Annotated in this window: 53 protein-coding genes; 24 read left to right on the forward strand and 29 right to left on the reverse strand. The window is 35.4% G+C overall.

Features of this window, described 5'->3' with window-relative positions:
• Positions 1-507: 507 nt before the first annotated feature.
• From EGI24_RS21365 to EGI24_RS21375, 3 genes are all read left to right on the forward strand, one after another.
• A complete protein-coding gene (locus EGI24_RS21365) occupies positions 508-1,176 on the forward strand; it encodes a hypothetical protein (protein ID WP_255048629.1) in 669 nt (222 codons plus the stop codon).
• Between the two features lie 154 nt (positions 1,177-1,330).
• Entirely contained in the window at positions 1,331-3,028 is a 1,698-nt protein-coding gene (locus EGI24_RS21370; protein WP_255050675.1) for a hypothetical protein, read from the forward strand.
• A 209-nt stretch (positions 3,029-3,237) separates the two neighbouring features.
• A complete protein-coding gene (locus EGI24_RS21375) occupies positions 3,238-3,981 on the forward strand; it encodes a CPBP family intramembrane glutamic endopeptidase (protein ID WP_255050676.1) in 744 nt (247 codons plus the stop codon).
• Positions 3,982-4,094: 113 nt separating this feature from the next.
• Here EGI24_RS21375 and EGI24_RS21380 read toward each other — a convergent pair whose 3' ends face one another.
• The 5 genes from EGI24_RS21380 to EGI24_RS21400 all read right to left on the reverse strand — a co-directional run bounded on the left by EGI24_RS21380 (position 4,095) and on the right by EGI24_RS21400 (position 8,286).
• The gene (locus EGI24_RS21380; protein WP_255050677.1) at positions 4,095-4,259 is read right to left on the reverse strand and encodes a hypothetical protein; all 165 of its coding nucleotides are present in this window, start codon (positions 4,257-4,259) and stop codon (positions 4,095-4,097) included.
• Positions 4,260-4,512: 253 nt separating this feature from the next.
• Entirely contained in the window at positions 4,513-6,006 is a 1,494-nt protein-coding gene (gene gltX, locus EGI24_RS21385; RefSeq protein WP_255050678.1) for a glutamate--tRNA ligase, read from the reverse strand.
• A gap of 62 nt (positions 6,007-6,068) precedes the next feature.
• Positions 6,069-6,839: a bifunctional 2-polyprenyl-6-hydroxyphenol methylase/3-demethylubiquinol 3-O-methyltransferase UbiG gene (locus EGI24_RS21390; RefSeq protein WP_255050679.1), complete on the reverse strand. Its 771-nt coding sequence runs from the start codon at positions 6,837-6,839 to the stop codon at positions 6,069-6,071.
• A gap of 2 nt (positions 6,840-6,841) precedes the next feature.
• Entirely contained in the window at positions 6,842-7,651 is an 810-nt protein-coding gene (epsC, locus tag EGI24_RS21395) for a serine O-acetyltransferase EpsC (RefSeq protein WP_255050680.1), read from the reverse strand.
• Positions 7,652-7,722: 71 nt separating this feature from the next.
• Positions 7,723-8,286: a hypothetical protein gene (locus EGI24_RS21400; protein WP_255050681.1), complete on the reverse strand. Its 564-nt coding sequence runs from the start codon at positions 8,284-8,286 to the stop codon at positions 7,723-7,725.
• A 53-nt stretch (positions 8,287-8,339) separates the two neighbouring features.
• On the opposite strand from EGI24_RS21400, the gene EGI24_RS21405 reads away from it, so the two are divergent.
• Positions 8,340-9,554, forward strand: coding sequence for an NADH-quinone oxidoreductase subunit D (locus tag EGI24_RS21405; protein WP_255050682.1), 1,215 nt, complete (start codon positions 8,340-8,342; stop codon positions 9,552-9,554).
• Here EGI24_RS21405 and EGI24_RS21410 read toward each other — a convergent pair.
• The 3 genes from EGI24_RS21410 to EGI24_RS21420 all read right to left on the reverse strand — a co-directional run bounded on the left by EGI24_RS21410 (position 9,551) and on the right by EGI24_RS21420 (position 12,451).
• Complete coding sequence (locus tag EGI24_RS21410; protein ID WP_255050683.1) at positions 9,551-9,772, reverse strand: PspC domain-containing protein; 222 nt, start codon at positions 9,770-9,772, stop codon at positions 9,551-9,553. The genes EGI24_RS21405 and EGI24_RS21410 overlap by 4 nt on opposite strands.
• Positions 9,773-9,858: 86 nt before the next feature.
• Positions 9,859-11,451, reverse strand: a complete 1,593-nt coding sequence (gene nadB, locus EGI24_RS21415) for an L-aspartate oxidase (RefSeq protein WP_255050684.1) — start codon at positions 11,449-11,451, stop codon at positions 9,859-9,861.
• A 25-nt stretch (positions 11,452-11,476) separates the two neighbouring features.
• Positions 11,477-12,451, reverse strand: coding sequence for an SIS domain-containing protein (locus tag EGI24_RS21420; protein ID WP_255050685.1), 975 nt, complete (start codon positions 12,449-12,451; stop codon positions 11,477-11,479).
• Between the two features lie 177 nt (positions 12,452-12,628).
• On the opposite strand from EGI24_RS21420, the gene EGI24_RS21425 reads away from it, so the two are divergent.
• Positions 12,629-14,947: an ATP-dependent DNA helicase RecQ gene (locus EGI24_RS21425; protein WP_255050686.1), complete on the forward strand. Its 2,319-nt coding sequence runs from the start codon at positions 12,629-12,631 to the stop codon at positions 14,945-14,947.
• A 36-nt stretch (positions 14,948-14,983) separates the two neighbouring features.
• Here EGI24_RS21425 and EGI24_RS21430 read toward each other — a convergent pair whose 3' ends face one another.
• A complete protein-coding gene (locus EGI24_RS21430; protein WP_255050687.1) occupies positions 14,984-16,123 on the reverse strand; it encodes a hypothetical protein in 1,140 nt (379 codons plus the stop codon).
• Positions 16,124-16,221: 98 nt separating this feature from the next.
• Here EGI24_RS21430 and EGI24_RS21435 point away from each other — a divergent pair, with 98 nt between their 5' ends.
• Positions 16,222-16,797 carry a thymidine kinase gene (locus EGI24_RS21435; protein ID WP_255050688.1) on the forward strand — a complete coding sequence of 192 codons (576 nt, stop codon included), beginning with the start codon at positions 16,222-16,224 and terminating at the stop codon, positions 16,795-16,797.
• On the opposite strand, the gene EGI24_RS21440 is transcribed toward EGI24_RS21435, so the two are convergent.
• The 6 genes from EGI24_RS21440 to atpB all read right to left on the reverse strand — a co-directional run bounded on the left by EGI24_RS21440 (position 16,798) and on the right by atpB (position 20,603).
• Positions 16,798-17,079 carry a hypothetical protein gene (locus EGI24_RS21440; protein ID WP_255050689.1) on the reverse strand — a complete coding sequence of 94 codons (282 nt, stop codon included), beginning with the start codon at positions 17,077-17,079 and terminating at the stop codon, positions 16,798-16,800.
• A 1-nt stretch (position 17,080) separates the two neighbouring features.
• On the reverse strand, positions 17,081-17,476 hold the full coding sequence (locus EGI24_RS21445; RefSeq protein WP_255050690.1) for a hypothetical protein: 396 nt from the start codon (positions 17,474-17,476) through the stop codon (positions 17,081-17,083).
• Between the two features lie 546 nt (positions 17,477-18,022).
• Positions 18,023-18,556: an ATP synthase F1 subunit delta gene (gene atpH / locus EGI24_RS21450; RefSeq protein WP_255050691.1), complete on the reverse strand. Its 534-nt coding sequence runs from the start codon at positions 18,554-18,556 to the stop codon at positions 18,023-18,025.
• A gap of 42 nt (positions 18,557-18,598) precedes the next feature.
• Positions 18,599-19,111 carry a F0F1 ATP synthase subunit B gene (atpF, locus tag EGI24_RS21455; RefSeq protein ID WP_255050692.1) on the reverse strand — a complete coding sequence of 171 codons (513 nt, stop codon included), beginning with the start codon at positions 19,109-19,111 and terminating at the stop codon, positions 18,599-18,601.
• A gap of 103 nt (positions 19,112-19,214) precedes the next feature.
• The gene (gene atpE / locus EGI24_RS21460) at positions 19,215-19,481 is read right to left on the reverse strand and encodes an ATP synthase F0 subunit C (protein ID WP_255050693.1); all 267 of its coding nucleotides are present in this window, start codon (positions 19,479-19,481) and stop codon (positions 19,215-19,217) included.
• A gap of 84 nt (positions 19,482-19,565) precedes the next feature.
• Complete coding sequence (atpB, locus tag EGI24_RS21465) at positions 19,566-20,603, reverse strand: F0F1 ATP synthase subunit A (protein WP_255050694.1); 1,038 nt, start codon at positions 20,601-20,603, stop codon at positions 19,566-19,568.
• Between the two features lie 689 nt (positions 20,604-21,292).
• Here atpB and dnaA point away from each other — a divergent pair.
• Positions 21,293-22,714, forward strand: coding sequence for a chromosomal replication initiator protein DnaA (gene dnaA, locus EGI24_RS21470; RefSeq protein ID WP_255050695.1), 1,422 nt, complete (start codon positions 21,293-21,295; stop codon positions 22,712-22,714).
• Here the strand turns inward: dnaA and coaE are convergent.
• The 3 genes from coaE to EGI24_RS21485 are packed head-to-tail and all read right to left on the reverse strand — an operon-like array spanning position 22,704 to position 24,618.
• Complete coding sequence (coaE, locus tag EGI24_RS21475; protein ID WP_255050696.1) at positions 22,704-23,279, reverse strand: dephospho-CoA kinase; 576 nt, start codon at positions 23,277-23,279, stop codon at positions 22,704-22,706. The genes dnaA and coaE overlap by 11 nt on opposite strands.
• A complete protein-coding gene (locus EGI24_RS21480) occupies positions 23,267-24,271 on the reverse strand; it encodes a glycosyltransferase family 2 protein (protein ID WP_255050697.1) in 1,005 nt (334 codons plus the stop codon). The genes coaE and EGI24_RS21480 overlap by 13 nt, the downstream gene beginning before the upstream one ends.
• A gap of 2 nt (positions 24,272-24,273) precedes the next feature.
• Positions 24,274-24,618 carry a YbaB/EbfC family nucleoid-associated protein gene (locus EGI24_RS21485; protein ID WP_255050698.1) on the reverse strand — a complete coding sequence of 115 codons (345 nt, stop codon included), beginning with the start codon at positions 24,616-24,618 and terminating at the stop codon, positions 24,274-24,276.
• Between the two features lie 82 nt (positions 24,619-24,700).
• Here EGI24_RS21485 and EGI24_RS21490 point away from each other — a divergent pair, with 82 nt between their 5' ends.
• Both EGI24_RS21490 and EGI24_RS21495 read left to right on the forward strand, forming a co-directional pair.
• The gene (locus EGI24_RS21490; protein ID WP_255050699.1) at positions 24,701-25,936 is read left to right on the forward strand and encodes a M20/M25/M40 family metallo-hydrolase; all 1,236 of its coding nucleotides are present in this window, start codon (positions 24,701-24,703) and stop codon (positions 25,934-25,936) included.
• 4 nt (positions 25,937-25,940) lie between these two features.
• A complete protein-coding gene (locus EGI24_RS21495; protein WP_255050700.1) occupies positions 25,941-26,309 on the forward strand; it encodes a CoA-binding protein in 369 nt (122 codons plus the stop codon).
• Positions 26,310-26,318: 9 nt separating this feature from the next.
• On the opposite strand, the gene EGI24_RS21500 is transcribed toward EGI24_RS21495, so the two are convergent.
• From EGI24_RS21500 to EGI24_RS21515, 4 genes are all read right to left on the reverse strand, one after another.
• Positions 26,319-27,386 carry a hypothetical protein gene (locus EGI24_RS21500; protein ID WP_255050701.1) on the reverse strand — a complete coding sequence of 356 codons (1,068 nt, stop codon included), beginning with the start codon at positions 27,384-27,386 and terminating at the stop codon, positions 26,319-26,321.
• Complete coding sequence (locus EGI24_RS21505; RefSeq protein WP_255050702.1) at positions 27,373-27,885, reverse strand: hypothetical protein; 513 nt, start codon at positions 27,883-27,885, stop codon at positions 27,373-27,375. Before EGI24_RS21505 ends, EGI24_RS21500 begins: the two co-directional genes overlap by 14 nt.
• Positions 27,882-28,436, reverse strand: a complete 555-nt coding sequence (locus EGI24_RS21510) for an RNA polymerase sigma factor (protein ID WP_255050703.1) — start codon at positions 28,434-28,436, stop codon at positions 27,882-27,884. Before EGI24_RS21510 ends, EGI24_RS21505 begins: the two co-directional genes overlap by 4 nt.
• Before the next feature lie 116 nt (positions 28,437-28,552).
• On the reverse strand, positions 28,553-30,937 hold the full coding sequence (locus EGI24_RS21515; RefSeq protein WP_255050704.1) for a M1 family metallopeptidase: 2,385 nt from the start codon (positions 30,935-30,937) through the stop codon (positions 28,553-28,555).
• Positions 30,938-31,152: 215 nt separating this feature from the next.
• Between EGI24_RS21515 and cysM the strand changes: the two genes are divergently transcribed.
• The gene (gene cysM / locus EGI24_RS21520) at positions 31,153-32,025 is read left to right on the forward strand and encodes a cysteine synthase CysM (protein WP_255050705.1); all 873 of its coding nucleotides are present in this window, start codon (positions 31,153-31,155) and stop codon (positions 32,023-32,025) included.
• Positions 32,026-32,172: 147 nt separating this feature from the next.
• Here the strand turns inward: cysM and pyrE are convergent, their stop codons facing one another.
• Together pyrE and EGI24_RS21530 are read right to left on the reverse strand one after the other, a co-directional pair.
• Positions 32,173-32,796, reverse strand: coding sequence for an orotate phosphoribosyltransferase (gene pyrE, locus EGI24_RS21525; RefSeq protein ID WP_255050706.1), 624 nt, complete (start codon positions 32,794-32,796; stop codon positions 32,173-32,175).
• A 1-nt stretch (position 32,797) separates the two neighbouring features.
• A complete protein-coding gene (locus EGI24_RS21530; RefSeq protein ID WP_255050707.1) occupies positions 32,798-34,090 on the reverse strand; it encodes a hemolysin family protein in 1,293 nt (430 codons plus the stop codon).
• Positions 34,091-34,244: 154 nt separating this feature from the next.
• Between EGI24_RS21530 and EGI24_RS21535 the strand changes: the two genes are divergently transcribed.
• The 3 genes from EGI24_RS21535 (at position 34,245) to EGI24_RS21545 (ending at position 36,815) form a co-directional block, all read left to right on the forward strand.
• Entirely contained in the window at positions 34,245-34,928 is a 684-nt protein-coding gene (locus EGI24_RS21535; RefSeq protein ID WP_255050708.1) for an NUDIX hydrolase, read from the forward strand.
• Between the two features lie 91 nt (positions 34,929-35,019).
• On the forward strand, positions 35,020-35,661 hold the full coding sequence (locus tag EGI24_RS21540) for a hypothetical protein (RefSeq protein WP_255050709.1): 642 nt from the start codon (positions 35,020-35,022) through the stop codon (positions 35,659-35,661).
• Positions 35,662-35,747: 86 nt separating this feature from the next.
• Positions 35,748-36,815, forward strand: a complete 1,068-nt coding sequence (locus EGI24_RS21545) for a Gfo/Idh/MocA family protein (RefSeq protein WP_255050710.1) — start codon at positions 35,748-35,750, stop codon at positions 36,813-36,815.
• 2 nt (positions 36,816-36,817) lie between these two features.
• Here the strand turns inward: EGI24_RS21545 and EGI24_RS21550 are convergent, their stop codons facing one another.
• The 5 genes from EGI24_RS21550 to EGI24_RS21570 all read right to left on the reverse strand — a co-directional run bounded on the left by EGI24_RS21550 (position 36,818) and on the right by EGI24_RS21570 (position 41,942).
• The gene (locus EGI24_RS21550) at positions 36,818-37,294 is read right to left on the reverse strand and encodes a hypothetical protein (protein WP_255050711.1); all 477 of its coding nucleotides are present in this window, start codon (positions 37,292-37,294) and stop codon (positions 36,818-36,820) included.
• Complete coding sequence (locus EGI24_RS21555) at positions 37,294-37,821, reverse strand: hypothetical protein (RefSeq protein WP_255050712.1); 528 nt, start codon at positions 37,819-37,821, stop codon at positions 37,294-37,296. The genes EGI24_RS21550 and EGI24_RS21555 overlap by 1 nt, the downstream gene beginning before the upstream one ends.
• Positions 37,818-40,520, reverse strand: a complete 2,703-nt coding sequence (locus EGI24_RS21560) for a hypothetical protein (protein WP_255050713.1) — start codon at positions 40,518-40,520, stop codon at positions 37,818-37,820. Before EGI24_RS21560 ends, EGI24_RS21555 begins: the two co-directional genes overlap by 4 nt.
• A 24-nt stretch (positions 40,521-40,544) precedes the next feature.
• On the reverse strand, positions 40,545-41,297 hold the full coding sequence (locus EGI24_RS21565; RefSeq protein ID WP_255050714.1) for a hypothetical protein: 753 nt from the start codon (positions 41,295-41,297) through the stop codon (positions 40,545-40,547).
• A 90-nt stretch (positions 41,298-41,387) separates the two neighbouring features.
• Positions 41,388-41,942 carry a hypothetical protein gene (locus EGI24_RS21570; protein WP_255050715.1) on the reverse strand — a complete coding sequence of 185 codons (555 nt, stop codon included), beginning with the start codon at positions 41,940-41,942 and terminating at the stop codon, positions 41,388-41,390.
• A 1,186-nt stretch (positions 41,943-43,128) separates the two neighbouring features.
• Here EGI24_RS21570 and EGI24_RS21575 point away from each other — a divergent pair.
• From EGI24_RS21575 to EGI24_RS21625, 11 genes are all read left to right on the forward strand, one after another.
• Positions 43,129-45,450: a sulfatase-like hydrolase/transferase gene (locus tag EGI24_RS21575; protein WP_255050716.1), complete on the forward strand. Its 2,322-nt coding sequence runs from the start codon at positions 43,129-43,131 to the stop codon at positions 45,448-45,450.
• 45 nt (positions 45,451-45,495) lie between these two features.
• Complete coding sequence (locus EGI24_RS21580; protein WP_255050717.1) at positions 45,496-46,746, forward strand: YaiO family outer membrane beta-barrel protein; 1,251 nt, start codon at positions 45,496-45,498, stop codon at positions 46,744-46,746.
• Positions 46,747-47,063: 317 nt separating this feature from the next.
• On the forward strand, positions 47,064-50,744 hold the full coding sequence (locus tag EGI24_RS21585; protein WP_255050718.1) for a PAS domain S-box protein: 3,681 nt from the start codon (positions 47,064-47,066) through the stop codon (positions 50,742-50,744).
• A gap of 66 nt (positions 50,745-50,810) precedes the next feature.
• On the forward strand, positions 50,811-51,209 hold the full coding sequence (locus tag EGI24_RS21590; protein WP_255050719.1) for a response regulator transcription factor: 399 nt from the start codon (positions 50,811-50,813) through the stop codon (positions 51,207-51,209).
• Positions 51,210-51,482: 273 nt separating this feature from the next.
• A complete protein-coding gene (locus tag EGI24_RS21595) occupies positions 51,483-52,214 on the forward strand; it encodes a hypothetical protein (RefSeq protein ID WP_255050720.1) in 732 nt (243 codons plus the stop codon).
• A gap of 115 nt (positions 52,215-52,329) precedes the next feature.
• Positions 52,330-53,628, forward strand: a complete 1,299-nt coding sequence (locus tag EGI24_RS21600) for a glycosyltransferase family 2 protein (protein WP_255050721.1) — start codon at positions 52,330-52,332, stop codon at positions 53,626-53,628.
• Between the two features lie 266 nt (positions 53,629-53,894).
• The gene (locus EGI24_RS21605) at positions 53,895-54,611 is read left to right on the forward strand and encodes a hypothetical protein (protein ID WP_255050722.1); all 717 of its coding nucleotides are present in this window, start codon (positions 53,895-53,897) and stop codon (positions 54,609-54,611) included.
• A 126-nt stretch (positions 54,612-54,737) separates the two neighbouring features.
• A complete protein-coding gene (locus EGI24_RS21610; protein WP_255050723.1) occupies positions 54,738-55,058 on the forward strand; it encodes a helix-turn-helix transcriptional regulator in 321 nt (106 codons plus the stop codon).
• Positions 55,055-55,555, forward strand: a complete 501-nt coding sequence (locus tag EGI24_RS21615) for an SRPBCC domain-containing protein (protein WP_255050724.1) — start codon at positions 55,055-55,057, stop codon at positions 55,553-55,555. Before EGI24_RS21610 ends, EGI24_RS21615 begins: the two co-directional genes overlap by 4 nt.
• A gap of 548 nt (positions 55,556-56,103) precedes the next feature.
• Complete coding sequence (locus EGI24_RS21620) at positions 56,104-56,805, forward strand: VIT family protein (RefSeq protein ID WP_255050725.1); 702 nt, start codon at positions 56,104-56,106, stop codon at positions 56,803-56,805.
• Positions 56,806-57,333: 528 nt separating this feature from the next.
• Entirely contained in the window at positions 57,334-57,621 is a 288-nt protein-coding gene (locus tag EGI24_RS21625; protein WP_255050726.1) for a hypothetical protein, read from the forward strand.
• Positions 57,622-57,671 lie beyond the last annotated feature (50 nt).

Genomic DNA, 57,671 nt, shown 5'->3' on the forward strand with positions numbered 1-57,671 from the left:
AACGGTGATGCGGCATTCCGACGGTGCGACGTTTCGCCTGGGATGCAAGTCCAATCGATTCCCCGTAGGCAGAGGCGATATTGTAGCCTCCAAAGATGTGAAGTGAAAATTAAGAAGCCTCAAATGCAAATTTGGGGCTTTTTTTTGTGCACAAATTTCTGAGATCTCTACTGTCAGGTCGAGCGTAGTCGAGACCCCGCTTTCATTATAAAAAAAACCTAAATTACTCTAAAAACCTTCATTTTGAATTCAAAATACTTCAATTAGTTAATAAATTCTTCAGGTCACGAAACAACAAACCTTCGAAAATATTTAAATTACCCAAAAGCAGCCAGATAATAAAATATTCATGACCCACATTCAGAAAAAAATATCTCATATATTTGACTCAGTAAACAATATAAGTACCTTCTATGAAATACCTCAGTATATTAGTTTAATAGAAAACATTCGGCTAGCTACCTCAATTTATCTGTTTATATAAGATTTAGCAGTTTTACTAAAATCATGACCGAGCAAGACATATTTTATTTGCGATCCGAAGACAAAATTGAATTTATTCGAATTGATAACTCATATGTTTTTTTTGATGGTGTAGTTTCATTTTTAGCTGGAGTTTGTTCAACTAATTTGCTAATGGACTCTTACCTTACTGAAGCCATAGCATATAAAGAGGGACACTATTTGTTTTTTGAAGGACGAACTAAGGCCACAAACAAGATATACTATTTTTTTCCGTATGATATTTACAAATATTTAATGGACAATAGATGGCCTCAAAGTATAAACATACATTTCAAAGAAAAAACCTTTCCCGACCAAGAAGAAATTAATGGAGGATTAGACGGATTCGCAAAGGTTTTTTTATCACTAGGACAAGCGACATATATTCAATATTGGGAATCAACAAAAGATAAAGTAATTAAAGTATTCGGTACAGATCCGACAAAATGGAATACTATTTTTACATTTGGCTGGTTAGTACGCAATGCATTGGCACATAATTTCAAAGTTACAGTTAATAACCCAAAGATAGATAATATAACATGGAAAGGATTAAGCTTAGGTTATTCAAAAAATGGAATTGATATTTCTGAACAAATAATGTTCATCGAATTAATAATTTTAATGAAAGATATTGAAGATGAGCTCATAAGTTACTGCCTCAAAGATTAATTTTATATTATTTTAACTTTAGCTTAGTTTGATTTTTTGTAGTTTCTAATGCTCATTGCAATAAATTTTTATCCAAAGGCTTTACACCCTTTGATTACTGCTCAACTAACAAAAATAAAAACCTTTAAATGGCCAAGAATAAAAACTAGATACCATGTCGATTCATTTTGTAAAAGACAAATATTATATTTTCAAAGGAGAGAAGATAGCTGAAGCAAAATTCAGGACAGAACTTTCCAGACTTATTATCGAGAAATATGGCTTCGGACCGTTTCCAGACCAAAATATAGTACGTGAAATAGTTTCATTTTCTTTAAAATACTACATTAAGAAATTCAAAGAAATTTGCCACAACGAAAAATCTTATAGGTTTTATCAGAATATCTTTTGGTTTCATGAGCAAGCGACAGAGTTATCATACTTACATGCTCATCAAGACATTTCACCTGACATAAGCGGTAGATATATTGCCAAATACCGTAGAATTTTAAAATTTATATTGGAAATGGGTTGCGAAATTCAGATGGTAACGGGAGAATCAGCAGACACGAAATTCCGCGAAAGAATAGAAACTATTCTTCATGACCTTTTATTTTTGGGTGAGATGATTTTGATGTGTGTAGACTTATTTGCAGAACAAACTATGATTGATGATGTAACGGATGTTTCTTTTGATAAACACAACCTTTATGTTTTCCGCAGACGTCATCATTACGAGTTCATATTTGAGCATATCAAAAATGAATTAGGTTCGCAATTAACAAAATCCGTTGTGGACAATAAAGGTATTGACCATCTAAAAGCAACACTTCAAAATTGTTTCGGAATAAGATATGAAGACATCAGACATTTAATTGCATCTATTCATCAGCAAAATGAACCCAAAGGAGGTGAAATTGTTGGTGTACATTGGCAAGATTTACCTATCAATCTGTATAACTTATTCGAGGTACCTTTAGATGTATCTGAACAGTTTTTTAGAGGACTTACACTTGACAAAAATAATAAAATGGATTTGCTCGATTTAGCTTGCAAACCTTACAGTTTAATCCGCTATTTATATAGACCAATTATTATTTGGAATATTGATAACAAGGATTATGCTCATTTCGGGAAAAACTCTTGGACAGAATCAATTATACAATTTTCTACAAATGCAATTCCTTGGGGAAAAGCTCCCGCTGAATGGATGAAAAATGACTGCTTTAAAAAATATGTCCACACAAAAGAAAATGAACATGACAAATGGTTAGATGACGCAGTTGAAGAGAAACTACAAAACCAAAAAATACCATATGACAGAAATGTTAAGTACCTAAAATCATCTCAGGGATATGTAAACATAGATATTGAAGGTCTTGGTGAGGTTGACTTCATTATTATCGTGAAAAAGGTGAAGAAGATTTACATTTCCGATTGTAAGCATTTACTTGGACGTTACGACATTGTTAATCAAAGGAACGACTATAATGTGTTTGCCGTTGGTTCTAAGAAAAACAAGTCATATAATCAAACCATGTCCAATAAACTTGAGTGGTTTAACCAGAATATAGATTTGGTTCAAGAACATTTTAGAATAAAATATAATGACAATAAATTCTCATTGCAAGATTACTCCTTTGAAGGAATATTTATTGTAAACACTCCAACATTTTACATGTATAATGCGGTTTATCGCATTTATACAATCACACAAATCGAAGATGTTGTAAGAGGAGAATATAGAGATCCAACTTTTAGGTTCGTTATTGAAGATGAAGAAAATGAGAAAATACTAAACTTAAAGTATCCTTATTTTCAAAAGCCGAATTACATAAGCTTTGACCCATTTATTGGGGACGACAATAAATGATAGAAAAAAGTGACCATAAACTAAATGCAGAATTATTTCGAACAGATAAAAATGCAACCTGATAACACATATTTTGAGTTAAGTGGACAGTGTTGCAAACTTAAACTTTGTCCTTCTAATGAACTTAGGTACAAATTGAAACTAAGTCATCCAAAACCAGTCAGAAAGCAAAACTCTAAAACTTTTTTTCAAAATTACCTTTATCAAACATGCCCCCCCACCTAAAACCCCTCTTCAGCAAAATCTTTGACCTAAACTGGAAGTTTGGTCTATTTCTGATATTATTGGTCTGTGTCCCGCGGTTTGTTTTGGTGCTTCAGGCCAATGCTTCGGGCAATTATGGGGCTATCGGCCTTATCATGACGGTTTCGGCTTTAGCTCCGTTTATTTTTTTGAACAAAGCGGGTCGCAAAGCCATCGGTATCCAAAAAGCTCAGGGTTTCAAATGGCTGTTTGTCGCCTTTTTGGCTGGGCTAGCGGCCAGTGTTATGCTGTATTTTTTGGGTAAAATCTTATATGATACTTCTTACCAAAACTGGTATCAATATATCGGCAAATCATATAAAATTCCGGCAAACATCTCGGCGGCAGACAAACGGAACCTATTCGGCATTATGGCCATAACGGGGATGATATTTAGTCCCATCGGTGAAGAATTGTTTTTCCGAGGCATCGTACACAAAAGTTTTGAAAACTCTATAGGCGAGAAAAAAGCTTCCATCGTAGATGGCACCGCCTTTGCCCTTACGCATATTTCGCACTTCGGCTTGGTATTCGTAAACGAGCAATGGGCTTTTTACCCCATCCCCACCCTCCTGTGGGTTCTGAGTATGTTTTTGGTGAGTTTAATGTTTTTTTATTTTCGCAAAAAAACCGATAGCCTACTCGGAGCTATCGCCTGCCACGCCGCCTTTAATTTGGGGATGATGTATTGTATTTTTTATGGGATGTAAGGCGAGATTTTCTATTCTAAGGTAGGGTGCTTAAATACTTTAAAGTAAAAAAAAGTTCTCACCCTTAATCTCCTTTCAATAAATAGCTTATAATAGTGGTGTCTATCAATATTTTACTCCCACTCATCACGTATTTTCTTCTGAATTTCTAAGGGATCTTCTTTTTGTTTCAACACGCCCAAATACTTTTTAGCATCCAATTTTTTACCTCCCTTCACGGAAGTAGCTTTTGGAAGTAAATCCTCAAGATGTTGGCCTTTTTTAAGAATGATTGTCATATTTGCTACCAATTACAGTGTGAAGATAGAAATATTATTATAATTTTTCAAAACTGGAAGTTTTGATTGGTTTATTTGAAATAAAATTCAAATTATTGAATTACTCATTAATTCAATTCGTACTCATTTTTTTCTATTTCCGCAAAAAATCTGATAGCCTTTTAGGTGCCATCGCCTGCCACGCAGCATTTAATTTGGGGATGATGTATTGTATTTTTTATGGGATGTAAAAACTCCCATAAAATGAGAATTCTTACAAAACCTCCAATGCCCTATTTATTCTTGCAACAGACTTTTCTTTGCCCAATATCTCTATGGTCAACATCAAATCAGGTCCTTTGCCTTCGCCAGTTAAGGCCAAACGCAAAGCTTGCATGATTTTACCTGGCTTGATGCCTTCTGCTTCTAAACCTGCAAAAAGAGCATCATGAATGGTTGTTGAATTAAAATCCCCCACGCCTTCAAGAATTTTGGCCACGACTGGCATGGCTGTTTTTGCCATATCATCCCATTTTTTCTGAGCAATTTCTTGGTCATATTCTTTTATATCCTCAAACAAATAAGGCACTTCGGATATCATTTCTTTGGTGAAAGTTACACGTTCTTTCATCAATTTCACGATTTTTTCTGAAAGCGATGAATCGTTTAAAGTAATGTTCAACTCTCCCGCCAACAAAGCTTCGTCTTTCTGACGAAGGTACATTTGGTTGTACCATTTGGCTTTGTTTACGTCAAACCTCGCTCCTCCTTTGTGTATATTGTTGATATCAAAAGCCGCAATCAGTTCATCCAAGGTCATGATTTCTTGCTCGGTGCCCGGATTCCAGCCCAAAAATGCCAAGAAATTCACCACAGCGTCGGCATAATATCCATCTTCTCTAAATCCTCTAGAAATATCTCCAGTGGTTTTGTCTTTCCACTCCAATGGAAACACTGGAAAATCTCCCAAAACGCCATCTCTTTTACTCAATTTGCCGTTTCCTTCTGGTTTTAGCAACAAAGGCAAGTGTGCAAATTCTGGGGGAGTCCAGCCAAAGGCTTTGTAAAGCAATACATGCAATGGAGCCGATGGCAACCACTCCTCGCCACGAATCACGTGTGTGATTTCCATCAAATGATCGTCGACGATATTGGCCAAATGGTAAGTGGGCATACCGTCAGACTTCATCAATATCTTATCGTCGATGGTAGAAGAATGCACCACCACCCAGTCTCTCACGATATCTTTAAACCTGATTTCTTCTTTCAAAGGCACTTTAAGTCGAATGACATGCGGCTCGCCATTTTGGATTTTGGCCGCCACTTCCTCTGCAGACAAGGTCAAGGCGTTTTTCATTTGCATCCTTGTCACCGCATTGTAAGAAATATTATCGACTTTGGCTTCTTCCAAAGTTTTTCTCAACTCATCCAATTCTTCCGAAGTATCAAAGGCATAGTAGGCTTTGCCTGCCTCTACCAATTGCTGAGCATATTTACCATAAATCTCTTTTCTTTCTGATTGTTTGTAAGGTCCAAATGCTCCGCCTTGTTGAACGCCTTCATCTATCTTTATACCTACCCATTCCAATGCCTCTTGGATGTATTCCTCGGCACCTTCTACAAATCGCGTTTGATCGGTATCTTCTATTCTCAAAATCATGGTTCCACCCATTTTTTTTGCAAAAAGATAGTTGTAAAGGGCAGTACGAACACCACCAATATGTAAAGGTCCTGTGGGACTTGGAGCAAATCTTACTCTAACACTCATAAATAAAAATTAAATTGGGATGCAAAAATAGGAAGCTATGGGCTAAAATCACCCGAAAATCGTCATTTTTCTTTTTTTATGACCAAAAATAAGGAACTACCGAAAGGTGATTTTTTAAGGATTTTACTTTCTGTTATACAGATATTGTAAAACAGGTTGTTCATAAACTCAGAGGGCATTTCAACGTCTGATTTAATATTTTGTAAATCAACCAAATGGAGTTTCAATTTGAGTTTTTGTACCAAACGAACCACCAATATCAATGGAGAAAGCAAAAGCGACCAATAATGGTGTTTTAAGATGGATACGTCTTTTGCGTTTGACAAATAAGCTTTGAAATCTTTCAAAATAAAACGCTTTTTACTTCCTACGGCGATATCGTGTGTACCTCTAAAGATTTCAAAAGCATTGTTATTGGTGATAAAAATGCCATTATGTTTTAAAATATCTACTATGGAAGAAATCGTTTTTTCGATAACGTCATCCTCAAACTGATAAAGCACATCATCGGAAACAATGACATCAAAACTTTCTTTTTCAAAAACTCCTTGAAGATGGGTGATGTCCAATTTTTGAACATTCAGTCCACGACTTTTCGAAAACGCCACGGCATCATCATTAAAATCAAAGCCTTGAATATTTTGATAACCAGCATCTTGTAGTTTTAAAAGCAAACCACCTGTACCGCAACCAGCGTCTAAAATTTTGATTTGCTTATTGCCATTTGCAAAAGAATTAATCTCGGAAATTACTTTTCCATGAAGAATTTTATACCACCAAAGGTTATCCTCCACTTCAAACATTGCACGGTATTCCTCGCTATTGATGAGCATATTTATACCGCTTCGTTCTCAACTACTTTGATTTCTGGCTTGTGGTAAACCGTTGAATTGGCAGGTACAGATTTGGTTAACCAAACGTTACCACCAATAACACTATTTTCGCCAATTATGGTATTCCCACCTAGAATCGTTGCTCCAGAATATATCACCACATTGTCTTTCACAGTGGGATGGCGTTTGGTGTTGGCCAATGCTTTTTCCACACTCAAGGCTCCCAAAGTTACGCCTTGGTATATTTTCACGTGGTTGCCTATGACGCAGGTTTCGCCAATCACCACACCCGTTCCGTGGTCAATGAAGAAATACTCGCCAATTTCGGCTCCTGGGTGAATGTCTATTCCCGTACGAGAATGTGCGAATTCCGTAAGAATCCTTGGGATCAGATTCACTTCAAGTTTGTGTAAAAAATTAGCTAACCTATAAAATGAGATAGCATAAAAACCAGGGTAAGCCCTGGCGATTTCGAACTTACTTTTTGCGGCTGGGTCACCCTCCATAATGGCATCTACATCTGTATTTAGTAACCTAAACAACTCAGGAATAGATTCATTAAATGCGTTTACCTTTTTGCTGATATCACAATTTTTACATTGATCCGTAGTTTCCAAAAGATGCTTTAACTCGTTTCCGAGGTTCCAAAACTCCCCTTCTATTTCGTCCACACTTCTAAAAAACTCCTTGGCTTGCTCGGGATAAAGTAAGCGAATCACTTTTATAGCCCAAGAGGAAATATCTTTGGTAGAAGGCACCGCCTCGGTATTCTGATGTTTCTCGTAAATGTGTTTTAAAAAAGACTGATCCATGAAAATTGTTTTTTATGCTAACAAGCAACTGGCTTGGCTGGTTCAAATCTAATAACGCAAAAAGCTTACCATTAGGTCAATCTACGCTGAATTAATGTCTGAATCAATGAAAAAAGCTGATCGGGTTTGAGTGTTCGCCAATTTTCTATCTGCAAAGTTCCGCCATAATTGATGTAATAGTCGAGGTGAAATCTAGAGAACTCTGTCAGAATGAAATCTCGAAAATTAAGGGCTACTATCCAGCCATCTTCTACATCCTCAAACCATTCCTCATAATAATCGTCTTCGCCACCATGAAACTGAAAAAGATTTTCGCCAATCAAGACAAAATGCTTGATGCCCTGCTTCAGAAAAATATCTACAATGTTTCGTTTGAGATACATCACATCATTGTGCAGCGTATCGTTCCATTCGCCAATCAGCTCAATCACAGCATATTTCAAGGAGTAATTGACCATCAAAACTTTCAAATACAGTGTTTCTGAACCTATTTCGTCCCAATCGGGATGTAGATAATAACTGTAAACGGTGTTTCGGTATTGATTGATTTCGGGTTTCTCAAAAAACGGACTTTTGGTGTCTTCGTAGGGCAGATAATACTTTTGCCAATTATAAAAAGGTTCGATTTCGTGCATTTTAAACTTGAATCTAGATTTTTGTTTTTATTTTTGAACCAGAAAAAATTTCGATGCAAAAAATTCAATACAAATATAGAAGGGAAAACCTTACTGAGTCTGAACCGACAAAATTTAATTATGAAAATCTTTCGTCGGAAGAAATGCTCATTAATCTTGGTCCACAACACCCTTCTACGCATGGTGTACTTAGAATTGAAGTAGTTACGGATGGTGAACTTATCAAAGAGGTGGTTCCGCACTTGGGCTATTTGCACCGCTGTTTTGAAAAACACGCCGAGTCCTTGCCTTTTAACCAAATCATCCCTTTTGTTGACAGACTCGATTATGTAGCTGCCATGAACTCTGAGCATGCTTATGTGATGGGCGTGGAAAAAATGCTGGGCATAGAAAATACTCTTCCGAAAAGAATAGAATACATCAGAGTTTTAGTGGCAGAACTCAACAGGATTGCTTCGCATTTTATAGCCATAGGAACTTATGCATTAGATATTGGTGCTCAAACGCCCTTTTTATGGCTGATACGCGACAGAGAATCTATCCAAAGGTTATTGGAATGGGTTTCTGGTGCAAGAATGCTTTATAATTATATTTGGGTAGGCGGTTTGTTCTATGATTTACCGCTTGGTTTTGAGGAAAAATGCCTTGAATTTGTGAATTACCTAAAACCCAAATTAGAAGAACTCAAGCAGATTATTATCGATAACCATATATTTATCAATCGTACAGCTGGTGTTGGCGTTTTACCGATGGATTTGGCCATTAATTATGGCTGCACTGGACCTGTTCTGAGAGGTTCGGGTTTAAAATATGACCTTCGAAGGGTAGATGCCTATTCTGTATATCCTGAGTTAGAATTTGATATTCCAATAGGTGAAGGTAAAATGGGAAAAACGGGTGATTGTTGGGATAGAAACTATGTACGATTAATGGAGTGTTGGGAATCAATTCGAATTATTGAACAATGCCTAGAAAAACTCACCAAAGAACACAAACGTACCAGAGACTTTGATCCTCAAGCTTTTGTACCGAAAAAAATAAGACCCGTGGAAATGGATTTTTATGCTAGGGCCGAAAATCCAAAAGGGGAATTGGGCTTTTTCTTCAGAACGAACGGTAAAAGTGATGTACCCACAAGGGTAAAATGTAGGGCGTGTTCGTTCAATAACCTTTCGGTTTTACCTGAAATTTCGAAAGGTTGGATGATAGCTGACCTGGTGGCGATTATTGGTTCTTTGGATTTTGTGATGGGCGAAGTAGACCGTTAAATCTCCCAAATGCTAGAGCCGTTGCTGCTTCTAACTTGATTTTTTATTTCCATCCAAAAAGCCAACACCAAATAGATGATTACTGGTGAACCAAGGGTAAAAAACGATGCATAAATAAAGTACATTCTTATACTTTTGGCGGAAAAATTCAACTTTTCACCAATCTTACTACAGACCCCAAAAAGATTGTTTTCCAGTATATATTTAAACTTATTCATTGCGTTTTATTTTATGTTAATGAGGCTATTGTGCCAAATTTCAAAAAAAAAATTGAAAACTGCTAATTTTTAGTCCAAAAAAGCATTTAACCCCTTGAAATTACCGTATTCTGAGGTTCTCCACCCAAGTGATATGGGTAATCGGTGTTGTAGTGAAGCCCTCTAGATTCTTTTCGTTTTTGGGCTGAATGAATCACCATTTGAGCACACAAAATCAAGTTCCGAAGCTCGCAAAGTTTCACTGAAAGTTTAGTTTTTCTGTAAAACTCCTCGGTTTCTTCTTTGAGCATATTTAAGCGAGTCAGAGCACGTTCCAATCTGAAATCAGTTCTTACGATACCCACATAATCCGACATCATTCTTTGTAGCTCTCTGGTATTGTGTGTCACCAAAATTTCTTCATTAGACTGAACTGTTCCAAACTCATTCCAATCAGGGACTTTTTCATTGAAGCTCACATTATCCAATTCGTTTACTGCCACCAAAGATATTCTATGACCAAAAACCGCCGCTTCAAGCAAGGAATTAGAAGCCAAACGATTGGCTCCATGCAAACCTGTTGATGAGCACTCCCCACAAGCAAAAAGGTTACTTATACTTGTACGACCGTTTTCATCCACCAGTATTCCTCCGCACAAATAATGTGCTGCAGGCGTTACAGGTATCATGTTTTTAGAAATATCAATACCCAGACTCAAACATTTCTCATAAATATTGGGAAAATGCTCCAAAATCAATTCTTTTGGTTTGTGAGTAATGTCCAAATAAACAAACTCCTCCCCTGTTTTTTTCATTTCTGCATCAATAGACCTCGCCACAATGTCTCTAGGAGCCAACGATCCGCGTTCGTCATATTCATACATAAACTCTTTACCCGATTTGTTTCTTAAAACGCCTCCTTCCCCTCTTACCGCTTCGGTAATCAAGAAACTGGGAAAAGAACCTGGATTATGCAAAGAAGTTGGGTGAAACTGCATCATTTCCATATCTCTGACTTTTCCGCCAGCACGATAAACCATCGCTATTCCATCTCCTGTAGCAATAATAGGATTGGTGGTGGCTGCATAAATATGCCCCGCACCACCAGAAGCCATCAGCGTGTTTTTAGCCAAAATGGTTTCCACTTCCCCTGAATTCACATTGAGGGCATACACCCCGTAACATTCGATATGCTCATCGGCTGGTTTGCCTAAATGGTGCTGCGTTATAATTTCCACAGCAAAAAAGTGGGTTAGTATTTCTATATTGGGATTAGCCTTAACTTGTTCCAACAAAGCCCGCTCTATTTCCCAGCCAGTAATATCTTTATAGTGTAAAATTCTTTTTTCAGAATGTCCACCCTCGCGTGTCAGATTATATTCACCAGAGTCTTCCTTGTCAAAATTTGCACCATATTCTATCAGTTCATTTATTCTATCAGGGCCTTCAGTGACTACAATTTCCACAATTTTTTTATCACAAAGTCCATCTCCAGCAATGAGTGTATCCGAAATATGCTTTTCAAATGAGTCTGTGTTTGGGTCAAAAACAGTAGCTATGCCCCCTTGTGCATATTTTGTATTGGTTTCGTCAGCATTCACTTTGGTAAGTATAAGCACTTTACCTTTTTTGGAGGCTTTAATGGCAAAACTCAAACCCGCTATGCCTGACCCAATAACTAAAAAATCAACTTTTCTCATTCCTAAAATTACTATTTTTTTAACCTTAAATAAGGCCTTCTTTTAATAAATCGTGTAAATGTACAAAACCCAAAACTTTTTTTTCTTCCGACACCACCAACTGTGTGATATTCATATCTTGCATTTTTACCAATGCGTTTACAGCAAACTCGTCAGGATGGATAATCTTAGGGGAAATTCCCATTATATCTTTTGCTCGTAAAGTTGAAAAATCGTTTGTGTTATTCAACATTCTCCTTAAATCCCCGTCAGTTATAATTCCAACCAAATCATTATTTGGGTTAACAACGGCTGTGGAACCGAGTCTTTTAGTTGTCATTTCGAGTATTACACTTTGTATATCAGCAGACTCAAGAACTATAGGCAGAGCGTTGTTGGGATAAATATCCGAAACCCTCAAATATAGCTTTTTACCTAAGCTTCCACCAGGATGGTGTTTGGCAAAATCTTTTTTGGAAAAATCTCTAGCTTCAAGAAGGCAAATGGCCAAAGCATCACCCAAAGCCAAAGCTACGGTTGTAGAAGTGGTAGGAGCCAAATTGAGCGGACAGGCCTCTGAATCAACATGTGCATTTATGATAAAATCTGAGTTTTTGGCCAAATAAGATGCTACATTTGAAACCAAAGCAATGATTTTATTACCTAATCTTTTTAAAAGGGGCATTAAAACTTTTATCTCAGGTGTGTTACCACTTTTTGACAAAAAGATAATAATATCTTCTTTATCAATAATTCCCAAATCTCCATGCATGGCATCTGTAGCATGCATAAACACCGCTTTTTGACCTGTAGAATTAAGTGTAGCAGAAATTTTTTGTGCAATAATGGCACTTTTTCCAATTCCTGTAAGAACAATTTTACCTTTAGAAGCTAATATGGCATAAATAATTTGTTCAAATTTATCATCTATTGTACTAATCAAAGATTTAATTGCCTCTGATTCATCAGTTAGTACTTTTTTGGCAATTTCAATTATTTTTTTTTCTATTTTCGTCTCCACTTTAAAAAAAGCGATATTTCTACTGCAAATGTAAGGCTTGTAATCCGTTTTTTTTTAGTGAAACAAATATTTGAGTTTAACAAAATCACAAAACATTTTTTGTATATTGGCATTAAGAATTTAATTCACCACGCTCAATAAGCGTGCTTTAGTTTTTAAAGCTTTATAGAACTAGCTATGATTGATGTATCAATTGAAAATGACCTAAAGAAAAATCTCAAAGAAATCTTTGGATTTGATAACTTTAGAGGAGAGCAAGAAAAAATTATAAAAAGTATTGTCTCTGGCAAAAATACTTTTGTAATAATGCCTACGGGAGCAGGTAAATCACTTTGCTACCAACTTCCAGCCACAGTACTTCATGGAACTGCTATAGTAATATCGCCATTGATTGCCTTGATGAAAAACCAAGTGGATCAGATGATGGCTTTTGGAATAAATGCCCAGTTTTTGAACAGCACGCTGAATAAATCAGAAATGAATCGCGTCAAAAACGACGTGGTTAGTGGTGCATGCAAGCTTCTTTATATAGCCCCTGAATCCTTAACTAAAGTTGACAATCTTGAGTTTTTGAAGAAAGCCAAAATATCATTCGTGGCAGTTGATGAAGCCCACTGTATATCGGAGTGGGGACATGATTTTAGACCTGAATATAGAAAAATAAAGGAAATTATCGAAAGTATCGACGATAATCTTCCTATTATAGCTTTGACGGCGACTGCAACTCCCAAAGTTCAGTTGGATATTAAGAAAAGCTTGGACATGGATGATTCTGTTATCTATAAGACCTCCTTCAACAGGGCCAATCTTTATTATGAAGTAAGACCGAAACAAAATGCGAAAAAACAACTCATAAACTTTTTAGCCCAATACAAAGGCAAATCAGGAATTGTTTACTGTTTGAGCAGAAAAAAGGTAGAAGAAATCGCTGAACTTTTGGTAGTCAATGGCTTTAAAGCGTTGCCTTACCACGCTGGCTTGGATTCTGACGTGAGAATGAAAAACCAAGATGCATTCCTAAACGAGAATTGCGACGTGGTGGTGGCCACTATTGCATTTGGAATGGGAATAGACAAGCCAGATGTTAGGTTTGTCGTACATTATGATGCTCCAAAATCATTAGAAGGATACTATCAAGAAACTGGTAGAGGCGGTAGAGATGGCTTGGATGGTTCATGTTTGATGTTCTACGCATTAGATGACATAACTAAACTAGAAAAATTCAATAAAGATAAAAACGTAACAGAGAGAGACAATGCCAAAGCACTCTTGATGGAAATGGTTGCGTATTCTTCTTTAGGCGTTTGTAGAAGAAGACAACTTTTGAGCTATTTCGGTGAACAAACAGAAAAAAATTGTGGATTCTGTGACAACTGTAATAAACCAACTAAAACTTTCAAAGGAGAAGAGGAAGTTGAATTGGCACTGAATACGATCCTAAAGACAGAACAAAGATTTTCAGCCAATCACATAGCAGATATTCTTACTGCCAACACAAAAGACAATCCTGCCATAGCGAGTTATGAGCATGATAAACTTGAAATGTTTGGCAAAGGATTAAAATATTTTAATCTTTCAGAAAAATTCGAGGAAGAAGAAGAAGAGGATGAGGACGAAATAGTTGTCAATAAAAAACCAAAGGCGGATATCAATGCAGATGGCAAAATATCTGCAGCTGACAAATGGGTGTCCATCATTAGACAACTGATGGTTTTTGGATATCTTGAAAAAGACATAGACAACTACGGAGTAGTAAAAATATCGGAAAAGGGTCAAAAATACCTCCAAGACCCCTACACCATTACTTTCTCAGAAGACCACGATCTCAACGAAACTGAAGGCAGTGGAGAAGACGAATTGCAACAAACTGCAGGCCCATCTGGGGGTAGCGGTGCATCTGATCAGGCTTTATTAGAATTGCTAAAAGCACTTCGTAAAAAAATAGCCAAAGAGAAAAATGTACCACCTTACGTAGTTTTTCAAGATCCATCGTTGGAAGAAATGGCCACCACTTATCCATCCAATATACAAGAATTGGCTCAGGTCAATGGAGTAGGAATGGGTAAAGTGCAGAAATTCGGTATGCCGTTTTTAGATTTGATTATCAAATATGTAAAAGATAATGAAATAGAGACTTCGGCAGATTTAATGGTAAAAACTACCGTTAATAAGTCTAAAACTAAGATATTTATCATTCAACAAATCGATAGAAAGATTGATCTAGAAGAAATAGCTGAAGCAAAAGAAATGAACGGCGAGGAGCTTTTAAATGAAATCGAAAGCATCTGTTTTTCAGGCACTAAGCTTAATCTTGATTATTATATCAACCAAGTTATTGATAAAGATAAGCAAAAAGATATTTATGAATATTTCATGACCTCTGCCTCTGATGACATCAAATTGGCGATTAAAGAATTCGACGATTATGACGATGAAATAACCGAAGAAGAGTTGAGATTGATGAGAATAAAATTCTTATCAGAGATGGCAAACTAAAAAAAAGGCTTTCAAATATTTGAAAGCCTTTTTTTTTTAATTAAATCTTCTTTTCAAAATATCGAAAAACTCTTCAGCCTCTGGACTGTTCAAATCCCATTTATATTTAGGCAGATATTTCTTAATCATTTGTTCCTTAGCTTCAGAGAAATTGCTGCAGTTTTCTAATTCTTCAATAGCCCCATTAAAAACATTAGAATCAGACCCAAATAAATTATTGATAAACAAAAACTTCTGGTTCAATGAAATGTTTCCTTTGATAGAGTCAATCTTTCTTTTTTGGTGAAAATCCGATAGCGAACTGTTGTCAGACGTCATCTGCATGGATTCATGCAAAGTTACGGTAGTCTCTTTTTCTATGGTTTTCGTAACAGGATCCTTTATCATTACCGTTTCTATTTTTTCCTGTACCTGAGTTAGCCTCATTTCCGTTATAGGTTCATCCTTTTGTTGGACTACCTCTACCACAGGACGATGAACAACCTCTTCTCTGGATACCAATTGAGGCTTGGAAAGTTTGTATTCTTCAATGCTATCAAAAAATGACTGTAATGGATTTCCATTGGTCATTGATTGGTTTACCCCTGCAATTTTCGATATATCAGATAGTTCTGCAGCGTGATCTTCCATTTGATTTCCATCAAAAAATTGATTTATGAAATCAATTGCTTCGTTCGAATAAATAAAGTTAACTCCGTTTAATTTACTCAGTAAATCTCTCAAAACCCAGTTGTAATCTTTAAAAAACTTCCCATTTTTGGTCAACCAATCCTCTGTGAGTTTAAACTCAGGAAGATTTCTCATCTGCTCTACAAAAAAAGATTTGGGGTCAGAAAATAGAAAAATAGTTCTTTTTACAGCACTTTCAAGTACACTCCTAAAATGTTCCTTGCCTATTGAAATATGCCTCGAAAGAATATTCATGAAATCATCCAATGCTTTTTGAACCTCTGGCTCTGAATAATCAAAATATGGACTTTTGAGATTGGTCACCTCTTTCTGCCATTTTTCAAATAGCTCTTTAAGGATAAAAAGATTAAGCTGTTTTACTTCTGTCAGATTTATGATTTCACTTCCATTAATATTTTCTTTTGACTTAAAGTACTCTTCACAAACTACTTCGGCAAATCCCTGAGAAGTATTTTTTATTTCGGCCTCATTCCATTTGTTGGTCATCGGATAATTCTGTTTTTTTGTAATCTATTTGAAATGGTACACTAGGTCTTATGCAAATGCTTTGCCATTTTAAACATAAACGTAAAATTAATCAAAATATGTTCATTGAACCCAAAAGAGGCATAGCAAAGGATACCAAAAGTGGCTGGATAGAAGTAATTACAGGCTCTATGTTTTCTGGTAAAACAGAGGAATTGATTAGGAGACTCAAAAGGGCTCAAATAGCTAAACTGAATGTAGAAATATTCAAACCAAAAATCGATATTAGGTATGATGAAAATGATATTGTTTCTCATAATCAAAATACCATCAGGTCTACTCCTGTTAATACTGCCGAAGAGATATTGCTTTTAAGTGGTACTTGTGACGTAGTGGGTATAGATGAGGCTCAGTTTTTGGATCAATCTATAATAGACGTTTGCAACATACTTTCCTTTCAAGGCAAAAGAGTAATATTAGCTGGCTTGGATATGGATTCTAAAGGCCTACCGTTTGGTCCCATGCCTCAATTGTTGGCGATTGCAGAATATGTAACAAAAGTACACGCAATTTGTGTTAAATGTGGAGATATCGCTCATTTCTCGTATCGAAAAACCGATGCAGAAAATTTAATACTCTTGGGCGAGCACGACATCTACGAAGCTAGATGCCGTACTTGTTTCCAAGAAAACTAATTATTTATTCTTATAATTTCTATTTCTAAGCGACTGCCGTCCTGGCAGTACCAATGGATAAGCCTCTACGCTATCTAATTTAACGGGCTGTTTGTAATTTTTAGCAATTCTCATGCTTACTTTCTTAAAAGTCAAATTTGACTTTTTAATTTTCCCACTTTTACCTGTCTTATAATTCCTATCTTCCTCTAAAGGATTAAAACTCTGCCCAAAGGCACTTATAGAAATAAAAAGAACGAACAAAAGCTCTATGGCGATTTTGATTAAGAAACCTGAGTTCATTTTAATATTCGTAATTTTTTTGTTGATACAATTCATTATCCTCGTTATACTTGTAGCCAAAAAGTGCTCTGTAGGTTGGCAACATATACAAGAACTCTTCCAGTTTTTTCTGTGCTGGTGTATAAACGTTATAATTCTCTGTGGCTAGGTTCCTAAACATTGAAATCAAATATTTCAAAGCATCAGAATTGGAAGCAAAATCCACAAATTTGTAGTGAAGAAACTTATTCTCATCCGCATCTGGATTAAACATTACTAAGTCTAAATCCATGCCTTGTTGGTTGATAACTGCAAAAGTTTTTTGAACTGGTTTTGGCAAAAGATTATTATCTACTAAATAATCGATTATTTCAACGGTGTCGTTGTTTACGTACAAATTAGCTCCTATGTGTCTCATTATTTTATCTTTTTTTGTTGTACAGTCAAAATGACTTGGACAAAACAAGAAAAGATTTTTTATTCTACCAAATATCCAAAATTGACCTAATTGGTGAAAAATTAGATAAAAATCACATTATTTTTCCCTTTTTCGAGAAAAAGAGATATCATTTTTTGTTCGAATTGAAAGAAAAGTGAATTTATTCCATTTCTTACCCAAAGTCTAAATTGAATTTTCAAAAAAAAATATTTTCATTATTTTGATAATTTTATGAAATATTAGAAGAATTAACACTTCAGTAACAATTCTTGCCCTAAAAACACATTTTCTTAAAGCAAAACCTAACTGCAAAAATATTATTTGGGATACTATAGACAAGAAAAATTCAAGAAGTGATAAAAGAGATAAGCTCCATGTATTTATATAATATTATCAGAATAGAGAAAATAATATCGGGTAAAAAAAAAATACCAATATTTAAAATCAGAACCCCCTTAAACAGAAAAAACCTCCGAAATAACGGAGGCCTTTCTCAACTTTATAGCCATGAAAACTAATTCTTTTTTAAGCTAGTGCTAATTTCAATTCGTTAAGTTTCTTTTTAACTGAAGTATCAATTTGAGTATCTCCAACTTTCAAAACATAACCACCAATCAAGCTTTCATCAACACTCTCCTGAATCTTCACTTGCTTGTTAATAGCTTCAGATACCAATTTGCTAAATTGAGCTTTTTGAGCATCTGTTAAAGCCACTGACGATGAAATTTCCACTATTTGAACCCCTGTTTGTAAATTATACAATTTTTGAAATTCTTTCGCGATTGGATAAATTAGTTTCTCTCGGTTCTTTTTAGTTAAGACGCTAAAAATTGAGAAAGTCACGCTGTTGACATTATTTTCAAATATCTTTTTCAAAATACCTAATTTCTTGTCGTGTCGCACAATCGGATTGGCCATAACAGCCACAAAACTAGGGTTCTCTTCACATATTGTTTCAAAAAACAACATGTCTTTGTTTACTTCATTTACCACACCTTGCTGATTCGCTAAATCTATCAAGGCTTTAGCATAACGATAGGCAACTATTGATTCTGACATACTTTTATTAAAAAATTTTCAATCAATTATTTGACCGAGGTATTAATTCAATTTTGCATCTGCAACAAGTTCACTCACAAACGATTGTTGAGTTGCCTTGTCTGAAAGTTCTTTACGGATTACTTTTTCAGCAATCTCTATCGATAAAGAAGCTACGTCTTTCTTTATTTGGCTCATCATTTTAACCCTTTCTTGGGTCATCACTTCACGAGCATCTTCCATTATTTTGTTTCCTTGCTCAACAGCTCTGTCTTTGGCTTCAGCCACCATTTTATCAGCCGCTTCTTTAGCTTCTTTGATAATTAGGTCTCTTTCTCTTTTAGCTTCAGCAACAAGCTTGTCGTTATCAGACTTCAATTTGGCCATTTCTGCCCTTGTTTCCTCTGCCATACGCAAAGCTCCTTCTATGTCTCCTTCTCTTTCTTTTAAAGCAGAAAGAATACCTTTCCACGCAAACTTCCAGAGAATAAAAACTAAAAGACCAAATACCACCAATTGCCAAAAAATAAGACCTGGACTCGGATTCAACAATGAATTACCTTCTAATAAAATCATTTTGTAAACAATTATAAAATTAAAAATTTTAATACTTTAAAACTTCCCAACATTAACACCTAATGTGAATAATGTTGGGAATTTAAGATTTCTTTAAAACGGCTTAAGCCATTTTGAAAGAGATCAAAAGACAAATTACAGCAGCAAATAGAGCCACAGCCTCGATCAAGGCAGCGATGATGATCATCATTGACTGGATTTTTCCAGCTGCTTCTGGTTGACGTGCAACACCTTCCATAGCACTTCCACCGATTCTACCGATACCAAGACCAGCACCAATGGCAGCTAAACCTGCTCCAATACCTGCACCCATAACAGCAAGACCTTTACCGTCTGCTACTGCTTGTAAAATAATGTTCAATAAAGACATAATTTTATTTTTTTATTTTCTCCTCCCCTCAGAAGATGATTTGTAATTGACCTCTTTATAGGGGAATAAAGAGGAATATTTTTATCAGTGATGTTCTTCTGCGTGGTGCTCTTCTATGGCACTTCCGATATACATCGATGTAAGTAAGGTAAATATAAAAGCTTGCAAAAACGCCACAAGTAATTCTATAGCACTCATGAACAAAGCGAATATACTAATTGCTGGTGCAACTGCCCAACTTTTGAAAATGAAAATCAAACCAAATAAACTCAACATAATGATGTGACCCGCAGTGATGTTGGCGAAAAGTCGAATCATCAATGAAAGTGGCTTCATCAACACACCTACAATTTCCACTGGAATCATAATAAACCACATCCATTTCGGTGTATCTGGCAATAGAATGTGTTTCCAGTAATATTTATTTGCACTTAGATTGGTAATCAAAAAAGTAATAACTGCTAATACCAATGTGATCGCAATGTTACCTGTGAGGTTCGCACCGCCTGGCAATAAGCCTAAAAGGTTATTAATAAATATGAAGAAAAATAAGGTCAATAAATAAGGAAAATATTTTCCGTAGTTTTTACCGATGGATGGTTTCACTACCTCATCTCTCATGTAAACTATTAAGGGCTCAAGGAATGACTGAATGCCTTTTGGAGCTTTACCTTTATTTTTTACATAACCTCTAGAAACTGAGGTAAATATCAATATTAATATTATAGCACCCAACATCAAGGTTGCTACATTTTTGGTAATAGAGAAATCCATAGGATGAACTGTCTCGTTCACTGTTCCGTCTGCATTTAATCTAACGATATGCTCATGCTCGTTTTTGTAGTCGTTGTAAACTTGACCATGGTCCAATTTACTAGAAGAAAACATTTCCAAACCTCTGTCTGCTGTGTAGAGAATTATAGGCAAAGGAAGTTTTACGCCATGTGTAAATTCCCAACCGTGTTCATCAGCTATGTGGTGCATAATCATACCACCAATATCAAAAGTCTCTTCTTCATGCGAAGCCGCAGGAGCGGGTGCATGCTCATCAGTGTGCTGCGAAATAGCAGGCGAAATGCCTAAAACAATACAAAAAACTAAGGAATAAATGTATTTAAACATATGTAGTACTTTAATGAACGCTGTTTTAATATATGCTGTTTTCAAAAACGACGCAATTTACTAAGTAAAGTTGAAATTTCAAAAATTGTAAAAAATAAATATAATACAAAAACATTAACGACGAACAGATTCTGGTTTTCCTTGTACATGTACAATCCAAATCCAATAAAAACCAAAAGCAAAATAAACCTTAAAACTACCGATGCGAGGTAAAATTGAACAAAATTTTCTCGTTTGTTGGCCATTCCTTGCTCAACTAACATTTTTATAAGAAAATCTAGTGCTACAAAAAAAGCAAAGATGACCCATATTTTAGAATGTAAAAAATGCTGCCATGGAGAAAGTTTAACTAAAAATAGTACAATAAATAAAATGATACTCAAAGCATATTTTTTAAAAATCATAGAAGTGCATTTTAAAATTTATAAAATGAAAAATAACCAAATTTTATATTGATTTTCTTTCAATAAACCAAAGTACAAAACTAATCATGCGGAGAGATTGAATATGAAATTTTTAAATTTAATTTTTTAAAGAACCTATTTAAAAAAATAAGCAAGAGGGTTCAATTGTTTTGTACTAAACCAAGATGCTGACTTTTTGAGAAAAATAAATCAATTTGCCTTACTTTTTTTTTCTACATTTGTAGCCCCAAAAATAAACGATTAAAAAAGTTAATTAAATAGAATTTGGAAACCAAGGTTCAAAACGATGTAACACAAGTTTGGCGTGACTGCCTCGCCGTAATACGTGAGAATGTGACTGAGCAGAGCTATAAAACTTGGTTTGAACCTATCATTCCTTATAAATTAATTAACAAGCGTCTTATTATTCAGGTGCCAAGTCAGTTTTTCTATGAATGGCTCGAAGACAATTATGTAAAAATCCTTAGAAAAGCTTTGGACTATGCCATTGGCAAAGACGGCCAATTGGAATATACCATTATAATAGACCGTGGTGCTCCGAAACCAGCGTCAAATCCCACAAATGGGAATCATCAACACAAAGCCCAGTCTGCTCCTCCAGCAGCTGCTCCGACGCAAAAAAATCCTTTCGACCTCAAAGCATTTAATGAAAAACAAATTGAGTCATTCTTAAATAAAAGTTACGGTTTCGAAAACTTTGTGGAAGGTGACTGCAATCGTTTGGCAAGAGCCGCCAGTTTTGCAGTTGCACAAAAGCCAAGTACGACCTCTTTTAATCCATTGATGATTTATGGTGGTGTGGGTTTGGGTAAAACGCACTTAGTACAAGCAATAGGCAACTACATAGAGAAACAATCAGAAAATACTAAAATTGTACTTTATGTATCTTCTGAGAAGTTCACTAGCCAGTTTATCAACGCCATTAGGGAAAACAGCCTACAGGATTTTATGGCTTTCTATATGAGAGTGGATGTTTTAATCTTGGACGACGTGCAGTTTTTGTCAGGAAAAGAAAAAACACAAGAAACTTTCTTCCATATATTTAATCACTTGCACCAAACTGGTAAGCAAATAGTGATGACTTCTGATAGACCTCCAAGAGAATTGTCGGGCATGGAGGATAGATTACTTTCGAGATTTAAATGGGGTTTGACAGCAGATATTCAAGCTCCTGACCTTGAAACGAGAATAGCCATTATTCAAAATAAGGTAGAAGAAGAAAATGCCGTAATGGATGAAGAAGTAATAGAGTATTTGGCTCACTGCATAGATTCTAATGTTAGAGAATTAGAAGGTGTTGTAATTTCACTTATTGCTGATTCGTCGCTAACCCGTAGGAAAATAAATTTGGACATGGCCAAGTTTAGGGTGAAAAGTATAGTAGAAGAAAATCAAAAGGTGATTTCGATTGATAAAATTATTGAGGTAGTGACCGATTATTTTAGAATAAAAGTCACTGATATCAAAGGTAAAACCAGACTAAGAGAGGTTGTTTTGCCGAGACAAATAGCGATGTATTTGGCCAAAGAATTCACGACACTTTCGCTAAAAGCCATTGGTTATCATTTTGGTGGAAGAGACCACAGCACAGTGATACATGCCATTCAGACTGTAAATGACCTGATAGACTTCGATAGAGATGTTGCAGGACATGTGAAGGAACTTAAGGACGGTTTTAAGAAGTAAGTTTCTTATTAATTTCCAAAACTTGAGGAATTAACAGACTATTTTCATCATTATTTATTACAAAATCAGCCATTTCCAGGAATTCTTGCTCTGTTTTCTGATTGGATATTACCTTTTCAATTTCTGATTTATCTCGGTGTGAATCTCTTTTCAAAAGTCTTTTTATCCTTAAATCTTTTGGGCTATTAACCACAATAATCTTATCAAGGCCAGCATTTCGGTTCATGATCGCCGCTTCTTTTATTACGAACGGAACATTTTGCACCAGCACCCAATCTTCGAAATCTTGCCTGACCCTGGGATGAACAATCTGGTTGAGCTTTTTTAACAATTCTTCATTTTGAAACACTGCTTTGGAGACAAAAACCTTATTATACTTACCTTCTAAACTATATGCTTCTTCACCAAGTATTTCCTTTATTTCAGAAATTATTACAGCATTATTCTCTATTAGCCATTTTGCTCTTTGATCAGACGCATAAACTGGTATTCCCAACACGGAAAACAGCTTGGCAACCAAACTTTTTCCCGAACCTATACCACCGGTAATGCCTACTTTGAGCATATTTCAGAATAAGTTTTTTGTTTTTTTGCAAAATATCTCCAAACTATCGAAAAATTACTGAGTTTTTTTAAAGCTCCATAAGAACCCTTGCGTTTTTTGGTCAAATACGGAATCATGGCGTAAAAACCAAAATGAGCTTTTGCTACAGCAATAAAATCTTGCACATTACCCTCTTTTAGGAATTTCAAGGACGAAATTCCATCTAAAATCAACCTGAGGAAGATTATGGGGAAAAGTTTATGTCTTGGCAAGTTTTTAAACAACATAGCCAAGTTATTTCTAAAATTGAGGTAAGTTTTTAATGGATTGGTTTTGTTCAGTGTACCTCCACCAACGTGGTAAACTGTAGAATTGGGTTCGTATTGAATAGTGAAACCAGCATTATGAATTCGCCAACAGAGGTCAATTTCTTCCATATGAGCGAAAAAACGCTCATCAAATCCGCCTAATTCTTTAAAAACCTTGGCCTTAACAAAAAAACAGGCACCTGTAGCCCAAAAAATATCCGTAGGAGTTTGATATTGACCGCGGTCTTTTTCTAAGGTGTCGAAAACTCTTCCTCTACAAAAGGCATAACCATACTTATCTAAAAAACCTCCCCCAGCTCCGGCATATTCAAAATGGTCTCTTTTATTATAATCTAAAATCTTTGGCTGAATGGCCGCAAGATTAGGATTTTCGGCAGCTCTATTCAATATGGGAACTAGCCAATTGGGTGTAACTTCCACATCGGAGTTGAGCAGAACAAAATTTTCATTGAAAATTTGAGCCAAACCATGGTTGTATCCTCCCGCAAATCCATAATTCTTCTTGTTGCAAATGACTTGTATCTGCGGGCAATGGCTACTTAAAAAACTAAGCGAATTATCTGTGGAGGCATTGTCTATTACTATGACATCAGCCTCGGGGCTGTTTTCAATAACTTTAGGCAAGAATTGCTCAAGAAATCCAGCACCATTATAATTGAGAATGACAACTGCGGTATCTTTCAAAACTACTTATTGAAAATATTTCCTAAATCGAAGCCTGGAATTTTTGGCATCATGCCTTCGGTTACTTTGCTCATTTCGGTTTTTACTTTTTCGTCAATATCAGCCAGAGCTTTATTGGCTGCAGCTACGATTAAGTCTTGCACCATTTTGGCATCAGTTGGACTCAGCAATTCAGGCTCAATTTCGATATTCAATAGCTCTTTTTTACCATTTACAGTAACCTTTACCATTCCCCCACCCGACTCGGCTTCTGTTACAATTTCACCTAATTTTTCTTGGGCTTCAAGCATTTTGGCTTGCATATCCTTTACTTTGCCCATCATTCCCATCATATCTAACATCGACATAAGCTTTTCTTTTTTGCAAAAATAAGATATATACCAAATAAATTCTTGGATTTCATTAAATTTAACCTTTCAAACAAAAAATATGTCTTACAGAATACAAGCTTCATCTTTTATGAAATATTTAGCATTTCTACTTTTGGTTTCTTTTCAAGTTACTGCTCAAACTAAAAACCTCAAAAAACACATTGCATATTTGGCCTCTGACGAACTAGAAGGAAGAGGAACAGGCACTCCTGCCGAAACCAAGGCTGGCGATTACATCATCGGTCAGTTCAAAAAAATAGGATTGAAACCATTAGGGGAAAATGGCAATTACAGACAATTATTTGCTGCGAAAAAAGGAATTCCACCAAATATTACCCAAGTAAATGCCAACAATATTTTAGGTTGGGTAGACAACGGAAAGACAGAATCTATCATCATTGGTGCCCATTATGACCACCTTGGAATGGGCGACCAAGGCAGTTCTTTGATGGCGAACTCCAATGGGCAGGTTCACAATGGAGCAGACGATAATGCATCAGGCGTAGCCGGAATGATAGAATTGGCCAGATTTTATGCAAAAAATAAGGTCACAGAAAATTACAATTTTATCTTTTTGGCTTTTTCTGGGGAAGAGCTAGGCTTGATGGGTTCAAAATATCTTTTAGACAATGCAACATTTGATTTAAAAAACATCAATTGCATGGTAAATCTGGACATGATTGGCAGATACAGAGAAGACAAAGGCGTGAGTATTGGAGGAATTGGCACAAGTAAGTTTTGGGAAGCAAACGCCTCCAAATTGGCCTCAGAAATGAATATCAAACATACGCTAGACTCAGCTGGAATAGGGCCATCAGACCACACTTCGTTTTATTTGAAGGATATTCCAGTATTATTTTTGTTTACGGGGGCACATCAAGAATATCATAAACCAACTGATGACGCCAATTTGATTAATTATGAGGGAGAAGCATTGCTTTTAGATTATATCAAAAAGATGGTTGAAAAACTGAATGCAAGTCCAAAAATTGATTTTAAGAAAACTTCTAACCCGCATTCAGCAGCCACAAAAAGTACTTTCAAAGTAACTATGGGTGTAATTCCTGATTATTCATTTGATGGAGTAGGTCTAAAATTAGACGGAGCATCTGAAGGTAGACCGGGAGAAAAAGCTGGGCTAAAAGCTGGAGATATTATTACTAAAATAGGCGAACACGACATAAAGGACGTTTATGGTTATATGGCGGCTTTAGGTAAATTTGAAAAAGGTCAAACCGTACCTGTGATTGTAAACAGAAAAGGAGAAATATTAACTTTAAGCTTAACATTTTAAAAAAATGCACAACAAAAAAACATTGGTGCTTGGGGCTACCACAAAACCTGGAAGATATGCTTTAATGGCTGCTGAAAGATTGCTTCAGAAAGGACATTCCATTGAACTATTCGGACAAAGTGAAGGCGAGGTAGGCGGCGTAAATATCAAAACCAAAATAGAGGATATAGATAAAGACATCGATACGGTAACCGTATATTTAAGCGAGAAAAATCAACAACAATACGAGGATTTCCTATTAAAAATGAAACCTAAAAGAGTCATTTTTAATCCAGGAGCTGAGAATTTTGAATTAGAAACAAAACTCGAAGCCCAAGGAACAGAAGTACTGGAAGCCTGCACGCTTGTGATGTTAGGAACTGGGCAGTACTAAGAATAGTGCCTATTTTATTTTCACGTCACCGAAGTTAGAGATAATCAATATCTTGGTTTCGGTGTTCGTAGTTGTACCTATTTTACCTTGGTAGGAATTTGATGTTTTCGGCTTGAAACCATTCTTTTTACCATCCGCTTCAGAATTCTTGAAAAAGTGGACCATTAAGGCAGGATCAACCCAAAAACTACCATTAGAGGTTTTTATATCGAAAACGCCGTTGAATTTTTGGCTTATTGGTAGATCGATGTTCGAATAATTTGAGAAAATTTCCAGCTTTTTCACTTTTTCATCAATGTTTTCAATGGTGAAGTTTTTAGAGAAATTGACATTCAATTTAACCGCTTCTTTGATATTGCCAAAGACTCCACCTGAGTAGTTCATGACACCTTCTATATCCTCTAAATACTTGGCTTTCAGGCTTCCATGATTATTTTTCATGTTAACATTTCGCATTTCTCCCATATTCACTGCTGTGAAGTTTGAATTAATATCTCCGCCATGTAAGGCTTTTATGTTGGCTATGCCATAATTCAAGTTTATTTTGGAGTATGGATTGGAGATTTTGGCTGCCTGAAGGGTACAATAATTTAGATTTAAAGTCAATGGTGCAGAAAAGTCAGGAAGAACAACTTCTCCAAAACTATTGGAAATTACCAATTCTAAGTTTTTAGGAATGTAAATGTCATAATCAATTTTGAAACTTGATTTTTTGTCTTTATTCCAAGAATTCATGTTATAGTTTTCTTTTTTAATGGAGGTAAAGACTTTTATTAAATCATGGCTTCGTGTACCGCTTACATTTATGGATTCTATGAATTCTTCTAACTGACCTGAAGTAGGTGCATTGGCCGTAACTTGCACATTTACGCTAATGCTTTTTTGGTTAGAAAAATACACTTTAACATCTCCAAACTGGTTTACAATTTCCAGTCTTTCAATCCCAGTGGAAGAATAATTAAAATTAAACTCTTTCCTTTTTTCAATTAAAGGACTTTCGTGGGCATCGGCAAAACCGAAACACGTTATACTGATAATTAAATAACTAATATAGGCTTTCATCTTAAAGTATTTCATGTTTGTTAACATCTACGGCAATGGCGGTCTGTTGGTTGAGCAGTTCAATCTGCCATTTAAGGTTTTGTACCATGGCCTCAAATAATTGGTCGTGATTAGGATTATGTGGCAGCTGAGACTTCAGATATTCAAAGTTTTTCTGTAAGTCTGACAAGTCACCTAAAAATGCTTTTTGCAGTTCTGGATTTTTCTCAATCAAGTCCTCCAAGTTTTTCTTTTTCTCACTAACAGCTTCGGTGTAAGTGACTAATGTAGGTTCTGAGTTGATCATTTTATCTTGTTTCGAAGCAAAAACTTCTTCTTTGGAATATTTTCCAAACCAAAACCCTACACCCAAACAAATAATTATGCCAGCAGCTATTCTCAAAATTTTACTGTTAAGCCAAATTGTTGGTTTAGGTTTTTGGGGCAATTTCTTTTCTAATTTTGCCCATAAGTTTGGAGATACTTCCTCCTCAAACTTCTCTCTGTTTCTATTTATAAACTCTTCTAATTTCATTGTGTTACTTTTAAAAGTTCCAACAGTTTTGACTTCCCTCTTATATATTGACTCCTAGAAGTCACCTCGCTAATTCCTAAAATACTACCTATTTCTTGGTGATCGTAACCCTCAAACAAATATAGATTTAGCACCAATTTAAATCCATTTGGTAAACTACTCATGGCCTTTTTTACTTTTTCAATGGTCTCCATTTTCTCCTCAAAATCATCTTCGTCTTCATCTCCGAAGGTTGCCTCCAACTTGTCGTCTATTTCTTCTAGAACTACTTTTCGGCTTCTTAGTTTTGCAATAGACTTATTTACTACAATAGATTTTAACCAGGCTCCAAAAGTAGCATCGCCCCTAAACATTCCTATTTTTAGAAATCCGTCCAAAAACGACTCTTGAATCACATCTTCAGCCTCTTCCCTGTCCCCTACTATCCGCAAAGCCGTATTAAACATGGCTTTTATATATAAATTATAAATCTCACGCTGAGCCACAGGATTGCCCACCTTGCAAAGCTCCACGAGCTCAGTTGTCTTATCTTTTATATATTCGTGACTCAAACTAGGATTGTTTCGTTTAAAGATGACCGCAAAATAGAAAAGTTGCAAGTTTCATCAAAAAAAAGAGAGACAAGGTTAAGCTTATCTCTCTTTTATGAAATCAAAAACACTAAATTTTAGTTTTTGCCGCTACTTCCAACACCCGCAGCCTCATTCTTTTTGGCTTCCTGCATTGGATTCGGACCTTGTGGTCCAAATGAACGTTGTTTCATCAATTGGAACTTGGTTGGAGCTTCTGGCTCTTTTGGAAAACTGTTGTTTGAACCATCGATATCGGCAATTTCCATATATGGATCCAACTTAAACTTCTCCACTTTTTTCTTTGTAGGAATAGTTTTGGTGATTTCAACATCATTTAATCTCCAGATTTCGGCTGGATATCTAAAGTCTTCTGTAGTGCCATCTTCGTAAACTGCTTGGACGATTACTGGCATCACCAAACCACCTTTGTTCTTGATTTTTAGAACATAATAATTCATTCCTGATTCCAGAAGTTTTTGATCGTCAGCAGAAAGCGACGACTTGTATGCCTCATATCTCTTTTTATCAGCTTCGGTCACTGCGTATCTGTCATAAGAATTGTAGAAATCTTTCATAGATGGATCGGCCTCCACTACTGATTTTTCAATATCGGTTTTATCACGCATTTTACTCATAGTTTTACCTTTGGCTTCTTCCATTTTACGAGTTTCAGCTTTCGTAATTTCCGGATTTTGTGTATCCAAGGCATACCATTGAACTTCCGCCAAATCTTGATCTACCGGCTCAACAGTGTAGAACCAGCCTTTCCAGAACCAATCCAAGTCTACACCGGAAGCGTCTTCCATAGTACGGAAAAAGTCAGCAGGCATAGGACTCTTGAAGGCCCAACGACGGGCATATTCTTTGAAAGCAGCATCAAAAAGCTCTCTTCCCATAATGGTTTCACGAAGCATATTCAATCCAGTAGCTGGTTTTGCGTAAGCATTTGGCCCAAAAGCCATGATATTGTCTGAAGAACTCATGATAGGCACTTGCTGGGTTTTGTCCGTTTTCATGTAAGGCACAATGTCTTGTGGCTCGCCTCTACGTGCTGGATAGTCTTTGTCCCACTCTTTTTCGGCCAAATATTGGCAAAAAGTATTCAAACCTTCGTCCATCCATGTCCACTGTCTTTCGTCGGTATTTACAATCATTGGGAAGAAATTGTGGCCTACTTCGTGGATAATTACACCAATCATACCGTATTTTGTACCTTCAGAATACGTTCCATCTGCTTCAGGTCTACCACCATTAAAGCTGATCATGGGATATTCCATACCGCCGCCACGGGTAGCATGACATGAGATAGCCACAGGATAAGGATATTCTATAGTATGTTGACCATAAGAACGCAGTGTATGTTCTACAACACGCGTAGAGTATTTTTCCCAAAGTGGATTTCCTTCTTTGGAATAAAACGACATGCTCCATATCTTCTTTCCGTTTCCATAAACATCGGTTTGCATAGCATCCCAGATAAATCTACGTGAAGAAGCGAATGCAAAATCTCTAACTTTTTTCGCTGTAAAAATCCAAGTTTGTTTATTGGTGCTTTTGAATTTCATTCTTTCTTCTGCCTCTGCTTGTGTTGCCAGAATTACAGGCGTTTTAGAAGTGGATGCGTCCTTCATTCTTTGTTGCTGCACTTTGGACAACACTTTGGTGTAGTTTTGGCACTCACCTGTTGCTCCCAAAATATGATCATCAGGAACCGTTATTTCTACTTTATAATCGCCAAAAGGTAACGTAAACTCTCCTTGACCTAAAAACTGCTTGTTTTGCCATCCACTTACGTCGTCATATACACACATACGAGGAAACCAATGGGCTATGAAATAGTTGTAGTTGCCATCTTTTTCGAAAAACTCATAGCCCGAACGACCATAGTATTCGGTAATGTTGTATTCCCACTCAATCTTGATAGAAGTAGCAATAGTAGGTTTTAATGAAACCGGAATATCCACACGCATCATAGTACCGTTAATGGTATAGGGAATATTAGCACCTTTTAAATCTTTCACAGATTTTATCTTGTAGCCATATTCTTTTTCGGCAGTTATAGTGGTGTTAACAGAGCTTGGTGAATTCATACCATTGAGCTGCGTGCTACTCATTTGTGGATTCACTCCGCCAGTTTTTCCTAATGCATTTATTGAGTTTTTCTGAAATAAATTCTGGTCTAACTGTAGCCATAGGTAACGCAAATCATCTGTAGAGAAATTGGTATAAGTTATTATCTCAGAGCCAATTATGCGTTGATTTACGTCATCCAGCTCTGCTTTGATATCGTAATCTGCTTTGTTTTGGAAATAATCCTTTCCTGGAGCACCAGACGCAGTACGAAAAGTGTTGGGAGTAGGCAAAGTTCCGCCTAATTGTTCAAACCTAGTGTTAGCGTTGTAAGAAGTCCCTGAAGGGCCTTGGGCAACAACGACTGCGGTTGAAAATAAGAACGAAAAAGCCAAAAAGAGTTTTTTCATAATTGGTTTATTGATTAAGTGAATACATAATGCGAAAATATCATTTATAAATTTATTTAACAATGACCTGATGAATTAAATGACCTTTTTATAGACAAAAAATACATTTTCAATTGATTTTGCTAAAATACTTTAATTAAAAACAAAAAAGTACGAATGCCATTTCGAAATGCACTTTTTGGTTTAAATTTGAGTTTTGAAATAAAAGCTATTTTATGCCTGGAATATTAGATTTGATTGGAAATACACCACTTGCTGAATTAAGTAGACTTAGTCCAAACCCCAACGTAAAGATTTTTGCGAAACTGGAAGGAAACAATCCTGGCGGAAGCGTAAAGGACCGACCAGCACTGAATATGATTAAGAGTGCATTGGAGCGTGGAGACTTAAAACCAGGCATGAAACTTATTGAAGCCACTAGTGGAAACACGGGCATAGCTTTGGCGATGATTGCTTGTTTATATAATATTGAAATAGAGCTCATTATGCCTTCCAACTCCACCAAAGAACGTGTGGATACCATGGAAGCTTATGGTGCAAAGGTGATTTTATTAGAAAACATTGAAGCCTGTAGAGACTATGCTGAAGAAAAATCACAAACTGATGAATATTTACAATTGAACCAGTTTGCCAATCCTGATAATTATCTGGCCCATTATAAAACCACAGGCCCTGAAATATGGAGAGATACGGATCAGAAAATCACGCATTTCGTGGCTTCGATGGGTACTACGGGTACTATTATGGGCACCTCAATGTATTTAAAAGAACAAAATCCTGACATTCAAATAGTTGGATGTCAACCTACCGAAGGTTCATCCATACCTGGCATAAGACGCTGGCCAGTGGAGTATTTACCAAAAATATTTGACCCAAGCCGTGTGGATAGAATTTTTGATATCTCACAAGAAGAATCTACCATTATGGCCAGAGAATTGGCTAAAAAAGAGGCCATTTTCGGAGGAATGAGTTCTGGGGGTCAAGCCGCAGCTGCAATAAAATTGGCTAAAGAAATAGATTCTGGCCTTATCGTATTTATCTGTTGCGACCGTGGTGATAGATATTTGAGCAGTGATTTGTTTGGGTGATTTTTTTGGCACACGGATGAAACAACTGGTTGGCCTTTAACACACAAGTATCGCTGATTTTAATGGATTTTTAGTTTACTGAATAAAATGGAAAAAGCAGGCTTTTAGTCCTGCTTTTTTGCTATGTCTTTGACTAATTGATATTGTTTACCATTTTGCCGGATTTCTCCTCCACTTTTTCAAAGATTCAACATCAGAAGGTTTTACATAATCTTGTTTCAAAGCTTCGTCTATGAGGTAAGTATAGTTGCTGAGTGTGACTAATTTTAGATTTTTTGCGGCGAAATTTTCGTCAGCAGTTTTAAATCCATAAGTGAATATAGCTATCATCCCTACTACTTCAATTCCTTGCTCTATAAGTGCCTCCGCAGCTTTAATAGAGCTTCCGCCTGTAGAAATTAGATCTTCTAGTACGACTACTTTCTGTCCTTTTTCTATTTTACCTTCTATTTGGTTACCCATTCCGTGTTCTTTAGGCTTAGGTCTGACGTAGGCAAAAGGCAAGTTCATGTAATCGGCCACCAATGCCCCTTGGGCTATACCGGCTGTGGCTACGCCTGCAATGAGCGTGGCATCAGGAAATTCCTTTTTAATGGCTTTTGCTAAGGCTTTTTTAATAAAAGTGCGGGCTTCTACATCCGAGAGGGTTATACGGTTATCGCAATAGATCGGCGAATTCCAACCCGAACTCCATTTGAATGGCTTTTCAGGACTCAGTTTTACGGCTTTGGTTTTTAATAAAAAAGTAGCAATTTTTCTAGCGGTATTCATCTTAATCTTCTTTGTCCTCTGTTTTTTTGGTTACCAGCATCTTATCTATGCGGTTTTTGTCCATATCTACTATTTCAAACTCAAAATCGCCCCATTCAAATGTATCGCCTGTTGAAGGAATTTCTTGTAAAATATGTAAAGCAAAACCACCCATGGTATCAAAACCCGTGTATTCTTTGCGTGTTGGCAAGTCTATTTCGAATTCATTTAAGAAATCGTCAAAAGGCAAGGAAGCATCGATTAAGAAACTTCCATCTTCACGTTCTGTAATTTCAAATTCGAACTCGTTGGTTTCCGAAATATCCCCTACCAAGGCATCTAAAATATCATTCATGGTAACAATTCCTACCACGTTGCCGTATTCATCCACTATAATTCCAAAATGCTTACGCTCTTCTTGAAATTTCTCCAAAACCTGATAGGCATGGTTGTTTTCGGGAATATAAATAGCGGTCCGAAGATTTTCTTCCAATCTCTGCAACTCAAAGTTGAGGTCTTTTCCAAGCAAATCTTTGATATAAAGTAGACCTCGCATATCATTGATGCCATCCTGACAAACGGGATAAACCGAGTGTTTTTTGTCGATAATTTTCTCCTTATTCACCTCAAAATCATCGTCCAAATCCAAGAAAGTCACTTCATTGATATTGGTCATTAGTGATGTAATTCTTCTATCGCCCAAATGAAAAACGTTCTGAACAATTTCGTGCTCTATTTCTTCAATGGTACCACCAGTTGCACCTTCTTGCATCAGTGTTTTGATTTCCTCTTCTGTTACAGAGCTATCATTTTCTTTTAAACCAATGATTTTAAAGATCAAATCTGAAGTTTTGCTCAACAACCAAATAAAAGGGGATGTGATTAGCGAAACAAAAGCCATGGGTTTTACAGCATACATGGCAATTTCCTCCGCTTTGGCCATTCCAATCCGTTTTGGAACCAATTCTCCCAAAATTAAAGTGGCATATGTCAATACCAAAGTGATAAAAAACACAGCGAGTGTTTCAGCATAGGCTGCCAAACCAGCAAATTGTTGAAAAAACGGTATCAAATATCCCTTGAAAGTATCTCCAGAATATATACCTGTTAAAATGCTGATAAGCGTGATGCCAATTTGTACTGTAGAAAGAAATTTACCGGGTGAATTGGCCAGTGCTAATGCTGCTGTAGCTCTCGTGTCGCCATTTTTCGAAGCTATTTCTAATTTAGTTTTTCGGGATGAAACTAGGGCTATTTCAGCCATTGAGAACAAACCATTTAATAAAATTAGAAAAAGTATAATTAAGATTTCCATTAAAAATTAAGATGATTATTCCAATCATCTAGACTGATTTAACTGCAAAGTAACGAAATTTTTAAAATAGATAAAGACGAAACCATTAAAAAATATAAGGCTGAGGGATTTTAATAGATAATTCGATTAATTTTACATTTTTATAAAAAACAGCATGCTCATATTTGTCAATAACAAAGCTATTTCTATCACAGATAATACGCATTTCGTAAAAGACTATTCCAAAAACTTTGATTTTGTTTATGATGTCAAAACAGAAATCATAGAATTTAAAGAGATGTCGGGTAATGTTTTGGTAAAAAATACCAATTTCAGCAATATCCTCAACTTTATTAAATTTGCTCAAGCCAACAAACCCCAAAACCTTGGACATTTGACATTTGAGGTAAAAAATGAAGAGCTTTTCAAACTCAAAATCAAAGACAAACTCCAAGTTATAAAAGCTGCCGGAGGTGTGGTAGAAAACCATGAAGGTAAAATACTCATGATGAAGCGGTTGGGATTTTGGGATTTACCCAAAGGCAAAGCAGATCCCAATGAAAAATCAAAAAAAACCGCTGAAAGAGAGGTTGAAGAGGAATGTGGTGTAACGGTTATTGTAAATGACAAAATATGTACAACATGGCATACCTACATGTTAAAAGGAAAACTGGTTTTGAAACAAACCAAGTGGTATGCCATGAAACTCATTTCTGACAAAAATATGAAGCCACAAATAGAAGAGAACATAGAAGAATTGAGATGGATGGACACTGATGAAGTGGAGGTTGCCCTTCAAAATTCTTATAATTCTATAGCCTATGTTTTGAAAAAATCCGAGCTGAAGATGCTTGTATAATGTTAATGTTTTGTAAATTTGGTTGTTTTTTAAATAACAAAGCGAAAAAGACGTTTTGAGTACAATTTTAAACTTAAACCAGTATAGATTGATGAAAAAAATTCTTAGTATTCTTGTAGCCATTTGTATAACTTTTCAGATGGTAAGTGCACAAACCACAAAGAAAGCCACAGAAAAAAAACCTGCTAAAACCACCAAAGAGGCCAAAACTACCAAAGAAAAAACCTCCGATAAAAAAGAAAAAACTACCAAAGAATCAAAATCTAAAATAGACAAAGATTCCAAAAGTAAAGGTGAGAAAGGAACAAAAACCACCAAAGAAAAGGATACCAAAACCAAAACAGAGAAAGAATCTAAAACTAAGGTAGTTAAAGACGCCAAAACTACTAAAGAATCTAAAACTAAAGTTGACAAAGATTCCAAAACCAAAACGGAGAAAGATTCAAAAACAAAAATTGACAAAGACAGCAAAACTAAGGTAGATAAAACTACCAAAACTACAGATAAAGGTACTAGTAAAACTAAAACCGAGAAAACTACTGTAGACAAAGGTACAAAAACCAAAACCACCGAAACCAAGACTACTCAGGCAGACAAAGGCACACAAAAGAAAGTAGCCGGTGCTGATAAAGCAGTAGGTAAAGATGCAAAAGGTCGAACCATTTATGAAGGACCTAGAGGCGGTAGATATTATATCAATTCTAACGGTAACAAAACCTATGTTCAAGACTAATTAAAATATTTTAAAAAATATTGATAGCCCATCGGAAACGTTGGGTTATTTTTTTTTACTTTTGAATCCTGAAAAACTTTAAATAAATGAAAATACGCATTTTGGTAGTTGGTTGTGGAAATATGGGAACTTCACATGCTTTGGCCTATCATGGATTACCTGAATTTGAAATATGCGGTATTGTTTCTCCCGGCAAAAGTAAAGAAAGACTCAATGAAAAGCTCGGAGGTGGTTACCCACTTTTTGACGACTATTATATGGCACTTTCGGAAACTAAACCTGATGCAGTAAGCATTAACACCTACCCAGACACACACGAAGCCTATGCATTAGCTGCATTAGAAGCTGACTGTCATGTATTTATAGAAAAACCATTGGCTGACACTGTAGCTGGAGCTCAAAAAGTAGCAGAAGCCGCTAAAAGATTGAATAAGAAACTAGTTATAGGATATATTTTAAGAGTTCACCCCTCTTGGGAAAAATTTGTAGAAGTAGCCCAAACGATGGGTAAACCTTTGGTGATGAGAATGAACCTCAACCAACAAAGCCATGGTATAATGTGGGACGTTCACCGTAACTTGATGAAAAGCCTAAGTCCAATAGTGGATTGTGGGGTGCATTATATTGATGTAATGTGTCAAATGACCCGCTCGAAGCCCGTTTGGGTGAGTGCCATTGGAGCCCGAATGACTGAAGATATTCCAGCTGGAAACTACAACTATGGACAATTGCAAATTAGATTTGAAGACGGCTCAGTAGGTTGGTACGAAGCTGGTTGGGGGCCTATGATGTCAGAAACAGCATTTTTTGTAAAAGATGTTATTGGGCCAAAAGGTTGTGTATCGATTGTGGCCAAAGATGCTTCCAAAGCTGGTCAATCAGACAATGTAGATGCCCACTCAAAAGCGGAATCTTTGAAAGTACATTATGCCGATATAGATGTTGCCAATAATTTTACTAAAAAAGACGAATGGATAGACTTTGCTGATGAGCCAGACCACAATGAGCTTTGCAAAAGAGAACAATTGTTTTTCTTAAATGCTATACAGAATGATGTGGATTTGACCGACCATGTAGATGATGCCGTTAATAGTCTTAGAATCGCCTTTGCCTGTGATGAGTCTGTTAAAACTGGCGAGGTAGTTAGACTCTAGTTTCAGTTTGAAACAGTGTAAACCACTGTTGTAGTGTAGGTCTTGACAGGTAAAAGCACAGAAGCTCCTTGTATTCGATATTGTATAGGAACATTATTTTTACCATTAGCAAAACCAATATTGCCATTAAAAAAAGCCTGTGGGCTATTGGTTAGCGAGATGTAAGCGGCTCCTCCATTGGTGGATCCCAAAAAACCTGTTGTTCCTGCTCCAGTCCTTTGAACTTGTAAAGTCAATCCACTGTTCCAATCTGTATCTATTTTGTGCACGGTAACTGCGTAAGTTGAAAAAATCGAAAAACCTGCTATTGAAATTAAAGTTTGATTTGCCGCACTTACAGGACTTAGAGAATAATCCGTGCCGGCTTCACTGATTGTACCTGAAGGAACACTGTAACTCCAACCAGGGCTAGCTGAGATAGTTTGAGCCTCAGCTTCGAAACAATAGCATAATAATAAAATACTTAAAAATATCCTCATCAGTTATCAATCAATGTATAAATAATAGATACTGTACTACTTTGGCTTCTTAGCTGACTATAATTACTTATTGAAAGTGTAAAAGTCAGATTATAGCCGTTTGATGCTCCATTTCCTGTAAAAGCCCCCCCAATGCCATTGATAATAGTTTGGGAGGCGGCAGTAAGGGTGATGGGTGAAACTCTATTTCCTAAAGTCCCCGCTCCAGACCCCGAATATGTACTGGTGTTTAAAACTAAATTCAAACCATTGGGCATAAGGCCAGAAATTTGTGCTGATACCCTGCGTGTTTGACCAGGCGTAACTGCTGACGAAAAATTAATCCATTTAGTATTATTTGAAGCGGTGTTAGAAACCATACTTCCTGCCTCTGTCGGAGCCGTTAAACTCAAATTTATGCTGTTAGCATTTGGCTCGATATCAAGAAGTGCGACACTGGGAAGTGAGAAACTCACCCCAACCGAAGAAGTCTGCCCAAAAGTGTCATTGAGTATCAGTAAAAATATTAATGGTAATAAAAACCTCATTTTTTAGTTATCAATTTGAAATCCTTTCCAGAGAAAAATATTTTTCTTTCTACAGATTTCACTACAAAAGATTCTTGAATTAATTTTTCAGCCCCAATTACAACATTTTTTTCTTGATTAACAACTTCAAACTGCTCTTGTTTACCAGGAATAAAAGCCGAGACGCTCCAGTTACCTGGTTTTATTTCTTTGAATGAAAACTCGTTCTTTTCATTTATTTGTGTAAGGAACGATTCATCTCCATTAGTAAGTTTTACCAAAACTATGGGCAATTTGGAATTGTCTGCTAGTTTTAAATTACGTTCTTCAACTTGAAAATTCACTTTTCCTACTAAACCTCCTGTTTTGAGTAAAGGAATAGTAACTTTTTCTGTTGAATCGGCTTTTACAGAAACTACTAATGGTGTTTTTATTCCTGCAATTATACCTTGCATGTTAGGTCCTCCATTTAGTGTGATATGATAAATATCTGGCTTCAAATTATTAAAATGAAAATTACCACTTGTATCTGTCACCGTTTTATAAGGCCCCATTTGTACAATTACCCCACCTTTCAAAATTCCATCAGACATTCCTACCAAATTTCCCGCTACATGACCAATGTTTTTGTTTTTCCTAACAGGCACGTTGAGTTTTAAAACATATTTTAGCGTAAAAAACAGCGTGTTTTGATTGGAGTTCATACTCAGTGGCACATAGGCTCGTCCTGTTGTTAAACTCAATTGATGTTTTTTGAAATCAAAAAGAAGCGAACCATCCATAAAACTTCTTTTCTCAAAAAATTCGTCTGGAGCATAATTGTTTCTATACATAAAATTGGCATGGACGAAACTTTTGTAATTAAATCTCAAACTCCCTCCATAATAGAAAAGATTTTTTATGGTGTTATCTTGAGAAAATTTACTCGTATTCTGGTGTTCGAAATATCCGCCTAACCAAAACCAATTAGAAATTTTTAAAGAAGGCTGTATCATAGAATTGAAAAACTGCTTTGGTTTCAATTGATCACCGGCAAGTAAATTTTGTGCACTTCCATACCTAAACTGTGAAAAAACTAAAACTTTATCTTGATTTAAACTATATGATAAATTGCTAAAATCTTCTTTGTAATGAAAACTTGAAGGTATCTGACGATCTTCTCGTTCTTGAATGGTATAATTTAGGAAAAATGAATTTTTGTTATTGGGTTGAAAACTTGCAAAAACCATATTGGTCTTGCTTATGGGTGAAGATCTAAATGCCAGAATATCCAAACTTGGGTTAATCCTTGTAAAATTGCTATTAACTCCAATATTAATCTTTTTATTTAAGCTATAACTTATACCATTTATGAGAAGCCTGCTATTGGTGTAAAATCCATGAAAATCTTTACCTGCCGAAATAATTTCGCTGTGCAGATTGAATTTATGAAATTGCAAATTGAATCTATTAAATAATCCCAAATCCCATTTTGAATTTGAGTTGCCCAATGCAACTTCTGTTTCCACACTAAAGAGTTCCTTTTTTATATTTGAAGATACCCCTAGAATATTTGTTCTGAATATAGAATTGTCTTTTATGACATCTTTATTGAAATAATTGAAATTAAACTTTATACTTTCATTTAGACTATAGGCATAATTAAAACCATACGAATCTTTTTGTGAAGGAAGAAATCTTGCTCTTTGGTAAAATACTTGAAACTCTGATTTTGAGATTTTCTGCTCAAACCTTATTCCTCTCCCAAAACGACTGAATTCGATTAGGTTACTGACTCTATTTACATAATCTCCAATCGAAACTTTCGTTGTGTTTTTGTAATCATATTCAAAACTATATTGGTCATAGCTTCCTACTGTTGGAAAATTCAGTTCGTTTGGCCCTCTAACTGCAAAATCAATATGGTGCTTTTCTTTTAAATCTAAAAAACCTTTTCCTTCACCAATATACTGATAGGCAATGGTTGAAACACCTCCGATATTAAAGTTAAGAAAAGAACCACCCACTTGAATAGGAAATCTATAATACGGATCTGTCTTTTTTGAAGAATTACTGTAAACTGGTACGGAAGTAACTTGGTAGATTGGTGTTTCAGAATCAGTGGTAAAAACTTTTAAATCAGCAGAAACATTCCAAGAGTTATTTTCTGTTGCGGGAATTTTTTGTTTGACCTTGACACGTATATTTGAGTTGGCCTCGAGCAAAAGGGAATCGCTATAATTAAATACTTCCCCTCTTGAAGTGGCTAATTTCAACCTTTCGGTGCTATTACCTAGGTTTTGAACCAAATATTCTGTAACTAGGGTATCTCCTTCTCTCACATATTCTGGTTGCCCAATATTAAGAACCTCAATTTTTTTAAACTCACTAATTTCAATGTCAAAAAACTTAGTCATTACGACATTGTTGTTGCTTAAGACTTTAAATTTTGGAAAATAAAATCCTGCAGCGACTGTCTTTGGAGTGGATAAAGTATAGGAATATTTTGTATGATTTGGTCCAACCTTTAAAGTTTTGCTAATCAATATACTCCAATTCTCTGGCAAGTCTAAAACGGCTGTTAAACTGTCGGAAGAAGGATTCGAAACCACAAAAAACAACGTTAGATGGCCGCCAGCTTTAATTACTTTTTCATAATTCGAAATGCTAGTCTCAACCTTACTTTGAGAAAAAGCAGAAAATGATATCAAAAATGTAAATATGTATATTAGATATTTCAAAATATCAAATGTTGTAAAAAGTTATTAGTCGATTTCTATGGATACATTGGCTCCAAAAAGGTCTTTGCTATTATCAGCTATTAGGATACCATCATACTTGCCTTTGGGAAGTTGGTTCAACGCTATCTCAAATTCCCCACAACTTGCAGGATAAATTCGTCTTCTGATGGCCTCAATAACTTTAACCTTTTCTCCTGAAGGATTGTATAACTCAAGAATGACTTTTGTAGATGTCGTATATAATCCATCGTTTTTGATACGCATGTTTAGTACTTTTAAAGAATCGTTGGCATTGGTGATCTTGATATCTTCAAAAGTCAATTTTGGACTATCAACTTGGCCGTAATCGCCAATGATTTGAACTGCATATCTGACTACCGAATTGATATTCATTCCATTAGGCTGTTGTTCCTTTACTGGATCGGCTGCTTCAACCATCAATAACGACCAATAACTACCGTCTTTAAGCGTTGCAGTCGGCACTTCTATATTGTAGTACAGTACATATTCTTCATTTCCAGCTAAAAGCTTTTCATCTACAGCTGTTTTCAAATAAGGACTTAAAGAGTAAGGAAGACTTGCAGAATCTACATAGTTATTGCCCATGCCACATTTCGAAATTAAATCTTGCTTGTAAACCAAGACCCTAGCAGGCTTGTTAGATTCATTTCGTATCTGAATTTTGCCTGTAATTTTTTGACCGCCCACAATGGTGTGTGTGTGAGTAAGTCCATTAAGGATAACGATTGCAGAACTTGCCAAAAGCGATTTTGACAATATTAGGATTAATATTATATATTGTTTCATAGGAAAAGCAAAAAGAAAAAAGAGGTAGATGAGAAGAAATCTCATCTACCTATAATTCAATTAATTATCTACTAAAGTATAAGTAACTGTAACAACAGTTGTAGCTGCTCTTAGATTGCCATAGTTAGCGTCTGCTGCTGTAAATGAGTAGGTCAAATTATGTCCATTACTTGCACCAGAAGCAGTGTAAGCACTACCTATTGAGTTAATCAGCGGTTGGTTAGTAGCCGTTAAAGTAACAGCCGAAGTAGGCGTTCCTTTTGTACCAAAACCTGTTGTAGCGGCACCTGCAACTACTGAAATACCAACTCCAGGAACTGGCGTGTCCAATTTAACATCTACTCTACGAGAAAGAACTACTGTAGCTGGAAGAATAGAAGAATAATTCAACCAAGTATCGGTGTTGTTGGCCGGAACATTGATTTTCTGACCCGCCTCAAGTGGAGTAGGTTGCACAAACGTAGACGTAAAGTTTTTAGATGCCGAAGATTCTAAATCCAATAAGGCAATGTTAGGAATTACAACCGAAATCTGGTGATTGTCAGTACCAGTGTCTTGAGCCGAAACTTTAAAGCTTAAAAAGGTGATTACTGCGATAGCAAGAATTCGTTTCATTTTAATACGATTTTTATTGTTAATTTTTACTTTTTATTGAGTGAAATTCAGAAGAAAACACATCGAATTCACCCAATATTTATTATTAAACGGCTACGAAAATCATGCCAAAGACTTAAGTATTAAATCTTAATTGAATTAAACACGATAGAATATAGTGCATTAATTTTATGAAACGAGTAAGCAAATGGACCCAAACATGTGATAAAAAACACATAAACTACTGTTTATCAATATATTGAATTTATTTTATATCCACTCAATAAATTTCATTCTTATTATCTTTCCCTAAAAAAAAATTTTATAAAATTATTAAATGGTTAAATCTTGAGTCTTAAGAATGCTTTCCATTTTTGGGAAAAAATTCTATTATTAATAAAATGGATTGGAAAATTTATATTTCTCGACAATGTAAATATACCGTGCCAACTTTTTCAAAACCTGTCACAATGTTTAAAATTTTGACAAATGTCAAGTGAATTCTTCCGTTTCATATTAAATGGACACGTGATTAAGTATTAATTTTTTCTATAAGCTGAGAAAAGTCTTCTCCCAGAATCCTCAAGTCCTAACCATACTTATCTAAAAAAAGCAAAATTTACCCCAAAAAGAAAGATTTTGACGGTTTTAATTCATTCAATAATTTAAAATCAACGCCTTAAATTTTTTTAAAAAAAAAGAGAGAAAAGTGCTCTCAAAAATTCCTCATTTTCTCGCTTTTTATGCCCCAAATAAAAATATATCAAAATCTTATCAAAAGGATACAAACTCAAAATAAATTCAAGATTTCCCATGTAAAATAAAAACCACTTTACTTAATATAATAATCTTATTACAAGATACTTATGAAATATTAAATTCAATAAATTAAACAAAATTCCTTAGAGCGACAAAAAATTATTAAACGGTATATACCCCTTACTCCCCCATCCTTTGCTTCGTTGGTTGGTACAGATATTGAGTCAAATCTATCAAAATAGTTATTGAAATATTATCGAAAAATGACAAGAGAAAAATTGACATTCCATTTTTTGGATGAAGAGATAGAAAAGGAAAAAAAATATTGTAAAGAGACATTTCCTAAAATGTCAAATCCAGAAATTAAAATATTCCTAGAACTATAGTTTGCAAAAGGCTAGAGAAAAAAAATGAGAATTGAAGAATAAAATTGAATTGTATAAAATAGATGAATAAAGTATCTAATAAAATGAGCTTACGTTTTTTAATAAAATCTGCAATTGCAATAGGCTTAACATTGGCAATGGCAGATTTGTTAACCAATATTTTGTATGGAGATAAAACTTCTCTTTTATTGAACTCCATAAAACTCATTTTCTATGACTTTGGAATAGCTGCATTGATTGTTTTGGTATTGAGCCCATTTTTTCTGCTTTTATCGAAACTTAATTTTTTGTTAGCCAAATCCCTCATTTACACCATTGGCTTTATTGTTTTAATATCCAGCCTTTTACTGAATAAATACTATGCCACTACCCATTTAACACTTGGAAGCGATTTGTATGGCTACTCGATTAGCGATATAAAAATGATTGTAAGCACATCCTCAGATGTCAGTCTTTTATCATTTTGGCCAATATTTTTATTTGTAGGGGTTTTCATTGCTGCTTTTAGATTTCTTATAATTAAAGAAAAACAAAAAATTTGGTTTGGTGCTTTTTTATTACTCGCTATTGGGTTTTGTACTTTCGAATCATTCTCTAAAAAACCTGTACAGTCTAATCTTTCGTTTTTTGTAAAAGACAGTTTGCATTACCTACAAAGCAGCAAAAGTGCTAAATCAGTGACTTGGGATACCACCAACCCCTACCCTTTGCTCAGAGACAATAATAAAACCGTGGACTTATTGGGCAAGTATCTAAATCTAAAACCCACAAAACCAAACATTGTAATGATTGTGGTGGAAGGATTAGGGAGAGACTTTTCAGGAGACGATGCTGAATATCCTGGCTTTACTCCATTCTTAGATTCATTGGCTAACCAAAGTCTGAGCTGGACAAATTTTGTAAGCAATGCCGGAAGATCTTTTGGTGCTCTGCCGTCAATTTTGGGTTCTTTGCCTTTTGGAAAAAATGGATTTCTCGATTTAGAAACACTGCCCGACCACATTTCCTTGATAAATCAGTTAAAAAAATCGAATTATAAAACGGCCTATTTCGAAGGTGGAGACGCAGATTTTGACCGAAAACTGAAATACCTCATGCATGAGGGAATGGAAAGTATAGTTGATGACAATAATTACGGTACCGAATATAAAAAGTCCACCTCTAAGGACGGCTTCTCATGGGGATATCCTGACTCCGAGATTTTCAGAAAAGCATTGAACGACATCAAACCTATTGATCAGCCAAGGTTCGACTTAATATTAACCATCAGTAACCACGAGCCTTTTGTGTTTAATGACAAGGAAAAATTCATGGCTATGGCAGAAGAAAAGTTGATCAACAGCAGCATGAGTGGTAATAAAAAAAGTGTTTTAAATAAATATAAAGACATAATCGCTGCACTTCTTTATACGGATGCGAGCATCAAAGAGTTCATTCAAAAATACAAATCCAACGCAAATTATGAAAACACAATATTCATTATTACGGGAGACCATAGATTGATTCCTATTCCTCAAAAAGATGAAATCTGCAGGTATCATGTACCCCTGATCATACATAGCCCAATGCTCATCAAAGCTGAAAAGTTTAAAGGGATCAGTTCGCACATGGACATTATGCCGAGTGTTTTGGCACTGATCAATAACAAATATGGCGAAAAGCGTATAGATAAAGTCCCATGGATTGGAACAGGCTTAAGTGAATCTTTAGTATTTAATAATCAAAAAGATATTCCATTGTCTAGGTACAAAGGGGCGGTTAAAGATTTTGTATCGGGTAATAAATTCCTGAGCGATAAAACTTTATATGAAATTGACGAAAAGTTTGAGCTATCAGAAATAAGTCAAGGAGAAGAATATGAGAAAATAGAAAACAAGCTCGCTCAGTTCCAAAGAATCAATACCTATGTGACTCAAAACAACAAGATTATTCCAGCGAATTTGGCGGATAAAAAAACTAACAGCCAGTCCTTTACAAAGGAACAACTGGTGATTATTGACAAACACTTAAAGGCAAAAGCAGAGGAAGATCCATTTATGATAGCCCGTGAAGTTGCTTTTAAAAAACAGTATGATGATGCTTTGTTGTTGTGCAATTATATCATAAAAGACAGTCCGAATCATTTTGATTGTCGCACTTTGAAAGGCAGAATTTACGCTTGGAATGGTGATTTTGAAAATGCAGAAACTGAGTTAAAGGGCGTAATTGATAGAAGTCCAAGATATAAAGATGCCTATAGTGCCATTTTAGACTTATACTGGTGGAATGATAAACCTCAAAAAGCCAAAGAACTCGCGAAAAAAGCCAAGGAAAATATCAACGATGATGCTGACTTCCAAAAGAGTGTAAAAATGGCCATGGCAAGGTTCGATAAGTCAATTTAGAAATAAAAACAAAATAGAAATTAGAAAAAAAATAGTCAAAACAACATGCAGAGAATTTTGAAAATATGGGTCTTGGGTCTTTGTTTTTCCTCAACAGGAATGGCACAGATTCGTAGTATTGATCCTGACTCGGCATTTGTTGAAGCTAGAAAGTTGGCCTTTGATGGCAAGAGAAAAGAATCTATTGCTCTATTAAAAACCGTATTATTTAAATATCCCAACTACGATGAAATAAGGCTTTTTTTGGCATCCGTTTATAGCTGGGATGAGCGATACAAATCTGCCAAGGCTGAATATCAAATTTTGATAAATAAAGATAATACCAACATTGACTTCTGGGTGCCTTACATAAAAAATGAAATCTATGATGACGAACCTTTGTCAGCCATAGAGTTGGCCAAAAAAGCAATGCAAATCTTGCCTGACAAATCGCAATTGGCCATTTTGAAAGCCACTGCTGAAAAAAACAACAATGAGTTGCAAAAGGCAATGCAATCTATCAATACATTTTTAGAGAAATATCCCGATGACAAAGAAGCGATTGCTTACAAAGAGAATATTAAAGAGAATTTAGTATCTAACCACATATCTGTGTCCTACTCTGCAGATATCTATAGTGAGATATACGACCCCATGCACTATTACACCGTGCAATATGGAAAGTTGACCAGCAGAGGCAGTATTATAGCCAGATATAACCTCAACAATAAATTCAAAACTTATGGTTCTCAGTTTGAAATTGACGCTTACCCGAGCATTGCCAAAGGCCTTTACGGCTATTTAAACCTAGGATACGCTAAATCCTCGATTTTCCCATCTTGGAGATTTGGAGCTCAAGTGTATAAATCTTTGCCCAGCAGTTTCGAAGTTTCTGCAGGAATAAGGTCTTTAAAATTTGGTGATGATTTTACCCATATTTATACGGGTTCAGTTGGGAAGTATTTCGGAAGTTCGTTTGCATTTGTGGTTCCTTACTTTATAAATAGTGCCGAAGGCTGGAGCAAATCTTCCACATTCACTTACCGAAAATACAGAGCCAATGCCGACCAATTTTTTGCAATTTCAGGAGGGTTTGGATTTTCTCCTGAAATAAATAGGTTTGGCTTTGACAATGCTTATGAGCCAATAGTAAGCTTGAAATCTCAAAAATTTGATATCAGCAATAATTTTAAACTCATTAATAATAAAAATGTGATAGGTGCAGCTTTGTCATTCGTCCGGCAAGAAAGTGTATTTGATCCTGGAAAATACTTTTGGATATTTTCGTTTAGGATCAATTCGATAGTCGGATTTTAGCTCGTCACGTTATCAAGTTCATGTTTTTTTTATTTAAAAAAATTAACCTTTTGACAATTTAAAAACGATAAATATGCGATTCCTAATTTCATTTTCACTTAAAACAAAAACAGATAATTTAGAAAAATATATAGAGATGATTTAAAGCAATTAAAACAATTAAGGCTATTGAAAAATGAATCAGAATGGTCAAGATAACCAAATGACAAGTATCTATTCCAAATTTTGATAGTAGATTTTTCGAAATATATTTTTTTTTAAAAAACTATTTGATAAAACTAAATAAACCAGTTTTTCAAATTCAAGAAATTAAAGTTATGACAGTGAATAATTATAACATATCAAATACCGAAAAGGAAAGGCTAAAAGCGTTGCTTAACTACAACATTTTAGACACTGGCCCCGAAGCGGAGTTTGATAATATCACAAAATTGGTAGCTTTTATTTGCGAGACACCCATTGCATTAATCTCCCTCGTAGACGAAAACAGGCAATGGATTAAATCTTCGTTTGGTTTTAAACCACAAGACATTCCACGTAAAATGTCTTTTTGTCAGCATACTATAAGCGGAAAAGAGGTTTATGAAATTCCAGATACTTTAAAAAGCGATGTTTTTAAGGAGAATCCATTTGTAGCAAATGCTCCTAGGATAAGGTTTTATGCGGGCCATCCGCTCACAACTCCTGAAGGATACAATATTGGTGCGTTGTGTGTGGTAGATAGAATTCCAAAAAAACTCAACGATGATCAAAAACTTGCTTTGACTACCTTGGCCAAGCACGTAATGTCTATTTTGGAACTTCGAAATAAAAACTTAATTCTACTTGATAAAGTAGAGAATCTCTCCAAAGAGGCCTTAGAAAAAATCACGCTCGAACTTGAAAGCTACAAACTGGCATTAGACGAAACCTCTGGTGTAATTATCAGTGACAATAACGGTACTATCATTTTTGTAAATGATGAAACCTGCCGTACCTCCAAGTACAGTAGAGAGGAATTAATAGGTCAACAAAGTACCATTTTCGACTCAGGTTATCACCCTCAAAGTTTCTTTGACGAATTATGGAATACTATTTTAAACGGAAATATTTGGAAAAACGAAATTAAGAATTTGGCGAAAGACGGTACAATTTATTGGACAGATACCACCATTGTACCCTTTATGGATGAGTCGAAAAAACCAAAGAAATTTGTTTCTATAAAAAGGGATATCACCAAACAAAAACGGGAAGAAAATAGAATCGACCAATTTTTTAGTCTTTCGCTGGATTATTTCTGCGTAGCCAATACCAAAGGCTATTTCGAAAAAATAAGCCCTGCGTTTTCCAGTCAATTGGGTTACACGCACGAAGAGCTTCTTTCAAAGCCTTTCTTTGAATTTATTCATCAAGAGGATGTGGAAAAAACCCAAAAAGAGATAGAGAAATTGGGTCAAGGAATAAACACTATCAATTTCAAAATCAGGTTTAAATGCAAGAATGGTGAATATAAACTCCTGAGTTGGAATGCAACACCTGATAAAGAAACGGGCGTTTTGTATGCCACAGCAAGAGACATTACAGATAGCCATAGAATACATGATGAAAACCGAAAACTGTCTTTAGTAGCCAAAGGCACCAACAACATAGTGGTCATAACCGACAAAAATAGAAACATAGAATGGGTAAATCAGGCATTTGAAGATTTAACGGGTTACACACAAAATGAAGTAATCGGAAAAAACCCAGGAAGTTTCTTACAATTTAAAAACAGTGAAGAGAGTACTATTAAAGCTATAAGGAATGCTATGAACAATCAAGAGACTTTTGTAGGTGAAATTCAAAATATAAGTAAAACAGGTAGACAATATTGGATTGAATTGAACATCAGTCCAGTTTTTAATGAAAACGGTGAACTTCTAAATTACATTGCTATTGAATCTGATGTTACTGAAAAAAAGAAAAAAGACGCCAGCATTTCAAATTTAATAGAAACTCAAAATTCAATTTTCAATGGGGTTGGACATGCTGTTATGTTCTGCAATCCAAGTGGAATTATTCAGAGAATCAACCAAGCAGGCATAGACCTTATGGAATATGCTGAAGATGAAATTGTGGGTAAAATGAGTCAAATAGACTTTCATGATTTTGGCGAGATAGTTGCTCGTTCTATGGAGCTTTCGCAAGAACTTAGCAAACCTGTTGTGCCTGGCTTCGAAACAATCATTGCCAAAACCGACGCCCTCCAAGCAATGGATGGCAATGAGTGGACTTACATTTCGAAATCAGGTAGAAAAATTCCGGTTTGGGTAAGTGTTACTTGCATTAAAAACACTGAAGGAACCATTTTGGGATATTTTAGTGCGGCAGAAGATTATACAGTTAAAAAACAAGTTGAACAAAGCTTGATTGAAGCCAAAAATTTGGCAGAACAAGCAGCTCATGCCAAAGACAGTTTCTTAGCCAACATGAGCCATGAAATACGTACACCTTTGAATGCCATTATTGGCTTTACCGAATTATTGGCACAAAATACATTAGACCCGACGCTCAAGGATTATGTAAACAACATAAACACCGCGGGAGCAAATTTACTGCTGATAATCAATGACATACTGGATATCTCGAAGATTGAATCTGGTCAACTTGTGATAGAATCGCTTCCTATAAACCTAAAAAGTACACTCAAACATGTGTATGACTTATTAAAAGTAAAGGCATCAGAGAAAAACATAGAGTTTAATCTTTTTCTTGATGCTGATATGCCAGAATTTGTAATGGGAGATAAAGGTCGTATTAATCAGATTTTGATGAATTTGGCCGGTAATTCCTTAAAGTTCACCGAAAAAGGAGACGTAACAATTTCGGTTAAAAAAATGGAAGAAACTGAGAAAACTATAAAGTTGCGATTCTCCATAAAAGATACAGGAATAGGTATTCCTGACAACAAAATCAATTCGATTTTCGAACGCTTTACTCAGGCCGAAGCCAGTACCACGAGAAGATTTGGAGGAACAGGACTTGGACTAAACATTGTAAAACAACTGGTAGAACTCCAAAATGGGCAAATAAACGTAACCAGCAAAGTTGGTCAAGGGTCTGACTTCTATTTCATTCTGGATTTTTTAAAAGTAGAAACCCCTAAAAGCGAAAAGGCAACAGAAATTATCCAGCCTAAGGAAGAATCTCTCGGTCATTTGTCTATCCTTTTGTGTGAAGACAACGAGCTCAATCAACACTTGGCCAAAAGAGTGATTGAAAAGTTTGGGTTTGACTTAGATATTGCTAACAATGGAAAAGAAGGGATTGATAGGATATTGATGAAAAACTATGACCTCATACTGATGGACTTACAAATGTCTGTAATGGACGGTTATCAAACTACCATATACATCAGAGAAGTACTCAAAAAAGATATTCCAATTATTGCGATGACAGCTCACTCCTTGGTGGGTGAACGACAAAAATGCAAAGACATTGGCATGAATGCCTATGTTTCCAAACCTTTTAAACAAACAGAGCTTTTGGAGCAAATAAAAGCTGTGGTGCATAAAAAGAGCCATATGGACGACACTAAGGAAGTCTTCCATTCAGTAGAAATTAAAGAAATTTTAGAGCCAGAATTTTCAACTAAAACAGCCAATAACATGGACAATGTTCAAAATGATTCACCTGCAAAAATAGCCATAGATTTCAGTTATATTGAGGAGCTTTCAGGTGGAGACCAAGATTTCAAACATGAGATGGTAAAACTCTTCATTCAGTCTATTCCAGAGGATCTTGACAAACTGGAAGATGCCTTAAAAAACAAAGATTCTACAACGATAGCTAAATTGGCCCATCACATGAAGTCTTCATTGTCGATGTTTAAACTCGACAAAGAAGTGGAGTTTTTGTCAGAGACTGAAAAAAATGCAAAAAACTCGATGGTTAAGGACGAAACATTCATAGAATTTACTGATTTCAAACTTTCTCTGGCTCATGTTACAGGATTATTGATATCTATGAGTGTACCATAATCATCCAAAAAGATAAACTCATTTTTTTTCAAAAAAGAATTTTCAAAATCTAATAGTTCAACAAAAATGGAAGATGTAAAGATAATATTGGCAGAAGATAATGACATGTTAAGGAAATCATTAAACTTCTTTCTCGAACAAAAAGGGTTTAAAGTTGATCAATTTGCCAACGGGCAGGAAGCTTTAGATTCTATTAAAGTAAACAATTACGATCTTATTCTGGTGGATATTAACATTCCCGGCATAAGCGGCATGGAAATAACACAATACGTAAGATCCGAAATGTATTTGGACACACCTATAATCATTTTCACATCTTCCAACGTAGAACAAACAGAGATTGACTGCTTTGATATTGGTGCAGATGAATTCATAGCTAAACCAATAAGTCCATTGGTACTTATTACAAGAATTAATAATCTCTTGAAAAAAAAACGGGCAAAAATTCAATATAATTTGAATTAAAAGGCTCACGTGGTATTTGTATTTTCCGCTGAAACTTCTCAGAAGTTTGAGCTGGACTTTGCATAAGAAATAAACGACAGAAAGACTTTTAAGTTCAAATTAAAGGATAGTTAGTAATCGATTGATAACAAGGGTGTTTTTACAATAAAGAGAATAAAAATGGAAGAATTATGGGAATTTTATTATAACAAAGATTGGATAAAACCATTCTTATTGTATTCTATATATTTCTTTGTTTTCGTTTCTATCACGTTGTTTTCAACCATTGTTGTAATGAGGAGATTAAAACTTAGAAACCAAAAATTAGAGAAGAGATTTACACCGATCATCGAACACATCTTGAGTTTGAATTTATTTGAAAGTGCCTTCTTTTCAGAATTTTCTGCTTATGAAAAACTCTTCCGAAATGGAATTTTCAGAAATTTGATGATGGAATCCATCATCAACCTTCACCAAAACTATGATGGCACTTATGCAGAAAACCTAGAGAATTTCTATATGGATTCGGGTTTGATAAATGATTCTTACAAAAAACTCAATAGCGAACATTGGCAAATAAAATGTAAAGGGATCAACGAACTTGCCGAAATGAATGTGGCAGAAGCTTTTGGAGCTCTGGTAAAAATGTCAAAGTCGAGCAATAAAATCTTAACCATTGTAGCTATAAATGCCTGCATCAAACTAAATGGTTCCAATGGCATTAGGCATTTGGCCCGACATAAACACAGTTTTGATTTATGGACTCAGCTTAATATTCTTGATGCTTTAAAACAAGGAAACCTTGCACATATTCAGGGCCTTGAGTATTTACTTACCTCTAAAAATAACTCGGTAATCAGTTTAGGATTGAAAGCTATTTCTTCCCTTAACTTATCCGAAAAAGCTCCTTTTGTGCAGGAATTGATAGACGATACCACCAATGAGGAAATTCTGACCGAGGCAAAAACCGTACTAAATCGACTAATCGTTCAAAATAACCGCAGTTTAAAATATGAGTTTCAATGAGTTTATAAACATTTTTGTAGATATATACCTGATATTGATATTGCTATATGCGATATTTATTATGAGTTCATATTTAATATTATCTTGTTTGTCAATCATAGAGTTAAAGAGTTATTTGAAAAAAAATAGCTTTGTCAACTATCAAATATTACTTTCTAGCGAATACGCCCCTGCTTTGTCCTTAATAGCTCCAGCCTACAACGAAGGTATGACCATTACAGAAAATGTAAAATCTTTATTATCATTGAGTTATAACAACTATCAAGTAATAGTGGTCAACGATGGCAGCAAAGACAATTCTATGGAGCTACTCATCAGCACCTATGACCTTATACCAGCAGACCAAGCTTATGATGCCAAAATACCCACCAAAAATGTCAAAGCAATCTATCAATCGAGAAATGCAGCTTTCAAAAAATTATTGGTGGTGGACAAAGAAAACGGAGGAAAAGCAGATGCTCTAAATGTAGGAATCAATATTGCCCAAAATCCTTACGTGGTCTGTATTGATGTGGATTGTATTTTGGACCGGGATTCTTTACTAAAACTCGCCAAACCTTTTATGGAGTCTAGCACTAAAAGGGTGATAGCCACTGGAGGCGTAGTGCGAATTGCCAACCAATGTATTATAAAAGATGGCCGATTGGAAGAAATCCATGTGCCAGACAAACTCCTTCCGAGAATTCAAGTTTTGGAATATTTGAGGGCATTTCTTTTGGGTAGGATGGCTTGGGAAAGACTTGACGGACTTCTGCTTATAAGCGGTGCTTTTGGTGCATTTGATAAGGAAATTGCTTTATTAGCAGGTGGATACAACACCAAAACCGTTGGCGAAGACATGGAACTAGTAGTAAGAATGAGGAGATATATGCATGAACACGATCTGCCATATACCGTAAGTTTTATACCCGATCCTTTGTGTTGGACAGAAGCTCCTGAAAGTTTTTCAATCTTTAAAAAACAACGCAGCCGCTGGATGCGTGGCACCATAGAAACCCTATGGACACACCGAAAAATGTTCTTCAATCCGAAATTCAAATTACTCGGATTGGTAAGTGTTCCTTATTGGACATTTTTTGAGTTTTTGGCACCTTTTATAGAATCTGTAGGTCTTATTATCACTTTTATATTTATAGCCTTAGGCATGGTAAACTGGGATTCATTCGTGATCCTTTTACTTTTTGTTTATTTCTATTCCATCATGTTTTCAGTTTTGGCCTTATTGACCGAAGAACTGACCTACCACAAATATGCCAAAATAAAAGACTACCTTAAGCTACTCGAAGGTGCTTTTATAGAACCCTTTCATTTCCATTTAATGTCGGTTTTTGCGGCTTTGGTAGGTTATTACGAAAAAATAAAAGGCACGCACGGCTGGGGCGAAATGACCCGCAAGGGCTTCAGCAAGAAGTAAGTCTTTCTCAACATCATGGTATAAAACCCAACTATTGTTGCTTTTTATAAAATGACTTTTTGAAGTTAGTATACCCATATCTATGATTACTTTTATTTAAAAATGAAAAATCATTTTTAGGAATAAATATTTGATCAAAATCTCTTATTAAATGAACTCAATAAAAGTCTGCATGATGATTTTTCAAATTTAGACTCCGATTTTGATTAAAACAGAAAATTAAATAATTTTGAAAAATCTGAAAATATAGCCTTAGAAAAAAAAGCATGATAAATAACCTGCCAAACTACATAAGCCTAATTTTCGGGCTGACTACATTTGCAACGTTACAGCTTTTCATTTGGGTGTTAAGAAATTCCAGCAATGAAAACACTAGGAAAAAATCAACGACTATTTATATTGGGCTAGTATTGTGGTTGACCATTCAGGCCGTTTTGACGTATAAAAATATCTACAAAACTGGTTTAGATTCTTTTCCACCCAAAATAATGTTAATAGGGATTTTGCCAGCCATTGTGGCAATTATATTAATGTTTACAACCACAAAAGGCAAAGCATTATTGGACAGTTTACCACTCAAAAATTTAACTTATCTGAACATTGTCAGAATTCCAGTTGAGATAGTTTTGTATGGACTGTTTTTGAATAAAGCAATTCCTGAGTTAATGACTTTTGAAGGAAGAAATTTCGACATTATTGCCGGAATAACAGCACCTTTTGTTGCATATTTTGGCTTTATAAAACAACAAATAAGTAGAAATATAATTCTTATTTGGAATTTTATCGGTCTTATACTTTTGACAAATATTGTTGTACATGCTTTGCTTTCAACGCCTTCACCATTACAAAAATTGGCATTTGAACAACCCAATATCGCAATTTTAAACTTTCCTTTCAGTTGGTTGCCAACCTTTATTGTTCCCATTGTATATTTAGGTCACTTCGTTTCTATCATACAATTGTTAAAATCTAGAAGAGATTAACTTAGCCAAATCAATAAAACAACGGTAAATAAAAACTAAATTTAATTACAAAAAAATAATTAAAAAAGTTTGTGCAACTCAAAAGTTGCATATATATTCGCAACCTAAAAGTTGCGTAATTAAACAATGAAACAAGACATTTTCCAAGCCATATCTGACCCAACACGCAGGGCTATTTTAACTTTAATTGCCATTCAAGCATTAACTCCAAATGCCATGGCAGAAAAATTTGAAATGAGTAGACAAGGTGTTTCAAAACACATTAAAGTATTGCAGGAATGCGAATTGATAAGGCCTGAGCAGTCAGGCAGAGAGATTTATTATCATTTTAATCCAAAAAAAATGCAAGAATTGGACAATTGGATAGCACAATTCAGGAAAAATTGGGAAACGCAATTTAATCAACTCGATCAAGTATTATCAACATTAAAAAAAACAGAAAAATGAACAGTAATTTACTATTTGACTTCACAGTTGACAAAACTGCAAAAAAGGTATTTATCACACGAGAATTTGATGCCAACCAATCGCTGGTATGGGACGCTTTTACCACCGCAGAAATCCTTGACCAATGGGTAGCTCCAAAACCCTGGACATCAAAAACAAAATACATGAATTTTGAAGTTGGAGGACGAAGATTCTATGCTATGGTTAGCCCAGAAGGTCTGGAACGGTGGGCAATTCAACAATACACTTCCATTAGCCCCAAGACCAACTTTAAAATGTTTAATACTTTTGCTGATAAAGATGAAAACCCTGAATCGTCGGGATCTGATTGGGATTATACCTTTAGCGAACAAAACGGAAAGACAAAAGTCAGTATTGTTGTTTATAATGAATCACTAGAACGAATGGAGAAGATGATTGAAATGGGTTTCACCGAAGGATTTAAAATGTCCATGATGAATCTAGAAAATCTATTAGCCACTTTATCTGAAAAATGAGTGAGTTACAAAAAAATAACAAATTCTATTCTAAAGAATTGGTATTCAATTGAACGTAGAAGAACCAATCGAAAGCCTATACTTATGCCCAAAGCGAACTAAAAAGAGAAGGAATTAAGCGTTTATAATTTACAAACCCAAGCCAGCTTAAATATTTTGGTTCATACTAAGTGAAAATAAAATTATTTCTATTACGAATATGGGATATGGTATGTAAACTATAAAATATGTCTAGGTAGAAATAAGTGGGTTTTTACCAAATTGACTTTAACAAGACAAGAATTTCAGTCAAATTACTTGGTTTCAAAGGTCAAAATAAACCTTATCCAAACCTTTAATAAGGAATTGGCAGTGCTAAAGTGAATCAATTCCGTATTGAATATGGAAATATTACTAGGTATAAACATTCAAATACTTGGCCTAATAATTAAGCAAATTAGTCTTAGAAATTTACCATCAAATGAGTACTTTTACTATATCGGAATTTACAGGACCATCGAGCCTAAACTTAACGTAAGATTTAAAAACAAATAAATAGAAAAAAGACAGTGATAACTATTGATAATTATTTAGATAGCCATTACATACATAGAAGCAACTGGTTGAGAGCTGCAGTTTTGGGAGCAAATGATGGAATAATTTCGATTTCGAGTCTTGCCATTGGTGTGGCCGCTGCAAGTGTTACGCGAGAACCCATCGTATTAGCCACTGTAGCAGGTCTTGTCGCAGGTGCATTGTCAATGGCTGCAGGTGAATATGTCTCGGTAAGTTCACAAACTGACACTGAAAAAGCAGACATCGAAAGAGAAATAAAAGAGCTGGAAGAAATGCCTGAAGAGGAACTCCAAATATTGGCTCAAATCTATGAAAGAAGAGGCCTTAAAAAAGCAACTGCTATGCAAGTTGCCATAGAATTGACCGAAAAAGATGCTCTGGCTGCTCACATAAGAGACGAGTTGGGTATAAATGAGATCAGTCAGGCCAACCCTATACAAGCAGCCTTGGCATCTGGGGCTTCATTTACTGTTGGTGGTGTTTTACCACTTTTGGTCATTCTTTTTGCCCCTATCATTGGCATGGAATATTGGCTTTATAGCTTCACAATAGTTTTCCTAGTCATTTTGGGTGTCATTTCCGCCAGAGCTGGTGGTTCAAGTATCCAAAAAGCCATTCTCAGAATTACCATTTGGGGAACAATAGCCATGGGCCTATCTGCTTTAGTAGGCTATATCTTTGGTGTTAGGGTGTAAATTTCTTATAACCAATGCCTTTGCTTCTATTAAGGCACATAAATATTCATAGGAGATTCATTTATACAGGTTTTTAACATTTAGAAGAAATCGCATAAACTAACCAATTGAATTTCAATAAATGAGCGGTTTGACAAGCTTCTTATTTTCATTTTACGAATCATGCTTTTTTCCCTCAAGAATACAGAAAGCTTGAGTTAATAGGCATTTTAAAAACTGGTATCATCTATACTGCATTTTTGACCATTAATAAATTGGCCAATCTATTCGTCAAACCATTTTCTGAAAACCAAACTTCTGTCACCATGGTTGACATTTGTAAAACTACTGAACAGAATTGTATCGAAGTAAAAGAGAAATTAGAATAAATCACCACCCGATAATTTAGCCATTATAAGCATATTTCAATTCTTCCTTTTAATCTATCATCGGTGAAAAATAACATTAGGCAATCCTATTTTCTAATCGAATTTTCCACAAAAATTAGCATTTTTTGTAGTTGTAGTTTGGATTAATGACATTTACAAGATGTGGACCAAATACCGCCTCAGAAGAACCAAGCCCGGCTGGGTCTCTGAAATACAAGAAATATACGAGGACAATATCCTCAAAGAAACCAGTGAAAAAAGTATGAGCGATGCCCATGCCAAGATGATACTCAAACATGGCGACTGGCAAAAAGTGGAAGTGATAGAGCCCAATGGGTCTGTCGTGATTGAAATGGTAAGAGTTATGGAACCCCTTGGCCAACAAGGATATATACCCATAAGCCGAACCACAAAAGAACGCACGCTAAGGAAATTTAGAGATAAATGACTTCATCTAATCACATGAAATTTCTAAAAGCGACCAATTAATAATTGACT

The sequence above is a fragment of the Lacihabitans sp. CS3-21 genome, from assembly GCF_024343675.1.
GTDB lineage: Bacteria > Bacteroidota > Bacteroidia > Cytophagales > Spirosomataceae > Leadbetterella.

Bases quoted from the DNA above. Each gene is read 5' to 3' on its own strand.
- EGI24_RS21365 (WP_255048629.1), top strand. From the start codon at position 508: ATGACCGAGCAAGACATATTTTATTTGCGATCCGAAGACAAAATTGAA.
- EGI24_RS21370 (WP_255050675.1), top strand. From the start codon at position 1,331: ATGTCGATTCATTTTGTAAAAGACAAATATTATATTTTCAAAGGAGAG.
- EGI24_RS21375 (WP_255050676.1), top strand. From the start codon at position 3,238: ATGCCCCCCCACCTAAAACCCCTCTTCAGCAAAATCTTTGACCTAAAC.
- EGI24_RS21380 (WP_255050677.1), bottom strand. From the start codon at position 4,259: ATGACAATCATTCTTAAAAAAGGCCAACATCTTGAGGATTTACTTCCA.
- gltX (WP_255050678.1), bottom strand. From the start codon at position 6,006: ATGAGTGTTAGAGTAAGATTTGCTCCAAGTCCCACAGGACCTTTACAT.
- EGI24_RS21390 (WP_255050679.1), bottom strand. From the start codon at position 6,839: ATGCTCATCAATAGCGAGGAATACCGTGCAATGTTTGAAGTGGAGGAT.
- epsC (WP_255050680.1), bottom strand. From the start codon at position 7,651: ATGGATCAGTCTTTTTTAAAACACATTTACGAGAAACATCAGAATACC.
- EGI24_RS21400 (WP_255050681.1), bottom strand. From the start codon at position 8,286: ATGCACGAAATCGAACCTTTTTATAATTGGCAAAAGTATTATCTGCCC.
- EGI24_RS21405 (WP_255050682.1), top strand. From the start codon at position 8,340: ATGCAAAAAATTCAATACAAATATAGAAGGGAAAACCTTACTGAGTCT.
- EGI24_RS21410 (WP_255050683.1), bottom strand. From the start codon at position 9,772: ATGAATAAGTTTAAATATATACTGGAAAACAATCTTTTTGGGGTCTGT.
- nadB (WP_255050684.1), bottom strand. From the start codon at position 11,451: ATGAGAAAAGTTGATTTTTTAGTTATTGGGTCAGGCATAGCGGGTTTG.
- EGI24_RS21425 (WP_255050686.1), top strand. From the start codon at position 12,629: ATGATTGATGTATCAATTGAAAATGACCTAAAGAAAAATCTCAAAGAA.
- EGI24_RS21430 (WP_255050687.1), bottom strand. From the start codon at position 16,123: ATGACCAACAAATGGAATGAGGCCGAAATAAAAAATACTTCTCAGGGA.
- EGI24_RS21435 (WP_255050688.1), top strand. From the start codon at position 16,222: ATGTTCATTGAACCCAAAAGAGGCATAGCAAAGGATACCAAAAGTGGC.
- EGI24_RS21440 (WP_255050689.1), bottom strand. From the start codon at position 17,079: ATGAACTCAGGTTTCTTAATCAAAATCGCCATAGAGCTTTTGTTCGTT.
- EGI24_RS21445 (WP_255050690.1), bottom strand. From the start codon at position 17,476: ATGAGACACATAGGAGCTAATTTGTACGTAAACAACGACACCGTTGAA.
- atpH (WP_255050691.1), bottom strand. From the start codon at position 18,556: ATGTCAGAATCAATAGTTGCCTATCGTTATGCTAAAGCCTTGATAGAT.
- atpF (WP_255050692.1), bottom strand. From the start codon at position 19,111: ATGATTTTATTAGAAGGTAATTCATTGTTGAATCCGAGTCCAGGTCTT.
- atpE (WP_255050693.1), bottom strand. From the start codon at position 19,481: ATGTCTTTATTGAACATTATTTTACAAGCAGTAGCAGACGGTAAAGGT.
- atpB (WP_255050694.1), bottom strand. From the start codon at position 20,603: ATGTTTAAATACATTTATTCCTTAGTTTTTTGTATTGTTTTAGGCATT.
- coaE (WP_255050696.1), bottom strand. From the start codon at position 23,279: ATGCTCAAAGTAGGCATTACCGGTGGTATAGGTTCGGGAAAAAGTTTG.
- EGI24_RS21485 (WP_255050698.1), bottom strand. From the start codon at position 24,618: ATGTCGATGTTAGATATGATGGGAATGATGGGCAAAGTAAAGGATATG.
- EGI24_RS21490 (WP_255050699.1), top strand. From the start codon at position 24,701: ATGTCTTACAGAATACAAGCTTCATCTTTTATGAAATATTTAGCATTT.
- EGI24_RS21495 (WP_255050700.1), top strand. From the start codon at position 25,941: ATGCACAACAAAAAAACATTGGTGCTTGGGGCTACCACAAAACCTGGA.
- EGI24_RS21500 (WP_255050701.1), bottom strand. From the start codon at position 27,386: ATGAAATACTTTAAGATGAAAGCCTATATTAGTTATTTAATTATCAGT.
- EGI24_RS21505 (WP_255050702.1), bottom strand. From the start codon at position 27,885: ATGAAATTAGAAGAGTTTATAAATAGAAACAGAGAGAAGTTTGAGGAG.
- EGI24_RS21515 (WP_255050704.1), bottom strand. From the start codon at position 30,937: ATGAAAAAACTCTTTTTGGCTTTTTCGTTCTTATTTTCAACCGCAGTC.
- cysM (WP_255050705.1), top strand. From the start codon at position 31,153: ATGCCTGGAATATTAGATTTGATTGGAAATACACCACTTGCTGAATTA.
- pyrE (WP_255050706.1), bottom strand. From the start codon at position 32,796: ATGAATACCGCTAGAAAAATTGCTACTTTTTTATTAAAAACCAAAGCC.
- EGI24_RS21530 (WP_255050707.1), bottom strand. From the start codon at position 34,090: ATGGAAATCTTAATTATACTTTTTCTAATTTTATTAAATGGTTTGTTC.
- EGI24_RS21535 (WP_255050708.1), top strand. From the start codon at position 34,245: ATGCTCATATTTGTCAATAACAAAGCTATTTCTATCACAGATAATACG.
- EGI24_RS21540 (WP_255050709.1), top strand. From the start codon at position 35,020: ATGAAAAAAATTCTTAGTATTCTTGTAGCCATTTGTATAACTTTTCAG.
- EGI24_RS21545 (WP_255050710.1), top strand. From the start codon at position 35,748: ATGAAAATACGCATTTTGGTAGTTGGTTGTGGAAATATGGGAACTTCA.
- EGI24_RS21550 (WP_255050711.1), bottom strand. From the start codon at position 37,294: ATGAGGATATTTTTAAGTATTTTATTATTATGCTATTGTTTCGAAGCT.
- EGI24_RS21555 (WP_255050712.1), bottom strand. From the start codon at position 37,821: ATGAGGTTTTTATTACCATTAATATTTTTACTGATACTCAATGACACT.
- EGI24_RS21570 (WP_255050715.1), bottom strand. From the start codon at position 41,942: ATGAAACGAATTCTTGCTATCGCAGTAATCACCTTTTTAAGCTTTAAA.
- EGI24_RS21575 (WP_255050716.1), top strand. From the start codon at position 43,129: ATGAATAAAGTATCTAATAAAATGAGCTTACGTTTTTTAATAAAATCT.
- EGI24_RS21580 (WP_255050717.1), top strand. From the start codon at position 45,496: ATGCAGAGAATTTTGAAAATATGGGTCTTGGGTCTTTGTTTTTCCTCA.
- EGI24_RS21585 (WP_255050718.1), top strand. From the start codon at position 47,064: ATGACAGTGAATAATTATAACATATCAAATACCGAAAAGGAAAGGCTA.
- EGI24_RS21590 (WP_255050719.1), top strand. From the start codon at position 50,811: ATGGAAGATGTAAAGATAATATTGGCAGAAGATAATGACATGTTAAGG.
- EGI24_RS21595 (WP_255050720.1), top strand. From the start codon at position 51,483: ATGAGGAGATTAAAACTTAGAAACCAAAAATTAGAGAAGAGATTTACA.
- EGI24_RS21605 (WP_255050722.1), top strand. From the start codon at position 53,895: ATGATAAATAACCTGCCAAACTACATAAGCCTAATTTTCGGGCTGACT.
- EGI24_RS21610 (WP_255050723.1), top strand. From the start codon at position 54,738: ATGAAACAAGACATTTTCCAAGCCATATCTGACCCAACACGCAGGGCT.
- EGI24_RS21615 (WP_255050724.1), top strand. From the start codon at position 55,055: ATGAACAGTAATTTACTATTTGACTTCACAGTTGACAAAACTGCAAAA.
- EGI24_RS21625 (WP_255050726.1), top strand. From the start codon at position 57,334: ATGTGGACCAAATACCGCCTCAGAAGAACCAAGCCCGGCTGGGTCTCT.